Source organism: Ruegeria sp. AU67, from assembly GCF_900312795.1.
GTDB classification, from domain to species: domain Bacteria; phylum Pseudomonadota; class Alphaproteobacteria; order Rhodobacterales; family Rhodobacteraceae; genus Ruegeria; species Ruegeria atlantica.
This window is the reverse complement of record NZ_OMPH01000026.1, coordinates 172,547-215,177: the sequence shown is the minus strand read 5'-3', so window position 1 is coordinate 215,177 and position 42,631 is coordinate 172,547. Positions and strand designations below refer to the sequence as shown.

Genomic DNA, 42,631 nt, shown 5'->3' with positions numbered 1-42,631 from the left:
GCCATAGGGCAGCAGATCAGCAGAATCGATGCCAATCTTAGCGCCAATTTCCTGAATAGGCTTCTTCTGCGCCTCGCGCGCAATTTCAATGTCCGATTTATAGCTCATTGGGCAAAACCCCCGGTTGAATTCCCTGCAAACCGGCGCAGCTGGGCCGGTGCTGGTCAATCCATACCGTTGTGTACAATCCCGATGGATAGAGATTCCGACATATTCATGCCATGAAACGGCGTAGCGTCATTTCACCGGTTTCAAATCGAAAACGCTTGACGCTTAGGGCGCCCAAGCCCGCTGATCTGGCACGAACAGGCTCATCTGGTCCCCCAACCGCAGCTGTCCGGGTCGTTCCACCCACGCGGTCACACCCCTTCGGCCCTGTGCTGCGGGCTTAAAGGACGCCCCGTACCCGGGTTGATCGGCTTCGATCTCACGCCCAGGAATGACGCAGGGACGGTTTTCCATATCCACGGTTATCGTGACACCGTCGCGGCCCTGCAAACGCGAGGATGGCGGAAGATGTGTAAAGTCCGGAATGCCGCGCAACAAGATGCTGACGCCCAGAAACGACGGGTCCAACCGATCCAGCCCCATCTCGTTGGCGGTGGAATCCATTTCCTCGGCGGACAGAACAGACAATTGGCGCACGTTGCGGATTTCAGTGCCTTGCGGATACAGATTCTTGACCCTGACACATGAGGCCCGGTTGAGACCCTCGTGCCGTTCGCCTTTGTCCCCTGAGAAATCCAGATCCAAAACATCGACCGCTTTGGCCCGGATTGAACCACCCGCGGGCACATGACCCAGCCAAACAACTTCACCCGTGAATTCTGTTTCTTGCAATACCGGCATTTGAAATCCCCTTCGGCTGCGGGCCGTCAAAATCGTACTAAAAGTCAGACCGGGCCAAATGAAAAGCTGAAAAGAAAAGACCCGGGACTTAGCCCGGGTCTGATTTCTTTATGCCGAAGGTTCCGGCTCCATCCCACCGTCGGGCGGGGTCTTTTTGACCTTTGTCTTGGGAATGGCCGTAACGCTGGGCGCGCTGCCCTCATCCGGCTTGTCACCCTCGTCATCACCATCGGTCGGCGATTCGCCATTCATGACACGCTTGATCTCATCCCCGGTCAGAGTTTCGTATTCCAGCAAGCCTTGCGCCAGACGTTCCCACTCCTCGATCTTGTCGGACAGGATCTTGTGCGCGCGCTCATAACCCTGCTGGATCAGGCGTTTCACCTCTTCCTCGATCAGCTCTTTGGTATGCGCTGAAACCGAGAAGCCAGCAGTGTTGCCCGAATAGCCATCATGCGCCTCGGCATAATCAATGTTACCGACTTTGTCAGACATACCCCAGCGCATCACCATGGCACGCGCCAACTGGCTGGCCTGCATGATGTCACCGGCGGGACCGTTTGAGACGTGGTCTTCACCGTATTTGATCACCTCGGCGGCTTTGCCTGCCATGGTCATGGCCAGCTTTTGCTCGCATTCGTCGCGGTGATAGTTCAGACGGTCCATTTCCGGCAACGACACCACCATACCCAATGCGCCACCGCGCGGAATAATAGTCGCCTTGTAGACCGGATCGCACAGCGGCAGCGACAAACCGACGACAGCGTGACCAGATTCGTGATAGGCGGTCTTTTCCTTCTGGTCTTGCGTCAGCACCATCGAGCGGCGCTCGGCCCCCATCATCACTTTGTCTTTGGCGTTCTCGAAGTCTTCCATGGTGACAAAGCGACGGCCAACGCGCGCCGCCATCAGTGCGGCCTCGTTCACGAGGTTCGCCAGATCAGCGCCCGAGAAACCCGGAGTACCACGCGCGATGATGCGCAGGTCGACATCGGGACCCAGAGGTGTCTTGCGCGCGTGCACGCCCAGGATCTTCTCACGGCCTTTGATGTCGGGATTGCCGACAGTCACGTTGCGGTCAAAACGACCGGGGCGCAGCAGCGCAGGGTCCAGAACGTCCTTACGGTTAGTGGCCGCCAGGATGATCACGCCTTCATTGGCTTCGAACCCGTCCATCTCAACCAGCAACTGGTTGAGCGTCTGTTCGCGTTCGTCGTTCCCGCCGCCATATCCGGCACCACGATGGCGACCCACGGCGTCGATTTCATCGATGAACACAATACAGGGCGCATTCTTTTTGGCCTGTTCGAACATGTCACGCACACGGGATGCACCAACACCCACGAACATCTCAACAAAGTCAGAGCCTGAGATGGTAAAGAACGGCACACCCGCCTCACCCGCAATCGCACGGGCCAGCAGCGTTTTACCGGTGCCCGGAGGGCCAACCAGCAGCGCGCCTTTCGGAATCTTGCCGCCAAGACGGCTGAACTTCTGCGGGTTGCGCAGGAATTCCACGATCTCTTCCAGCTCTTCCTTGGCCTCGTCGATGCCTGCGACATCGTCAAATGTCACGCGGCCATGCTTTTCGGTCAGCATCTTGGCCTTGGACTTGCCAAAGCCCATCGCGCCGCCTTTTCCACCGCCTTGCATCCGGTTCATGAAATAGACCCAGACACCAATAAGCAGCAGGAACGGCAGCAGCGTGATCAGGAACGACTGGAAACCGGATTGCTGCTGTTTCTCGGCGCGAACCGGAATGTTCTCGTCGATCAGCAGTTTGGTGACCTCGGCATCGCCGGGTTTGATGGTGACATAGTTGGCACCGCTTTGCGTGGTATAGCGAATCTGTTCGCCATCCAGGGTCACATTCTTGACTTCGTCGGCTTGAACGGCGGTTACGAAATCAGAATAAGTTCTTTCATTGCTCTGAAGTGTCCCGCCTGGTCCGCTGAACAAATTGAACAGTGCAAGGATCAGCAAAAACAGAACGACCCAGAAGGCGATGTTACGAGCGTTGCCCAAGGAAAGTCTCCCAAAAGATTTCGGCAGATGGGGGTCTGCCGGGTTGCTCTATAAAATAGAGATGATTCAAGGAGGTTCAATGCGATAAAAAAGAAGAATGAAACTCGGGCGTTCCGGGGGCCAATTCAGCCGTCCATCCATTCAACAATCTGGCGGTTGGAGCTGACACCAGTTCATCCCCCAGCCAAACAGAGGGTGAGGCCAACAAGACCTGACGTGGCTTACCCAAGTCCCGCCAAGCTGGAACCCTAGGCAGGCCTTGCTCGCCTAATGGTCGGATTTGTACACCAGCAGTCGAAGGTCCTGACAGAATCCAGCGTTTGTCCCACGGCTCGCCAGGGCGCGCGATTTCGCCCTGAACGGCGTTTAGCTCTCTGCAAATCCACGTTTTATTGACCTTTGGGACAAACAAACAGCCATTGATCGACGTAGCGATACCTTCTTCAACGGCCTTCACAGCCTGATCCACCGACGTTTGGCGTGGTGGATACCCCGCTCCGGCAATCCATGCGATGCAGCCGATCACAAGCCGGCGCTGGATTTCCTGCGGCAAAGACTGAAAGGCGGTGCGATCCAAGCAAACATCACCGGTTTCCACCACGGCGATTTTTCGGGCGGATTCCTGCGTAAAACGCTCCAACGCCTCACGCGCCTGCGCAAGGTTTTCTGCGACTCGGGTCAAAGAACTGGCCGTGATCCCCAAATCCTTGAGGTCAGACAAGGCCTGCCGTGCCTTGATCCGGTCAAACCGGAGGTCCTGATTCGAGGGATCTTCGATCCAGCCAACTCCCTCACCAGACAGATAGCCACGCAATGCTTGCCTTGTTATACCCAGCATCGGTCGCAACATCGTCACGCCATCCAATTCCCGTTCAACTGGCATGCCCGATAGGCCCGTAACACCAGCAGCGCGGCCCAGTCGCATCAGGAAGGTTTCGGCCTGATCATCCGCTGTGTGGCCTAACGCAATCGCGTGGATGTCATTATCGCCGGCCCATTCGGTCAACAGCCGATAGCGCGCCTGTCTGGCCTGATCCTGAAGGTTCCCCTGACCGGCCCACCCTGTCCATTTCAACGTTTGATGCGAGATACCCAAACGCGCGGTAAGCTCGCTCACCCCCTGCGCCTCGTCCGCGGATTCGGGGCGCAAACCGTGGTCAACGGTTGCCGCAAACAGCTTAACCTGCTCGTTTTGGGCAATATCATTCAATAGCAAAAGCAGGGCGACAGAATCGCCCCCGCCAGAGACAGCCACACCCATACGCGATGGAAGGGTTCGCGGCAAACGCGCCCGAATCTCGGCGCGCAGTTCTTCAGCGTTTTCGGTCAAGAACAGCCCAGGCTTGCCATTTCCTGTGTGGCATTGGTGGCCGAGGCCGAAGACGGGAACCGCACGCCCACCTCGCCCAGAGTGATGCAAGCCTGATCGGTCTGACCCAGACGCCCCAGCGCCGAGCCCAACTCAAACAGCGCCTCGGGTGCGAATGCACCTTCGGAATCGCCGGTAAAGCTGGCCAGAAAGGCCCGCGCGGCCTCACGCGTGTCACCGATCCCAACAAGCGCGCGCCCCCGCTTCAGGTTGGCTTCGGGGGCCAGCGGACTGCCGGGATACGAGGTTTCGAATGTGGCGAATTGCTCCGCTGCGGCCTGATAGTTGCCATCTGCTAGCGCTTGTGATGCGGCATCAAAGTCCGCGCGCTCACCCACTGCAAGTTCACTTTGCTCAGTCGGGGCCGGTGCCGTCGGGTTTGCTGGTGTTGCGGGGGCCGTAGCGGTGATTTCGGTTTCGCCACCCAGGGTCGACGTCTCGCCAAGCGTGCTGAGATCGCCGCCTTCCAGTTCCACCAACCGGAATTCCAGATCGCCGATCCGGTTGGTCCCGTCAGTGACGATGTTCTGCACACGCTGGTTCAACTGCTCGGTTTGCCGAGTCAGGCGCTGCAATTCAGCCTCAATGGCGTCAACACGTTCCAGAACGGAACTGCCAGCCAGATTGGGTGCCGGAGATCCGGTGGTTGAAAACTCGCGCTTGAGGCGCTGTATTTCGACGTGCAGCACCGTCAGCTCCTGTCGGATATCCGCCAGAGTTTGCTGATCCTGTGCACTTGCCACGCCTGCGGTCGCCATGACCGCAGCCAGAACCCATCCTGCAATTCGCATCATCTTACCCCAAAGTTGAACCGGTCAGAACCGTCACCGCTCGGCGGTTTTTGGAATAGCATTCCTCGGTGCTGCAAATCTCGATCGGGCGTTCCTTACCGTAGCTGACAGTAGTCAAACGGTTACCCGCAACGCCGCGGGAAATAAGGTATTCACGCGCCGCGTTTGCACGTCGCGCGCCCAGAGCGAGGTTATACTCTCGAGTGCCTTGTTCGTCCGCATGCCCTTCGATCGTGGCGACGAAATCAGTGTTGGCCAGCAGCCAGTCTGCCTGCCCCTGCAAAATCGTCTGTGCTTGCGCGGTCAGGGTCGATTGATCGACCTCAAACAACACGCGGTCCCCCACGGTTTGCTGGAAATAGGCTGGAGAGCGGGGATCGCTGGGCGAACCCGGCAGGATCGAACCATTACCCCCTGCGCCACCGCCCAATGCCGAAGGATCGTTGTTGGTGCAAGCGGCCATTATGCCCAACGCGCCCAATGCTATGACTTTGCCCAATACATTCATTTCAGGTGCCTCGTCGTTTTATTGCTTTATTGCTGTCTCTGTTATCACAGTGCAGGAAATATGTGAACTTTTCCAACCCCCTGCCCCGATCACTTCTGCAGTGGTCCCCAGGATGGATCGCTGCCACCATCCGGTGTACGCACCGGGCGCAGGTTCCGACCCGAGATATCCACCGAATACAGTGTCGCCCGACCGCTTGCGCCCTGCGATTCACGGGTGAACATGATGACGCGACCATTCGGCGACCATGTTGGCCCTTCATCCAGGAAGGACGAGGTCAGCAGGCGTTCCTCGCTGCCATCCGTCCGCATAACACCGATATGGAACCGACCCTTGTTCTGCTTGGTAAAGGCGATCAGGTCCCCACGCGGCGACCAGACAGGTGTGCCATAACGCCCCTGCTTAAAGCTGATGCGGGTCGCCTCTCCGCCATTTGAGGGCATGATGTACAATTGAGGTGTGCCAGAGCGGTCGCTTTCAAACACGATCTGCGACCCATCCGGAGAATAGCTGGGCGCAGTCTCAATGGCAGGTGTGTTCGTCAGCCGCACGCTTTGCCCCGAGGCCAGATCCATTTTCCAAAGGTCCGTGTTGCCGCCCTGAATCAACGAATACAGAATGGAACGGCCGTCGGGCGAAAAGCGTGGCGAAAAGCTCATGGTGCCGTCTTGTGTCTTCAATTCGGTCCGTTTGACGCGATCAACGTCCAAAACATAAATGCGCGGCTGACCGGTTTCATAGCTTGTGTACAACAGCCGATCGCCCGAGGGCGAAAAGCGTGGCGCCAGAACAATCGCGGCGCTGTCGGTGAGGTACTGAACGTTCGCGCCGTCGTAGTCCATGATTGCCAGCCGTTTCAGACGCTGGTTCTTGGGGCCGCTTTCGGACACAAACGCGACGCGGCTGTCAAAGTAACCGCTCTCGCCGGTCACTCGGGTGTAAACCTGATCGGCCACTTTGTGTGCCATGCGCCTCCAGCCATCTGTGGTGCCGGAAAACTGCAGACCATTGCCCAATTCCTGACCCGAGAATACGTCCCAAACGCGAAATCGCACCGTTAGCCGTTTGCCCGAGACATTGACTGCCCCCGTCACTAGGGCTTCAGCATTGATGGCCTTCCAATCGGCAAATTGCACAGGGGCTTCGAAACTGCTGACCCGACTGATGAACGCGTCTGAAGAAATTTCACGGAACAGTCCGGTTCCCGTCAGATCCGCCGCTACGACGCGCGATAAGTCGTTTGCGTATTGTGTGGCTGCTGGCCCGTCGGGCACGAAATTTGGCACCGCAAAAGGCAGGGGTTCGATAATCCCCTGATCCAGCTCAAGACGCAACGGTCCGCTTTGTGCATACACAGGCGCCGCCAAAATTGTCAGGCCAAGCAACAGGCTGGTCAGAAATCTCATCATTTGATCCGCATCCTCTCGGGATTGAATGTAATCTCAATATCCCGCCATTGTTCGTATTTGTCAGCAGGCAGGGTGTATCCTTTGGCCCCGCAGCGCAAAATCGCTCGCCGGGCGGCCTCGTAGGCTTGTCTTGCAGACGCGTCAGTCCCGCCGGAACTGTCGATCATTTGCAGTGTACCGCCGAGCACCTTGCCATCTGGTGTCAGCGAGAACCCGACCACAACGACCGTTTGCAGTGCGTCCGTGGACAGGGAACCAACGTTCCAGCACTTCGACACAGCTAGTCGCATAGCATCCTTCTCACCCGCAGTCAGGGGTGGACCAGACGGCTCGCTGCTCTGCCCCAGCGCCTCGGCCAGTGCGTCGTTGATCGCGGTTTCATCACTTGGCGCGGGCTCTGGTTCGGTCGGTTCTTCGGTCTCGGCCACTTCGGGTTGCGCCGGCGGCGTCGGCCGGTTCGGTCGCACCAGCGGGCGCGGAGAGCTGTGCGGCGCATATTCCTTGGCTTCTTCCGCCTCGGTCACGATTTCATCCGTGGCCTCTTCGGGTGCCGTTTGATCCTGCTGTTCTTGCTGAGTTTCAGCTCCCTCGTCCAGCGATACAGCCGGGGATTCAATATCATCTGGCGTGGCCTCGGGCGGCGGCGGCGCGACAGGTTCAGGCGCTACTTTATCCGCAGGCCGCGGCTGTGCCTCGGGCCCTGGCGGGGTGGGCAAAACGACGGCCTCGGGTTCTGGGGGGACCAATTCGGGGGGCTGTTCGATCACGACCGGTTCAGGTGGGGGGGGCAGCGGTTCTGGCTCCAGCTCAGGCTCTGGTTCACTTGGTTCTGAAACTTCTGAAGTCGGAGGTTCCTCTTCTACCGGCTCAGGGGTGGGGATTTCCTCCTCAGGTGTGTCGGGCTGTTGCAGGGCGGTTGGCGTCGGCAACTCGGGTGCCTCACTCTGTGCCGTAAGTGCTGCGAACTGTTCGGCAGAAATCACCGAGATATCCTGAACAGGCATAGGCAATGGTTCGGACCGGAAGGTGCCGCCAAACAGAGCCCACGAAATCAAACTGACATGGGCAATTGCCGAGATCTTGGTGCCGGTATCCACCGCGCGGCCTCACTCTCCACCATCGTCCAGCGCAGGACCGCCGGTGTCAGTCACCAGCCCCACATTGGAAAACCCACCTGCATTCAGCGCACCCATAACCTGCATCACCTGCGCGTAAGGGATCGCACCATCCGCGCGCAGGAACACCCGGTCACTGCTGCGTTCTGCCGCAATGGCGCGCAGCTTGCCAATCAACTCTTCGCGGGCAACATCGGTGGTTTGAATCTGAACGCGCCCTTCTGCAGTCATCGTAACCGTCAGCGGTTCTTCGTTATCGCCCGGCAACGCGCTTGCCGCCGTCTTGGGCAGGTCCACCGGCACGCCAACAGTTAGCAGCGGCGCCGCCACCATAAAGATAATCAGCAACACCAGCATGACGTCTACAAACGGTGTCACGTTGATTTCAGCCATCGGCTGGGCGCGCCCGCGACGACGGCCGCGTCTGCGCCCGTTCCCGCCTCCATTCTGCTGAACCGCCGCACCCATCTTAGCTGTCCAACTGACGAGACAGGATGGTGGCGAACTCGTCGGCAAAAGCCTCGTAGCCACCCACGATCCGATCACTGTCTGAACTGAGCTTGTTGTAGAAAATTACCGCCGGGATCGCAGCCAACAGACCCAGGCCCGTGGCCAAAAGCGCCTCGGCAATGCCGGGTGCCACAACGGCTAGGTTGGTGTTTTGCTGCTCGGCAATCTCGATAAAAGCGTTCATGATGCCCCAAACGGTCCCGAAAAGGCCGATGAATGGCGCGGTCGAGCCGACCGTCGCCAAAATGGGCAAACCTTTTTGCAGTGTCTCGGACTCTTTGGCGATCGCGACATCCATGGAACGATCAATCCGCGCAGTGGCCCCCGCGATCAGCCCGCCATCCGTTCGGTGCGACCTGCGCCATTCGATCATGCCAGCGGCGAAAATCTTCTCGGAACTGCCGTCGGGCTGCGATCCGATATGTTCGAACAGCTCATCCAGCGGGTTGCCGGACCAGAAGGCCTCGTCAAACACCTGCGCCTCGCGGCGGGCCGCGCGATAGTTGATCAATTTCTGAATGATAATCGCCCAAGACCAGATGGATGCAGCGATCAGCATCAACATCACCAGTTTGACGACAAAGGTCGCGCGGGCATACAGCCCCCACATGGAGAAATCGATCTCCTGCGCCAGCGCCAGCGTTTCAGCTTCCATGAACCTGCTCTTTGTTTTTGCCTGACGGCCGTTCGTTTGGCCTTGTTTTTCCAAACGCTATCGCAGTTGGTTACGAAAAGCCAACATAACCACCCCAGACCGACAAATTGTTACATCGATGCGCGAATCTCTGCCGGAAGGCGGACCGGCTTGCCCTGCGCATTCATGCAAACAGCAGTCACCGAGGCGCGGAAGATCTCGGTCTCCCCCCTCTTGACCAACTGGCCCATGGTCAGCCGCACACCAGAGATTGACGACAGCCAAGTTTCAACGATCAGCTCATCATCGAACTTCGCGGGCGCGACGTAATCGGCTTCGATCCGGCGCACGACCCAGACGATCCCGCCATCGCGCATCGCGTTCTGGTCATTGCCCAGACGGCGCACATAGTCAGATCGCGCGCGTTCGATAAACTTGAGGTAATTCGCGTGGTATACGACCCCGCCCATATCGGTGTCTTCATAGTAAACCCGGATCGGAAAGATATGCTTGTGGGGCGCATCAGCTTCATTGGCCATGATATCAGGTCCGGTCTCTCAAATATGTAACGCGCGGGGCAAATCCTGCTTTGAAACAGATGCATGGTTGCCGCGGTTCCTGCAATCCCTAGTGGGGACAAAGTTACCACCTTCCCAAGTCCGCTATCGAAATTCGAAGATTTGCCCTCTAGGCTTTCACACATACCAAGTGAATCCGACAGGAGTTTCAATGGCTAAAGGACCAAAAGAAGAGAGGATGTTCTTTCTTCCAGTCCTTCAGGGCATCTTGCCGTTCAACCGCGCGACCTTGCCTTCGGAAATTTTGGCGGGCCTGACCTTTGCCTGCCTCGCGATCCCCGAGGTCATGGGCTATACCAAAATCGCAGGCACGCCGGTTGTGACTGGGTTGTACACCATCCTTCTCCCAATGGCGCTGTTCGCGCTGTTCGGTTCGTCCCGCCATCTTGTGGTGGGTGCGGATTCTGCCACGGCGGCGATTACGGCCTCGGCCCTGGCTGGCATGCAGTGTCGGGTTCGTCCGAGTATCTGGCGTTGGCGTCCCTGTTGGCGCTGATGGCAGCTGTTCTGCTGATTGCCGCACGCCTCATCAGCTTGGGGTTTTTGGCTGATTTCCTATCCCGGACAGTTCTTGTCGGGTTCCTGACAGGCGTGGGCATTCAGGTCGCAACCGGTGAAATCCCGGGGCTTTTGGGGATCGAAAGCGACGGTCACGGGACCATTGCCAAGCTACAGGCAGTCTTTCAGAGCATTGGTCAGACAAGCTGGCCCACATTGGCGGTTTCAGCAGCAGTTCTGCTGATCGTTGTCGGATGCCGTCGTCTATCCCCAAAACTGCCCGGCCCGCTGTTTGCCATACTCGGGGTGATACTATGCAGCTGGGCCTTTCAATTTTCGGCGTCCGGCATCGCAGTACTGGGCTCGGTTCCCAGCGGCCTGCCAGCGCTGTCGATCCCAAACGTGGATTGGAGCTGGACGCTGTTCAAACAACTGCTGCCAACCGCGCTGTCCATTTTCGTTGTGATACTGGCCCAAAGCGCCGCGACCTCGCGGGCCTACGCGGCACGTTACGAAGAAAATTTCAGCGAGAACACCGACCTTGTTGGGCTGGGTCTGGCCAATCTTGGGGCAGCCTTCACGGGCACATTCGTTGTAAATGGCAGCCCGACAAAAACCGAGATGGTGGCTAGCGCCGGTGGCCGCAGTCAGGTGGCACAACTGACGACCGTCTTGATCGTCTTGGTGGTCATCCTCTTCTTGACAGGCCCACTTGCCTACTTGCCCAATGCGGCGCTGTCTGCCGTCGTGTTTCTGATCGGTGTGAAATTTATCGACCTGAAAGGCCTGATTGCAATCTACAGGCAAGCCCGGTCCGAATTCTGGATTGCTGTCGCCACGGCTGCAGTTGTCGTTATCGTTGGGGTCGAACAAGGCATCATCTTTGCAATGGTGCTGTCATTGATCGACCATACCCGCCGTGGGTACCGCCCCAAAAATTCAGTGATCGTCAAAACCAAAGACGGTGGTTGGCATTCGAAACCCATTACTGCACCGAACCAATTCGAACCCGGGCTTGTAATCTATCGCTTCTCTCACAGCCTGTATTACGCGAATGCACAGCGGCTTTCGGATGAGATTGCGACAATCACCCGTGATTCAGATAACAAAGTACGTTGGTTCTGTATCGAGGCTTCGGCCATTGATGACGTGGATTTCACGGCAGGCTATACGCTGCGCAATGTTCTAAAGATCCTGCAGGCAAAGAACATCAAGATGGTTTTCCTACTGGTCGACCCCCACGTGCGGTCAGAGCTGGACAGATACGGGGTTACGGATTTGGTGGGTAGTGATGCCTTTTACGACGCGGGAGGCGACCTGTTGACTGCCTTTCAACACCGAAACGAATCCAAATCGTAGATAGCCTCTATCGGTCCTAAGACTGCGGCTGCAACCGTGCGAACAGTCGCAAAGCATGCGCCGGATCCTGTGAGGCTCCCGGCAAAACCGGATCGTATGCTGCGCGGATCAACCCGGCGATCTCCGGGCGCAAGATCGTCGCCTCGCCCGCGACCGCCAGCGACGACTGCGTTCGAAACGCGGTGTCGGACCACAACAGGATGGTCTGCACTACCTGACTAAGTGCCAGTGTCTCGGCCGGAACCTTGGACAGCTCTTCGTCCATTCGCAGGAAAACAAACGCGGCCCGGATCGCACCGTCTTCCTCAAAGCGGAACACCCGGTATTGATTTGCATCCGCCGCGATCAGTCGGTCGACTAACGGCGCAAGATCGGGAACCAGTCGATCCAGATCGGGAACTTCCAGCAGTTCCTTCCAGTCGCGGAAAAAGAAAACCATGCAGTTCGCACCAAGTTCCGGATCCGTTTCAGCCATCTTATGATCGGCCAAGCTGACCACGGCCTCGAATGCGCCCTTGACGGTGTTCAGGGTTTCATCCTCGACCCCAAAGACGATGGGCACGATGGGCCGACCCCAACGCGCGAACAGAAACTCTCCGCTTTCACGGGTGAACAACGACTGAATGTCTTCGGGGGTCACGCCCAATCCTTCATCTTTTCGAAAGTACTCTCGCCGAAGGCATAAAATCTAAAAGCCTCAGCTTCAACCAAACAGATCGCTCTGGCCCTTTGGTGCCGCCATTCCCAGATGCGTCCAAGCCTTCTGCGCCAACATCCGACCGCGTGGCGTACGCTGGATCAGACCTTGCTGCAACAAATAGGGCTCGATCACGTCCTCCAGCGAATCGCGACTTTCCGACAACGCAGCCGACAGGGTCTCAATCCCGACCGGACCACCGGCATAGTTCTCAGCGATCAGCTTGAGGTATCGCCGGTCGGCACCATCCAAGCCCAGATTATCCACACCCAACCGCGTCAGCGCGCCATCCGCCAGATCCAGGGTGATACGTCCATCGCCCTCGACGATGGCGAAATCCACCACCCGTCGCAGCAATCGCCCCGCGATCCGCGGGGTCCCGCGCGATCGGCGCGCAATCTCTCTGGCGCCTGCATCATCGGCAGGCGCGCCCAGTTTGCGGGCGTTGCGCGTAACGATCTCGTGCAACTCGTCCACTGTGTAGAACTGCAACCGCGTCGGAATGCCAAATCGGTCGCGCAATGGGGTGGTCAACAAGCCCATCCGCGTCGTTGCTCCGACCAAAGTAAACGGCTGCAGCTCAATCCGCACGGTCCGCGCTGCCGGGCCTTCGCCGATCACCAGATCCAGCTCGAAATCCTCCATCGCCGGATACAGAACCTCTTCGACGGCCGGGTTCAGACGGTGGATTTCGTCGATGAACAGCACATCTCGGGATTCCAGATTGGTCAGGATCGCCGCCAGATCACCCGCCTTGGCCAGAACCGGCCCCGAGGTCATGCGGAAATTCACCCCCAACTCGCGCGCCATGATTTGCGCCAGCGTCGTTTTACCCAGACCCGGAGGGCCATGAAACAGCGTGTGATCCATCGCCTCGCTCCGCATACGCGCGGATTGGATAAAGATGCGCAGATTGGCCCGCGCCTCGGCCTGACCGATGAATTCGTCCAGCCCCTGCGGGCGCAGGGCGCGGTCGTTATCCTCGGGCAAGGGATCGGGGCGCAATGTGGGATCGGCGTCTACCATTCAGTTACCCTTTCGGAGCCAGTAACTTAAGCGCCGCCCGGATCAATTCAGCCTCGCCTGCATCCGGCAGGCTGGCGGCCGCTTCGGCCACGGCCGAGGCCGCCTCAGACGGTCCGTACCCCAAATTGCCAAGAGCTGACAGTGCCCCCGCCGAAGCTGCGGCAGACCCCGAGGCGGGTTTTGCCACCTGTTTGGGCACTGGTGCTGATTCAGACAACTCAACGACTTCCAATCCGGGGCCGACCATCGCTTCGGTCACGGTCCCACCCATCGCCATCACACCCGGCGCTTTGTCTTTTAGATCCAGCACGATCCGCTGTGCCGTCTTTGGGCCCACGCCTTTCGCCGCTTTGACGGCACCCCAATCCCCAAGCGCAATGGCCCGGCTGACCCCATCCGGACCCAACGCGGACAGAATGGCGAGCGAGACCTTGGCCCCAACGCCCTGAACCGAACACAGCAGGCGATGCCATTCCTTTTCGACAAGGGACAAAAACCCAAAAAGCTGCATCAGGTCCTCGCGCACCACCATATCGGTGTAAATCGAGACAGCCTCGCCAACACCAGGCAGCGCGGCCATAGTCCGGTCTGAGCAGTAAACGAGGTATCCGACCCCACGCACGTCGATCAACACGTGATCCGCTGCGCGATAGTCCAATCGTCCGGTCAGTTTCCCGATCATGCCCGCACCTCTTTCACGCGCGCCTGCGGCGCTGCGCCGTAATATGAATGACAGATGGCAATCGCCAGCGCATCCGCCGCATCCGCCCCTTTGGGCTTACAGCCTGGCAGTTGCAATTTGACCATATGAAGAACCTGCTCTTTCTCGGCATGCCCAACGCCCACAACCGTTTTCTTAACCCGGTTGGGCGCGTATTCACCCACGGGCAGCCCTGCTTGCGCCAGCGTTAGCAACGCCACACCACGCGCCTGACCCAGCTTCAGCGTACCAGCCCCATCCTTGTTGACGAAGGTCTGTTCGATGGCCGCCTGATCGGGCTGATGTTCTGCAATGACTTCGACGATTTGGTTGTACAACGACAGCAAACGCTCGCCCAAATCGTCCCCGTCAGACTTGCACAGTCCGTTGGCGACGTGGCTCAGGCGGCTGCCATGCGATTCGATGACGCCCCACCCCAGGGTCCTAAGCCCCGGATCAATGCCCAAAATCCGCATATTTCGCCTCGGCCTGCTCGAGTTTTTGTGATCTTTTTTACGGATTAGCACGAAGCGTGAACATTTTCCAAGCGAATTGACAGAGAGCGCAAAAACGACAGACCTGTTTCACAGGCGACAAAACGGCCAGTTTGCGACAGTCAAAAGTCTGAAATCGACACGTTTCATGAGGCAAAAATGGCCAATAAATTAAGGGGTTCTAATGAATCTAGAGCTTTGCAAAAAACGCATAGGACAGTTGCAATTTCCGCACTTGCACAGCCGATTTGGCGGCACTAGATGCCGCTCAGATCGAACGATCAAAACGTAAACTTAAACCAGAAGGAAACAGGATATGGCTGCACTGGACACCACCCGCACCACCACCGGCTCATTCGGCCTCGTCGGCCGTATCGGCGCATATTTCGCATCGGTCGTGAACGCCGTTGTCGAATGGAATGACGCCCGCGTTACTCGTAACACGCTGAGCGGTCTGACAGATCGCGAGCTGGAAGATATCGGACTGTGCCGTGGCGATATTGACGTCGTGGCCGATGGTCGTCGTTAAGATTTAACACACCCACTCATATGCCCCTTCCCTCCCTCGGGGGCAAAGCAGAACGCCGCGCATGCAGAATGCGCGGCGTTTCTGATTCTTTGGCCGGATGTCAGGGCAGCAGCCGTGCCAGCTGTTCCGAAAGCATCAGCGATACCGGGTCGATTTGCATCACCCAGGCACCGGCTTGTTCAACCGAGGTGCCCTCGTTCAATGCGTCAACCCTGTATTGATAGCCCGAAGGCCCAAGGCTGGTGAGCAAGAACGTCTTGAATGCAAACAACCCAAGCAGACACATCAGTAGAACCTTAAGGGGTAAAGCTGACTTCACCCTCTGCGGTTTCATCACAACCAACCCGTCCTTGCGCATCGTCGCGCGATAGCCACGGCTTAGTTTTGCGTGCTTCTTACTCAGGCGATTCACGCGCTGATCAAATTCCAGTTGTTTTCCCGTCATGGCAGCCTCCAAACCGCCCCCCGATTCCAGGTTAAGACGGTAGAAACAGAATGCGACAAAATCGAGGCAAAACTCCAGAAAGCTCCAGCAAATGGCCCAGATTTAGCCCTGTTTGCTTAATATTAGCGTCGTCCACTCGCCAATTTGGTCATTTTCCTCTAAATTGAACCCGTTTTGTAGATAAACGGAGACCACGTCATCGGCTTGTTCGTTAAGGATTCCGGACAGAATTGCGTACCCACCGACGCGCAGATTCGCTGCGATTTCGGGGGCCAGAGCAACCAGTGGCCCCTTAAGGATATTTGCGAAAATCAGATCGTAGGGTGCGAATGCGCCCAAATCGGGATGGTCAAAGCCCGCCGCTTCCACGCAACGGACCTTGCCTGCCATGCCATTGGCCTTCAGGTTGGCTTCGGCGACATCAACAGCCACTTCGTCGATATCACTGGCGATGATCTCACCTTCCCAGACCCGCGCGGCCGCCATGGCCAGCACGGCAGTGCCGCAGCCGATATCGGCCACTTTGGTCGCCGTGAACCCTTGGCTCAGAAGATGGTCCAGCGCCTTTAGGCATCCCAACGTGGTGCCGTGGTGGCCGGTGCCAAAGGCCATTGCAGCCTCGATCAGTAGTGGGATACGTCCCTCGGGCAGTTTGTCAGCGTCGTGGCTGCCATAGACAAAGAACCGTCCGGCCTCGACCGGAGCCAGTTCCCGGCGCACATGGGCCACCCAATCCGTATCGGGCAGTTCTGACACAACAAAAGGCTTGGCCTCAAACGCGGCGGCTAGAACGGCCAGAGCGGTTTCGTCCGGAGTTTCGGTGAAATACCCACCAACTTCCCAAAGGCCCGAACCATCCTCGACCTCGAATACACCAACGCCGGTTGGTTCCGGATCCAGACGCTCCATCGCTTCGCCCAGCCCTTCGGCAGCTTTTTTACCGGTCAGTGTAGTCAGCGCAGTGAATGTGGGCATGGGGGCCTCCTGTATCAATTGACACAGCGCCTATGGCGATGGCCCGCCAAGGTCAAGCATTGGCGCTTATTCGGCAGGTGCCGGCGCGTATTTCGACAAGATCGTTTCATTGCCCGGTTCCGGGTGGCGCGGGATCAGTAAGGACAATCCCAACGAGATCATCGCCATCGCAGCGGCCAGTGCAAAGACTGCACCGGGAGAGATGACCCACAGCAGGCCCAGAAGCGCAGGAAGGAACACAGCGGCGATATGATTGATCGTGAACGCCACAGCCGCCGTCGGTGCAATGTCCGCAGGATCGGCTATTTTCTGAAAGTAGGTCTTCAGAGCAAGCGCCAAAGCGAACAGAACATGGTCGATCACATATAGGGTTGCAGCCAGTACCACGCCCCAACCAAACCAGTAGATCCCGCCATAGGCCGCAAAAACGATCGCCAAGCCGGCATATTCGAAGATCAGCGTGCGGCGCTCACCGAACATCGACACAGCCTTACCCAGCATCGGAGCCGCCGCCATGTTGATCACCAGATTGATCAGATAGAGGCTGGTCAGCTCGTGCACTTCAAACCCAAACTTCTCGACCATCATGAAGCCGGCGAAGACAACAAAGATCTGCCGCCGCGCGCCGGCCATGAACTGTAGTGCGTAATACAGCCAGTAGCGACGACGCAGGATCAGTTTTTTGGTCTGTGGAGTTGGCGATTCAAACTGCGGAAAGGCGAACAGACAGAACAGCGCCAGCAGGGCGGTCACACCACCAGCGGCCATGAATACAATGTTGTAGGACAGATCAAACCGGTCCCAGGTCAGAACGATCAGGCCATAGACTACTGCCGTCGCGGCTGACCCCATGGCAACAAGCCAGCCCAATACCTGTGGCGCGCGGTCCTTGGGCAGCCATTGCAACTGCAGCGACTGATTTACTGTCTCGTAATAGTGAAACCCGATCGAACTGAAGAGGGTGACAAACAGCAACCCACCAAGGCTGGGAAACCATGCTGTCAACGCAGTTGCCACGCCCAGCATCATCAGCGAGATCATCGCCAATACCTGCTCGCGCACGAAAATGATCACCGCGATCACGCCAACAGCAAGAAATCCAGGGATCTCCCGCACAGTGTGCAGTAACCCAATGTCGGCTCCGTCAAAATTCGCCACCTCGATGACGAAATTGTTCAACAGCGCGCTCCACGCGTTGAAGGCAATCGGCATCGTCAGCGCCATCACGAACAAGAGCGTCACAGGGCGGCGCCAGAACGGAAGGCTCTGCGCCTCGGACAGGGGCATCGGTTTCAACATGGGACTCCTCTACGCCCATTTTCAGATTTTGGCGAGGGCGAAGCAGCGGGCGCACAATCGGTCTGCGCTGATGCAGAGGTCAGTAGAAACTCTGCGGGTCGATATCCACGGTCAAACGCAGGTCGCCCTTAAGGCGCAAGGGCGCGATCCAGCGGGCAATCGCGTCCTGAATCGGTGCGCCCTTGGGTGCCTTGACCAGCAATCGCACGCGGTGTCTGCCGCGAATCCGCGCAATAGGCGCCGGAGCCGGGCCAAAAACTTGTGCCCCGATATCGCGCAGCGGCGCATCGTTGCGGGCCATTGCATTCCCGATATCAAAAACTGGTCCAACCTCAGGTCCGGACAGGACGATCCCTGCCATACGGCCGTATGGCGGCACACCCGCCGCCTGCCGTCCGGCGGCCTCGGCCTTCCAAAATCCTTCTTCGTCACCTGAAAGAATAGCACGGATTACGGGATGCTCGGGCTGGAACGTCTGCAACAGGGCCTGCCCTGGCTTGTCCGCCCGGCCTGCCCGACCCGCGACTTGCCGCATCAACTGGAATGTCCGCTCAGCGGCGCGCAGGTCTGCCCCGTGCAGACTGAGGTCGGCATCGATTACCCCGACCAAAGTCAGATTGGGAAAGTTGTGCCCCTTGGCAACCAACTGCGTACCGATGACGATATCGGCATCGCCCTCGGCAATCTCTTCGATCTTAGTCTTCAGGGCGCGGGCCGAGCCGAACAAATCGGAACTCAGCATCGCGATTTTGGCATCGGGAAACGTCGCCTCAGCCTCTTCGGCCAGCCGTTCGATCCCCGGGCCGACCGGGGCCAACTTGCCCTCGACGCCGCATGAGGGACATTCCTCGGGCATCGGCTTGGTCTCACCGCATTGGTGACACATCAGCCGTTTCAGAAACCGGTGCTCGACCATCCGCGCGTCGCAATGATCGCAGGCAATCTGTTCCCCGCAAGCGCGGCACAGGGTCACCGGCGCATACCCACGGCGGTTGATAAACAGCAGCGATTGCTCACCCTTCTCAATCCGCTGCATCACCGCCTGCCGTAAAGACGGAGAGATCCACGTCCCCGGTTGCATTTGTTCGGCCCGCATGTCGATGGGCTTCATATCGGGCAACACCGCCGCCCCGAACCGCGAGGTCAGATCAACCCGGTCGTATTTTCCCGCCTCGGCGTTGGCCCAGCTTTCCAGCGAAGGCGTTGCGCTGGCCAGAATCACACGCCCGCCACAAATGGCAGACCGCAGCACCGCCATGTCCCGCGCGCTGTAATGCACGCCGTCCTCTTGTTTGTACGAGGTGTCGTGTTCCTCATCGACCACCACCAAGCCAAGGTTGCGAAACGGCAGGAACAAAGCTGACCGCGCACCAATCACCATTTGCGCATCCCCCTGCCCGACCATCCGCCAGACCCGGCGGCGTTCCGTCATGGTCGCGCCGGAATGCCATTCGGCTGGGCGCGCACCGAATCGCGCCTCAACTCGTGTCAGGAATTCCGCTGTCAGAGCGATCTCGGGCAGCAGAACCAAGGCTTGTCGGCCCATCCGCAGCGCCTCGGCAACAGCCTCCAAATACACTTCGGTTTTGCCCGAACCCGTCACGCCCTTAAGCAGCGTGGTTCCATATTCCCCGGACCGCTGGCCCTTCTGCAACTTCTCAACCGCCGCCGCCTGATCGTCGGTCAAAGCTTTGCCCGGCAAATCCGGATCCAGATGCGGATAGGGCAAATCGCGCGGGCTATCTTCTTCCCGTACAGCGCCCTGCTTGACCAACCCTTTGACGACCGAAGACGTCACTCCGGCCTGTTCGGCGAGTTCTTTCAGGGTGAACGCCAGCCCGCCATAGTTGCGGAGTACCTCCAGCACACGGGTGCGTGCGTCGGTCATCCGGTCCGGCTCGCCATTACCCAGCCGATAAACCTTACGCATCGACGGCGGATCACCCAAACCCGGCGCCCGGGTTGCCAGCCGCAACATCGCGGACATCGGCGTCAGGGTGTAATCGGCAACCTTCCCCAGAAACAGCCGCATTTCTTCGCGCATTGGCGCGACCTCAAGCACGCGGATCACGGATCGCGCCTTGTTCAGGTCGAACCCGCCCTGTCCCGGCCCCCAGACGACACCCAGTACTTTGCGCGGCCCCAGCGGGACCTCTACGAACGCCCCCAGAAAACAGCCCCCCTCGGGCGCCTTGTAATCCAGCGTCCGGTCCAGCGGTTGTGCGGTCAGAACCGCAACCAGCTCTCCGTGGTCGAAATACTCCTGAGTGCTCAACGCATATCCTTGGGCTCGGGGGTTCCAGCATGGGTCTCTTTGAGGTAAAGCCATCCGCGACCAAGGCCAACCCATCAAAGGACTGCCCGCATGAAATTCTTCGTAGACACAGCCGAGATCGACGCCATTGCCGAACTGAACGATCTGGGCATGGTGGACGGCGTGACCACCAACCCCTCGCTGATCCTGAAATCAGGTCGTGACATTCTGGAAGTGACCAAGGAAATCTGTGATCTGGTCGACGGACCGGTTTCAGCCGAAGTTGTCGCAACCGAAGCTGACGACATGATCGCCGAGGGCCGCAAGCTGGCCAAGATCGCTCCGAATATCGCCGTGAAAGTTCCGCTGACATGGGCCGGTCTGAAAACCTGCAAAACGCTCAGCGACGAAGGCCAGATGGTCAACGTCACACTCTGCTTCTCGACCAACCAGGCGCTTTTGGCCGCAAAGGCGGGCGCAACCTTCATCTCGCCCTTCATCGGTCGCCTGGATGACATCAACCTTGATGGCATGGATCTGATCGCCGACATCCGTCAGGTCTATGACAATTACGGTTTTGAAACCGAAATTCTGGCCGCTTCAATCCGCACCGTGAACCACGTGACCGACAGCGCCCGTATCGGTGCTGACGTGATCACCGCACCGCCTGCCGTGATCAAGAAACTGGCCGATCACCCATTGACGGACAAAGGTCTGGAAACCTTCCTGGCCGACTGGGCCAAGACAGGTCAGAAAATCCTCTGACCCTTTGCGCGACCGCGCGGCGCCGTCAGGTGCCGCGCCCGGCCCAACTGCCAAGCCTTGATCTTTGATCAAGGTTTCGCAGGCGGGAGCCGTAGGTCACAGTGGGAATGAAATGCACCGCCAATGCATTTTTTCCAAGGAAACCGCCATAACTCATGTTATAAGCCCCTCAACAAAAAAAAGACCGAGCGGGACATGAGCAGCAACACCAAACTCCAGGACAACTTGCGCGCCGCGATTCTGGCCAAACCAGACGCCGTGCTGGACGACAAGGACCTGATGCAGGCACTTGTAACGGCCAACGAACAGGCGCGCGGGGACAACGTCATCGACCTGCGCGGCATTGCCATGCAGCGGCTCGAAGAACGGCTGGACAGGCTGGAAGACACGCACCGGTCCGTCATCGCCGCAGCATATGAAAACCTTGCGGGCACAAATCAGGTGCATCGTGCCGTTATCCGCATGCTTGAACCGGCCGAGTTCGAAGATTTCCTGCGCACGCTCGGCTCGGATGTGGTCGAAATCCTGCGCGTTGATCGCATCAAGCTGATTCTGGAATCCACAGCCACGCAGGAAGACCCCGCCATCGACACTCTGGGCGGAGTTCTATCCGTGGTCGAACCCGGCTTCGTGGACAATTACCTGACCTTCGACCGCGGCGGCCCCGCCCGCGACGTGGTTCTCCGCGAGATCCTCCACCCAACGCACAGGATTTTTGGACCCAACGCAGATCACCTGCGGTCCGAGGCTTGCCTGCGGTTAGATCTGGGTGAGGGCCGGTTGCCGGGCATGATCGTGATGAGCGCAAGGGACCGCAATCATTTCTCGCCGCAGTTGGGCACTGATCTTTTGTCGTTTTTCGCTGGCGTTTTCGAACGCTCGATGCGCCACTGGTTGTCGTGAGCCTAATCTCACCCGCCTGCCGCGACGCGTTACAGTACTGGCTGGACAGCATAAGCGCGCTGGCGGGGCGATCGGAAAACACCCAGGCCGCCTATCGTAGGGATGTTACCGACTTCCTGTCTTTCATGACTCTACACCACAGTGAACAGCAGGGATTGGCAGCGCTGGCCCGGATCAACGTGTCCGACATGCGCGCCTGGATGGCCGATCAGCGCAGCGCAGGTGTTGGCGCGCGATCCCTGGCGCGCAAGCTGTCGGCGGTCAAAAGCTTTTATCGATGGTTGGCTGAACGCGAAGGGTTCGAACCCACTGCCGTCCTGTCCACACGCGCGCCAAAGTTTACCCAAAAACTTCCCCGCCCGCTGGCCGAAGACGCGGCCCGCGCGATGATCGACACGGTCGAACTTCAGTCGTCAAACGACTGGATCTCGGCGCGCGATGTTGCTGTCGTCACATTGCTCTATGGCTGCGGTTTGCGCATATCTGAGGCGCTGTCCCTGACAGGAAGCGACGCGCCTTTGCCCGGCAGCTTGCGTATTGTCGGAAAGGGCGGAAAGGAACGCATCGTTCCGGTGATCCCGGCCGCCCGCACCGCCGTTGACCGTTACCTGCAGCTTTGTCCGCATCCACAATCCCAGGAAAAGGCTTTGTTCCGCGGGGTGCGTGGTAGTGCGCTCAATCCGCGCGCAATTCAGGGCGTGATGGCCAAGGCGCGCATGCAGCTTGGCCTGCCCGCAACCGCCACGCCGCACGCTTTAAGGCACAGTTTTGCCACCCATCTGTTGTCCGCTGGGGGTGATCTGCGCGCCATTCAGGAATTGTTGGGGCATGCCTCGCTTTCCACCACGCAGGCCTATACGGCCGTAGATACGGCCCGACTAATGGAAGTCTACAACCGCGCGCACCCCAAGGCCTGATCCCGGGGCCTTACGACGACGTTTGGGTTATTACTTGTGCCCGGCTTTTAGTTTGCATCTGCAGCGCACATCGTCCAAGAGACACAAATGACAATAAAACTCAAAGCCCTTTCCGTACATCTGTTCACCGCGACCGGTGCCGTCTTTGCAATGTTGGCCATGCTGGCCGCGGTCGAAGAAAAGTGGAGCCTTATGTATCTGTGGCTAGTGATCTCGTTCATCGTGGACGGAATCGACGGCCCGCTTGCGCGCCACTACCATGTCAAAAAGAACGCACCGGAATTTGACGGTGTTCTTCTGGACCTGATCATCGACTATCTGACCTACGTGTTCATCCCGGCCTTTGCGCTGTTCAAATCAGGGCTGATGGACGGTTGGACAGGCTGGTTTGCGATCATCGTGATCACCTTTGCCAGCGCCATGTATTTCGCGGACACGCGAATGAAGACCAAGGACAATTCGTTCTCTGGGTTTCCGGGTTGCTGGAACATGTTTGTCATCGTGATCTTCGCGCTGGAGCCCAATTTCTGGGTGATCGTGCTGCTGGTTTCGCTGTTGTCGCTGGCTATGTTCCTACCGTTGAAGTTCATTCACCCGGTGCGGACCGAACGCTGGCGCAACGTATCACTGCCGATCGCGTTCGCCTGGACATTTTTCGCCGGTTGGGCAGCTTGGGTCGACTTCCACCCCGAAAGCTGGGCGCATTGGGGGTTGGTAATTACGAGCCTCTACCTGGTTTCAGCTGGCATTGCGCAGCAACTTGTCCCGCTGCGCAACAACTAGAACGTTACAGGATTTCCTCAACCTCGAACTCGGTGCCGTTATGGGTGAACACATCACCCTCTTGCAGACCGGTCATCGTCAGGTAGATCGGGCTTTGGGTTGAGATGCCCATATAGGTCTTACCGTCGACCTCAAAGCGGGTCGTTGAGACACAGACCACGAAACGGCGGTTGTTGAACTTGACAACAGCGCCCGGCTGAACCCGGTCCGTCAGGCTGAAATCCGTGTTCTCGATCACATCAATCTTGGCGTGATGCGCATGAACGGGTGCATCGAACGCCGCCGCCAGATCCGCATTTTCGCGTGAGGCGGCGATGTCATCCTTGTCATGCCCTTCGCGGTCATCCAGTTGCGAGTCCTTGAGGAATGCGTCGTAATGCGCCTGCGCAGTTGCCAGTTCCTGCTCTTCCAGCGACATCAGGCGGTCTATGATGGCCTTTTTGCGAGCGGCCGGGTCTGTATGGGCGGTCATGCAATACGGTCCTTCAAATTCAGTAACTGATATAGGTTGGGCCGCGAACTCTGGGATTGCAACTGATTTTCGCGCCTCAGATCAGCAGCCCAGCCGCGCGTTCATGACGCAGCAAGGCCACTTTGGTTTCGACCCCACCATCGCCCGAGAACCCGCCCAGACCGTTGGCAGACAGCACCCGATGGCAAGGTATGATCACTGGTATGGGGTTCGCACCGCAGGCCTGCCCCACCGGTTGGGGTGGCTGCCCAAGCTCCTTCGCGATGTCCCCGTACGTTCGGGTCTCGCCCAGCGGAATGGCATACATCAGGTCGCAGACATTGCGCTGAAAGTCTGACCCGGCAACACGATACGGCAGATCGAACCGCTCGAGACGCCCCTCGTTATATGCGTTTAACTGTGCGGCGGCTTCCTGCAACAGGGGTGTGTCCGGCCCGTCGTCCTGCCCATCCCACACAAGGCGTGTGATGGCGCCATCTGTTTCTTCAATGCCCAGGCGGCCAAACTGCGTATCAACAGAAATCATCGGCATGAATACAGCGTTTCAGATCGCCGGGGCCAGCGCAAGCGATGAAAGAAAAACCCCCGACGGGTGACGCCGGGGGTTCAATTGTTCAGCCCAGCGCTTCGTCGCAGCGCCCACACACACCCGCGTGGGAATGCCGACCGACGTCCGGCAGGATTTTCCAGCATCGTTGGCATTTCTCGCCATCTGCTTTTTCAAAGACGACACCTACCCCTTCGATTTCGGGCACGCGGAATGCCTCGGCAGGGGCTGGGTCGCCCGAAACGGTCAGGCCAGACGTGATGCACATGTCGTTCACGTCAAAGGTTGCCAGCAGGTCGCGGGTGTCACTGTCTTCGACATGCACGATCGGCGCGGCCTCAAGGCTGGAACCGATGACCTTGTCCTGACGCTGGATTTCCAACGCAGCGGTCACGGCACGACGCACGCGACGGATTTTGGACATACCGGCCTCTAGTTCAGCGTTGCGCCAATCGGCGGGTGTATCCGGGAAATCCACCAGATGGACCGAGCTGTCATCGCCTGGGAAACGCTCCAGCCAGACCTCTTCCATGGTGAAGACCAGAACCGGGGCCAGCCAGGTGGTCAGGCGGTGGAACAGGATATCCAGCACGGTACGGGCCGAGCGGCGGCGCAGGTTGTCGCCATCGCAGTACAGTGCATCCTTGCGGACGTCGAAGTAGAAGGACGACAGATCGACCGTGGCAAAGGTGAACACGGCGCTGAACACGCCCTGGAAGTCGAAGGAGGCATAGCCCTTGCGGACCTGCTCATCCAGATCGGCCAGACGGCTGAGAACCCAGCGTTCCAGACGCGGCATATCTTCAGGCGCGACGCGGTCCGCTTCGGTGAAGTCGGCCAGCGAGCCCAGCATGAACCGCATGGTGTTACGCAGGCGGCGATAGCTGTCGGCGGTGCCTTTCAGAATCTCTGGCCCGATCCGCTGGTCGGCGGTGTAATCGGTCTGAGCCACCCACAGGCGCAGGATATCGGCACCGTATTGCTTGATGACTTCTTCCGGCACGATGGTATTGCCCAGAGATTTGGACATCTTGTTGCCCTTGGCATCCAGCGTGAAGCCATGGGTTACAACGTTGCGATACGGCGCACGCCCCTTGGTGCCGCAAGCCTGCAGCATGGACGAATGGAACCATCCGCGGTGCTGGTCGGTGCCTTCCATATAGACATCGGCGATGCCGTCCTCGGTCCCGTCTTCCCGGTCGCGCAGAACGAAAGCATGGGTCGAGCCCGAGTCGAACCACACATCCAACACGTCGAATACCTGCTCGTAATCGTCCGGGTTGGCGATACCGTCAAGGATCTTCTCTTTAAAGCCGTCCGTGTACCACACATCCGCGCCGTCTTTCTCGAACGCCGCCTTGATGCGGGAGTTGAGCTCTTCGTTGCGCAGTAAGTAATCTGTGTCCGTGGGCAAGGCCCCTTTCTTGGTGAAACAGGTCAGCGGCACGCCCCAGGCGCGCTGGCGGGACAGAACCCAATCCGGGCGCGCTTCGATCATGGAATAAAGACGGTTACGACCGGTCTGCGGCGTCCACTTCACCAGCTCGTCGATTGAGCGCAGCGCGCGTTCGCGGATGGTATCGCCCATCTCACCCATGCCATCGTCCAGCTTGCGGTCAACGGATGCAAACCATTGCGGCGTGTTGCGATAGATGATCGGAGCCTTTGAGCGCCACGAGTGCGGATAGCTGTGCTTGATCTTGCCACGGGCCAGCAGCCCGCCGACCTCGACCAGTTTGTCGATGACGGCTTTGTTCGCGTCACCCTCGCCACCCTTGCGGGACAGGATGTACTTGCCACCGAAGAACGGCAGATCAGCGCGGAACGAGCCATCGTCCATCACGTTATAGGTGATGACCTGCTCGAGCATACCCAGATCACGGTAGAGCTCGAATTCCTCCATACCATGCGAGGGTGCACAGTGGACGAAGCCGGTTCCTTCGGTATCGGTCACGAACTCAGCCGCGCGGAAGTCGCGGATGTCGTCCCATTCGCCATTGCCACCTTCGGCTCCAGCCAGCGGGTGGGCCAACTGGACGCCTGCCAATTCATCGGTGGTTACGTCACGCACGCGAGTCCACTGATCGTCGTTCAGGCGCGCGCGGCCTAGCACATCGGCGGCCAGATTGTCCGCCAGCAGGAACTTGTCCCCGACACTGGCCCAGCATTCGTCGGGTGCGCCGGTGACTTCGTACAGGCCGTAGGAGATATCCTTGCCAAACACGACCGCCTTGTTCGACGGCATGGTCCATGGCGTCGTGGTCCAGATCACGACAAAAGCGTCATCAAGATCGCCCGCATTTACGACTTTGAATTTCACCCAGATGGTGAAGCTTTCCTTGTCGTGGTACTCGACCTCGGCCTCGGCCAGAGCGGTTTTTTCGATGGGCGACCACATCACGGGTTTTGAGCCCTGATACAGCGTGCCGTTCATCAGGAACTTCATGAACTCGTCGGCAATCACAGCCTCGGCGTGATAGTCCATCGTGATGTAGGGATCGGGCCAGTTGCCGGTGATACCAAGGCGCTTGAATTCTTCGCGCTGGACGTCGATCCAGCCTTCGGCGAACTTGCGACATTCCTGACGGAAATCGACGATGTTCACTTCGTCCTTGTTCTTGCCCTTCTTGCGATATTGTTCTTCGATCTTCCATTCGATCGGCAGGCCGTGGCAGTCCCATCCCGGCACATAACGCGCGTCATGACCCATCATCTGATGGCTGCGTACAATCATGTCCTTGATGGTCTTGTTCAGCGCGTGGCCGATATGCAGGTGACCGTTGGCGTAGGGGGGGCCGTCATGCAGGGTAAAGGGCGTGCGGCCTTCTTTTTCGCGCAGGCGGTCATAGACGCCGATCTCTTCCCAGCGATCCAGCCATGCGGGTTCGCGCTTGGGCAGGCCAGCGCGCATGGGGAAGTCGGTTTTGGGCAGGTTCAGCGTGTCTTTGTAATCAGGTGTTTGGGTCGTGTCGGCGCACATTGGGGGCGTCCTCAGGATGATCTTGACGTGTGTGGATCGAAGCGGTCAGTGCGAATTCTCAAGCACCTTTGCCCGGCGTCTCGCGATATCAGAGCGCCGGGGATATAATTCGAATAATGATGGCCATCCGGTCATGCATGCCGGGCTTATAGGACGCCCACGCCTAATGGTCCAGAGGTTCTGCCCCATGCGGCGAATGGCGCAGCATGGCCCACCGGTTCAGCCACGCCAAACCGGCCAGCGCGAGGCCCAGCGCCAGCAGTGAGAACACCCGGATAAGGCCACCCAAACCAGCGATATCGACCAGGAACACCTTGGCCACGGCAAGCCCAATGACGACCAACCCGGCTTTGCGCATCATGTCCGACCGACGGGCGAGTGACTGATAAAACAGCCCCGCACCGATCAGCAGTAGGGCCATGGTGTAAGAATAAAGTTCAGGTTGGGTCACGCCGTTGCCTTCATACATACCGCTGGCCCCCTGCCAGACATGGCGAATGGCCAGGCCCAGCCAGATCGCACCTAATGCCGCCGCCAGACCGAAGCACCCCTGCTTCCATCGCGGATGCAGTGCTGGAAGCCAAGCAGCCGACAGGGCCAAAACAATGGCGGGCAACAGGTAAGCCACGGCGAGAGTATTCAATATTGGCACCCCAAGAACCGGATCAGCTTGGGCATTCAGCAATGGGTTCGCCTCAGTCAGCGTCTGCGCCAAGCGAACAACACCATGTGCCGCAAAGAACAACGCCAGCCCGTAGCGCGCATAATTCAGTTTTCCGCCCAGTTCGAACCGCCGCACCTGCGCGCAGGCCAGCAGCAGCCAGATCAAGGACAAAAGCCCCAGCCCCCAGTGGCTGTCATGGGCACCGCCGTTGCCAAACCCTTCGAGCCAGCGCAGCAACAGCAAGGACAGCAAGATACCAGCGGTCGCCCAGGCGGCGCTTTCCAGAAGCAGCGCGATGACCGGACGGTTCAATGGGCGCAGGATGGCCCAGGCCGCCAGAAATCCAACAGCAGCTGTGACATAGACAAGCGCCATTTCTGCGACCGGTGCCGAGTTTGCCCAATCCAGACCGGGATTCAGTACAAGCCGGAGCGTGACAGTGAAGACGCCAGCCCAGATGAACCAACCCATAGGTGGAAGATCAAAGCGCCGATCCAGCACCGCCGCGGCCACGATCACGGCCACAAAAGCAATTGTCAGGGCAGCCGAACTTAGGACAATCACGCAGGCAAAGGTCAGGCAAGACAAAGCCGACAAGGTCACCAAAGCCGCCCGCAGCCGGTTTTCGCCGTCGACGCGCGCGAAACGCCCGGCCAGAACAACCATCATCACCGCCAATGCAACCGCATGCAGCGCCCACGGATAGGCTCCGATAACTTCATCGGGATGCCATCCAAGCTCCAGCGCGATTGCCAACAACGGTGCAAATACTGCGGCACCGCCCGCCCATACAGCCCGGTACTCGGTTGCGCGAAACGATCGCCAAGCTGAAAGGCCTGAGATCAATGCACCCAGTGCCACCAACAGGGTAACCGCCCACGGGAAATCCGCCTCGGCGGTTTCGGCATAGGTTTCAGCGAAGCGGCGCGCGACAGAGCCGTTGTCCCACCCTTGGATCAGTACGAACCAAGTTAGACCAGCGGCTGGCAGTATGGTCAGGTCTTGCAGGGCCCGCGCCTGGCTTGCCCAGGTCAGCAAACCCAGCGTCAGGCCTGCCAACAGCATGATTCCCAGCCAAAATTCGGCCGCTGAGTCTGGCCAGTGTATCGCCAGGATTACTGCGCTGACGCTCACCGCGCCAAAGGCAAGGCGTGTCGGAAACTCTGGCCACTGGAGGCCTTTTTGGATCGTAACGATTTCGCTGATCATGCGCCCCTCGTGTTCCGGCCAGATCCGCCGCACGGGGATCGCGATCGCGATGATCGCCAATGCAGTTACGCCGACAAGATACCCCGGCTCGGTCGCGGGTGCCGAAAGCACCAGCAGCAGGCACGCGGAATAAGCCCCGACTAGCGTCAGAACGGATATCCACGCCCAGCGCCGCACGGTGTCGATACCCAACCCAAGGACGGCGATCACAAAGAAATAGCCGTACAACCAGCCGGGATCGGTCGAGGTCCCGCCCACCACGAAGGGTGACGCAAACGCACCAATCAAACCGACGGCCGCCAGCAAGGGGCCGTGGAACCAGCCCAAAACAAGCCCCACAAGCGCAACAGCAATCATGGCAATCAAGGCCGCTTCGGGACCAAGCAGATCGTACAACTGCCTTGCAGCCAGCAAGCCACCGAACAGCGTCACCAGCCCGGCCCCAGAAAAGACCGATGGCAGGTAAGCTGTGGCTGAAGACTCGTCATCGCCATACTTCCGGCGGATCACCTCACCCGCGCCGATCAGCGTCGCGCCGAACATCAGGGCCGCAATGACGCGCATCGTTGGCGACAACAACCCGCTTTCGACCCCGTATTGGACCAGAAAAACACCAGCCAGCGCCAAAGACAGGGCGGATACCGCATAGAACCAGTTCTCGCGCAGCCAAGCGCTCAGTGCGGCGATTCGATCGTCCTTCATCGTTTCGGGAAGGGGTATCTTTTGTGGCTCAGGTGCTGAGGTGCCTTCTTTCGTTTCGACCTCGGGTGGTTCTGTTTTGATTGCCGGCCACGGAGAGCTCTTTTTGTCCCTCGCTTGCATCGATTCAGGTACTATTTCTGGCGCTGGCAGGTCGCCACCAAGTGTGCGGATCTGCTGTTCAAGCTGCTCCACCCGACGGCGCAGTCGAACCTGGGATACCAACAGAACAAGGATGGCCACCGGGACGGCCAGAACGATCAATCCAACGAGTACGAGCAGCGATTCCAACAAAGCCCTCCGGGCAAATGTGCCGTCAACCTAGCCGGGTGTCGATTTGCGCAACAGTCCGAAAAACCGTGTTTTTGCGGGCTACGCAGTTCAGAACGCCTTATCCCCAGCCAAGGGACAGTCTGGCCATCATCAACCAGATAATGGCCAACACAGCGGCAATCGAACCAGATGCGAAACAGGCGTCGACAAGTTTTACCGTCGCCGGATCAGATCAGGGTCCATCATCGGCTTTACAAAATTAACCATCTACACCGCGCGCCCAGCGACACTTCTGGTCACTAGGGATGGAACAACGAGCCAACAAAATACGCCATCAGTGCGGCCGCGCCGCCGATCGCAAAAGTCTCTAGACCCGACCGCCACCACGGAGCCAGTGACCACCTGCTTTTCAAAGCTCCTATGATAAAGAAGACCGCCATGGTCATGATAACCGAGAGCTGAAAGGCCCGATCAAACGACAGCAGAAACGGCAGCAGCGGGACCATGCCGGCCACAAGAAACGCTAAAAACGTTGCCATCGCGGCTTTGAACGGGTTCGGATCAACGCTGCCCAATCCGTATTCACCCTCGATCATCAGATTGATCCAATTCTCGCGGTTGGCTGTGATGGCGTCCGTGGCCTCATCCAGCACGCGCCCCGACAGGCCCTTTTGCGACAAGATCGCATGCACTTCATCCCGCTCGCCTTCCGGGTATAGTCTGATGTGACGTTCTTCGATGGACCGGATGCGGCGGATATTGTCCAGCTCGGCCTTGGTGCCCGAGTAATTACCCGCCGCCATGGAAAACCCGTCCGCCAGTACATTGGCCAGTCCCAACGCAACGATAATAAAGGGTGACAGGCCCGCCCCAACTACACCCGCCACAATGGCAAACGTAGTTACGGACCCATCGATCCCACCATAGACCACATCCCGCAAAACACCGCGACCGGGTGGCGCGTTGATGCGTTCTGCAATCTCTTGCTGGCTGTGTCCGTGATCGGTCATGGCTGGCTCTGACACTGTTAATGCACGATAGCCAACCATTGTACCTTGCGTCAGGTCAAGTTTTGGAGAACAAGCCAGCCAGAGCACGTTTGATGATGCTGCGGGTTGATGGCTTGTGCCGATCCGAGAAGGGCAGCGGACGGCAGACCTCCATCGCGGCGACCCCGACCCGCGCACTTAGCGCGCCGTTGACAAGCCCCTCGCCAAACCGTCGCGACAGCTTGCTAAGGATAGATCCCCCAAGCACAGGTTCCAGCAGGTCATCCCCGACAGCCACGGCCCCGGTGGCCACAAGGTGCACGAACACGGCCCGCGTCAGTCGCCAACTGCCCAAAAACCCTGCGCGCCCGCCATAGATTTCAGCGATGCGCCGGATCATCCGCAACGAAGCAGCCAGCGCGGTTGCAACATCCGCAAGCGCCAAGGGCACCAACGCCGTCACCGTTGCAACCTGCCGCGCGGCAGCCTCGACTTCGCGACTGGCAGCGACATCCAGCGGGGCCAGCAGCTCGTCCTCGGCCAGGGTCAGCAAACCAGACGCGTCAAATTGTTCTTCGATCCGTTCGGATAGCCGATCGCGCCCCCAACGGGTTTCGTCTCGGCCTTTGTAAAACGAGATCAATCGGTTTGCGACTGCGCGCGCCTGCGTCAGATCATCTTCGGCCAAGGCGGTATCTGCCGCGCGCCGCATCCCGTCCACACGGGACAACCGCCCGATTGCGGCAAGCTCGCGCACAGCGATGATCAACGCGACCAGCACCAGCGCTGCAAACAAACCCGTAACCACCCATCCTACAATCGGCGCACGCAAAATCAGGGAATTCACAAAGTCCCAAGCCGCCACCGACACCACGGCCCCAAGCGCGGCAAGCGCCAAACCCCAGAACCACCGCGACAAAGCCGAAGGTTTGCGCGCCGCCAAACGCGCCGCACCTTGCATCGCCTGACCCTGAGGCTGTGCGATATCCGGGACCGGAGGTGCTTGCGACACATCAGCAGCGGGTTCATCGCCCTCCAGATCAATCAGAACCGGCCCCTTAGCCATTGGCTGCTCCTTCACTGTTCCAGACATACTTTATGTCGGGAAGGTTCTCGTCATTGTCAGCGCCGCTGCTGCGCGCAACCTCGGCAAAGCCGTTGCGCTCATAGAACCGGCGCGCTGGATGGTTGGCCTGAAACGCAAACAATGCCAATTCGGATCGGCACGATTTGGCATGTTCAAGCAATTGCTGACCGATCCCCCGCCCCCGCACCCCAGGTGCCAGGTACAGGGAGTGGATTTCGGCACCGTTGAGCGCCAAAAACCCGATCACACCGTCACCGGTTTCGGCCACGGTCACCCAATCCAATTCAATCATACGGCCACAAAACGCGATGGTTTCCGCCTGCGAGTGCAGTTCCGGCATCCAATCGTTTTCACGGGCGAAGCCATGCAAAATCTCTCCGGTGGCACCGGCATCCGTGCTGCGGGCGGGGCGAAGAATGACATTCACAGCCGGTCTCCGATCAGGAACTGGGCTGCGCGGTCCAGCCGTATGTGTGGCGGGCCATCCCCGGGCCGCAGTGTCAGGTGTGCCGGCGCGAATGCCATGAACTCATAATCCTCGCCCAGCCAGCCTTCGGACCCGTTGCGCGCCGGGCCAAGCAAATGCGTCGGATCTTCGGGCAGATCACCGGGATAGAAAGCGGCCTGCTTGCCGCTGTCCAGCAAGGTACCACGCACGCAGGGCAGCTCGGCCCCGTTATGGGTGCGGATTTCCTCGGTCGTTACCCTTAACGAGGCCAGCGACAGCGCCGCTGTTTCGGCACCGGCGAAGCTAGCACGGTCGCGCGCCTCGCGGGTCAGGGCCTCCATGATATTGGTCAGGCGGTGGTGTTGAAGATGGTGCAAATGGTCCGCCTTGGTGGCCGCAAACAGGATGCGCTCGACCCGTTTGCCGAGCAACAACTGGCTAAGCCACGCATTTCGTCCGGGCCGAAACGCCGACAGGATATCGGCCATCGCGCGACGCATATCCTCGACCGCCTGTGGCCCGTTATGGATCGCGCCCAGCGCGTCCACCAAAACCACCTGACGGTCGATCCGGGAAAAATGATCGCGGAAAAACGGTTTCACGACCTGAGATTTATAGGCCTCGTACCGCCGGGCCATCTCGCGGTGCAGACTGCGTCGCGGGCCGTGACCCTCGACCGGCAAGGGTGCAAATGTCAGCACCGGCGAGCCTGCCAGATCGCCCGGCAGCAAGAACCGCCCTGGCGTGCAATCATAAAACCCGGTATCGCGGGCTGCGTTCAGATAAGAGGCGAATTCTTTGGCCAGTGATTGGGCCTTTGGTTCGTCGTGGCTGTCAGAAGGGTCAACCGCCTTTGCCTGCGCCAGAAAGGTAGTCGCCTCATTGCGATTGGCGATGCGCTCCAGTGTTTCCTGCGACCAGACCTCATAGGTTTTGTCCAGCAACGCAAGATCCAGCAGCCATTCGCCGGGGTAATCCACGATATCCAGATGGATAGTGCGTGGTCCCTGCAACCCTGACAAAAGCCCCGCGGGACGGGCTTTGAACGATAAACGCAGTTCTGACACTGCGCGCGTACTTTCGGGCCAGTGCGGCTGAAGCCCGGTCAGCGCCGCCAGGTGATTTTCGTAGTCGAACCGGGGCACGGTGTCGTCTGGTTGCGGCTGCAGGTAAGCCGCGTTGATCCGCCCTTCTTGCTGCGCCACGAGGCCCGGCATCCGCCCCCGGTCCAGCAAGTTCGCGACCAGAGACGTGATGAATACTGTCTTTCCTGAACGCGCCAGCCCGGTGACACCCAGTCGGATCACCGGCTCAAACAATGCCTCAGACACGCGGTCACCCACGGATTCGACGCCGCGCGTCAGACTGTCTGCCAGAGATGAGATGACCAAACCGTCGCCCCGCTTTTTTCGCTTTTCCCAAGATAGGTAGCGGCTGTCGGACATACCAGCGCTTTCCCACTCTTGCCCGTTGCGGCACGGCGCGTTACCAGCAGGCCATGCCTAGATACGCGCTGAAAGTCGAATACCAGGGGGAGCCGTTTGCCGGATGGCAGCGGCAAAAGGAATTGCCGTCTGTTCAAGGGGCAATCGAACAGGCCTTGTCATGTATTCAACCCGGCGATCACACAATTGCCGCGGCCGGGCGTACAGACGCGGGTGTGCACGCACTGGGACAGGTTGCGCATTGTGATCTGATCAAGGACTGGGATCCGTTCCGCCTGTCTGAGGCGCTGAACTATCACCTTAAACCGCAGCCTGTTGCCATCGTTAAAGCAGCACGGGTAGACGATGACTGGCATGCGCGGTTTTCAGCGCTCGAACGGCAATACCTGTTCCGCATCCTGATGCGCCGCGCACCTGCTACGCATGACGCTGGGCAGGTCTGGCGGATCAACCATCAACTGGACGTAGACGCGATGCAGGCGGGCGCGGACATGCTGATCGGGCGGCATGATTTTACCACGTTCCGGTCTTCGATTTGTCAGGCTGCAAGCCCGGTCAAAACCTTGGATGAGCTGCGGGTCGAACAGGTTGAAGGCTTTTCCGGACCAGAGGTTCATTTTCACGTTCGCGCCCGGTCTTTCCTGCACAATCAAGTGCGCAGCTTTGTTGGAACGCTTGAACGTGTTGGTGCCGGAACATGGTCGCCCGAAGATGTACGGGATGCGTTGGAGGCCACCGACCGCGCCGCTTGCGGGCCGGTATGTCCGCCGCAAGGGCTGTATCTGGCGCGGGTCGGGTACCCGGAGCCCGTGTTCGATTAAATCGCGCGCAACAGCAGACCGCTTGCAATCACGGCGATCAGCAGCCCCGCCACTAGTTCAATCGTCGGAGCCAGAACCGAGGCAAATCGCGTCGCCGAGGCTGAGGCCAGCAGCCCTCCGCGCAAACCAAATGAGGTCCAACCGACAAGCGTTGTGACAGTCGCTGTCCCCAACGCCATGGCGAAAGCACCGGCAATGCCAACCATTGCGATGCCCATCTGCCAGGTCAGGATCAGCACAAACAGCGCTCCGGTACAGGGACGTGCGGCAATCCCAGCGATCAGTACCGCGGCTTCGCGCAGGCTGCCAACTTGGGCCACTTCGTCGGCGGTGGGACCGTGGCGATGCCCGCAATCTGCGCAGACGCCATGGTCATGGTCGTGATGTTTGTGGTCCTCGTCGTGCGGGTGGTGATGGTCGTGCTTGTGCTCATGATGATGGGCTTTTTCGCTGCGATGACGTCGAGCGAAACTGCGAATGGATCGAAAGATCAGCCACAATCCAATCGCCGCGATAGCACCATAGCTGATCGGAGCCATAACCCGTTCGGTGGTATCGACAAGGCTTGCCCGGGACATCTGGAACACCAGTACCCCGGCATAGACCAGAACAACCGCAGTGACTGCCTGCCCCAGGCTGGACAACAAGCTGATTGCAGACAAACGCAGGAACGCCACGTTGCGTCCCAACCCATAGCCACCAATCAAAACCTTACCGTGACCGGGGCCGATGGCGTGAAAAAAGCCGTAGGCAAAACAGACCGTCAGCAGCGTCGCTACAGCCTCGGGCTGTTCCGCGCGGGCTGCGCGTAGGGAACGTGCGATCTGATTTTGGAACTCGCGCTGCTCACCCGCAGCCCATGCGGCCAAGTGGTCAAAGCCGCCGCTGCCCCAGAACCACAGCAGCAAACCAATGGAGATGGCGACAGGAATAATCAGGTACTTGGACATGAAAGGCGGATCTCGGACGCAAAGTTTTCCCCGACCAGCGGGATATCGTTTTCTTCAAGGTCATAGTCGGCGTCCAAGGTCTGTAGGAACGCCTGCATCTGCGCCAGTTGCCCGTCAATATCCGCGTCAATCCGGCTTATCTGACATGCAGCGGGCCCGGACACCTTAACTGGGCGGGTCACTTCATAAGCCGTGTAATAGGATTCATCATATGCTTTGGCGACGACTGCGGTTGCGGGTACTCCGCCGCCTTCCACTGCGCGAAGGTGAGATGTCACGATACGACCATCCTCGGTGGTGGCTTTAGCCTCCATCGGTCCCGACAAGGTGACCGGCGCGCCATCAGCGAACACCACGAGATCGCCGTTATATCCTTCGACCCATTGGGCATCAAAGCCCGACAGAAACTGTTCTTCACTTTCGGTCAGAACTCCATCGGAATCCTGATCCAGCTTCATGTCTTCCAACTGAAACAATGAGAAAAGCTCATCATACGCCCAGGTCACTCTGACATGGGTCAACTGGCCGCTGTCGTCCACAATGAACTCCAACCCGGTATCGATAAAGACATGTGGGTGGGCCAATGCCGGAACCGGCAGGCAACAGGAGAAGAGGGTAATGAGCCATCGCATAGGCGAAAGATAGGGGCTTGGCCCGTGCCCGGCAACGTGTTTCGGCGGGCACGGGCAGGAACCGGCCAAACCGGTCACTTCGGCGGGAACAAAACCAACGTCTGCAGGGCTGTTCCGACCGGACCTTCGGTGTCGAACAGAACCGATTGTGACATTCCTATTCCCGACGATTGCCAATGGGATACGGACTGCGAGGCCAACCAGTCCGACGTGGGTTCGCGGTGAATCTGCACCGTCAAGTCCGTGTTCATGAACCCCATCTCAGATGTTGGTGCATTCCACGAGATCCCGTTCCCGCAATCCGCCAGAGGGCATAGCGCCTGAATCGGCGACTGCGCCTCGCCCTCCAACAGCGTCGGGGTGTGCATCCAAACCGTCTTTGGACCGGCGTTCTGGTTACCATCCTTTGGGTAGAGAATGTCCGAATGGTTTGCGAATCCCGGCAGGTCGTGAAGGGTTTCGCCAATCGGGAACGGGCCAGTCACTGCGTCGTCAAGTTTGGGCGGCGGCAACGTGATGTTTGGAACCGGCCCCAAATCACGTCGTACCATGTGCATTGTCGTAGCCGTGGCACACAGCGTGTCGTCCAGGTCGAGCACCGTGACACGCGTCGTCGCTAACGTTTTGGTATGGCGCGTCGTTTCTGCCGCCACACGCAAACCTGCCAACGGTAGCGGGCGCAACAGGTCCACGGTCAGCCGGGTCAGCATTTTTTCCGGCCCGACCTCTGTTTCAGCCGCACGGACGATCAGCCCCGCGACCGGACCGGCATGGCAATGATCAGCAGACCAAGGCCCACGTGCGGGATCATTGCCGATAAAAGCACCGTCAGCCCGAATATGGAAATAGGCGTGTTCCTTCAGGTCCGGTTTCAACACCATCTAAAACCTCAGACTTTTTCCTGCGTGTACTTCGTCAACTCGGCCCGTGCCACCTGACGACGGTGCACTGCATCAGGCCCGTCCGCCAAACGCAAAGTACGCACATGCGTCCATGCCGTAGCCAACGGGGTGTCCTGGCTGACCCCTTGTCCACCGAACATCTGAACAGCCTCATCAATGACCTTTAGCGCCACGCGTGGAGCGATGACCTTGATCTGACTGATCCAAGGGGCCGCAGCGCGGGCGTCGCCCTGATCCATGTACCACGCCGCCTTCAGGCACAGCAGACGGGCCATTTCGATCTCCATCCGGCATTCGGCAATGATATCGTAGTTGGCTCCAAGCTGCGCCAGTTTTTTACCAAACGCCTCGCGTTGCAGCGAGCGTTTGCACATCTGCTCCAGCGCTGATTCAGCCTGACCAATTGCGCGCATACAGTGGTGGATTCGGCCCGGTCCAAGGCGACCTTGCGCAATCTCGAACCCGCGGCCTTCGCCCAGCAGAATGCTCTCGGCCCACACCCGCACGTTAGAAAAGCGAATGTGCATGTGACCATGCGGGGCATCATCGTGGCCATAAACCTGCATCGGGCGCAGAATCTCGATCCCAGGCGCATCAGCAGGCACAACAATCATCGACTGCCGCTTGTGTTTGGGTTGCTCGTCACCTGCCGTCTTGACCATGACGATATAGACCTTGCACCGTGGATCACCCGCCCCCGATGACCACCATTTTTCACCGTTCAGTACATAATCGTCCCCGTCCCGCACGCAGGACATCGATACATTCGTAGCATCCGATGACGCCACGTCCGGCTCTGTCATCAAATACGCGGACCGGATATCGCCGTTCAGCAGGGGTTTCAGCCACTGCTCTTTCATCTCGTCCGTACCATAGCGCTCGAACACTTCCATGTTCCCGGTATCGGGGGCTGAGCAGTTGAATACCTCGGCTCCAAGGGGCGTCTTGCCCATTTCCTCGGCGAAATAGGCGTATTCGACTGTGGACAGGCCAAACCCCTTGTCGCTGTCAGTCAGCCAGAAGTTCCATAATCCGGCAGCTTTGGCTTTGGCTTTCAACCCTTCGAGGATTTCGGCCTGACGTTCGGTGTATTGCCAGCGGTCGCCCTTATCGATTTCGGCCTGGTATTCTTCTTCCAGCGGCATGATCTCATCCCGGATCATATCTGCCACACGTTGTAGCAGTGCGCGATTTTCTTCGCGCAGACCGAATGACATGTTCATGAGCTTTCCTCCTCAGGCCCAAAGAGCGGGCTTTACCTTTGAACAGAGAATGACTTAGCTGCCGATAGAATGTCTAGCTGTGTGACGGGACGTCAACTCAATCAAAATGAAATTGCGAGGGTGATTCATGGCGCTATTGATCGAAACCGGTCTGACCGACTGGATAAGCGATTATGACATCGCCAAAACGATCCGAAACATACACCCCGGCGCGGATGTGCGCACCCGGGAAACGATTGGAGATACGAGCGAAATCACCATGGTCGCTGTTGTCGGCCTGAACAACGACCACCCCAAACGGCTGCCAAACCTGCAACTGGTCCAGAAACTGGGCGCGGGCGTTGAAACGATTGTTGGCAACCCGAGCCTGCCCGATCACGTCCGTATCGCACGGCTCAAGCCCGATGCGCCCGCGCAAGGTATTGCCGAGTGGTTCGTCGCCTATGTCCTTCACCACCAACGGAACATGGCCTTTCACGAAGCTGCCCAGCGCAAGGCAGAATGGGTGCCCAAAGCGCCGGTATTCACGCCGGACACCGTAGTGGGCGTTCTGGGCCTGGGCCATATCGGCGCCCGCAGCGCCAAGATGCTTCGCGCTATCGGATTTCAAGTCATGGGATGGAGCCGATCCCCGAAAGAGATCGAGGGCGTGACCTGCCTGCATGGCGAGGATGCGCTGCCGACGTTGCTTGGCCAATGCGACCACGTTTGCGCCATTCTGCCGTCCACACCGCAAACTGTCGGCTTGTTCGATGCGCAGATGCTGGCCGCCATGAAGCCCGGCAGTCAGCTGTTGAACGCAGGGCGCGGTGATCTGATTGACGAAAATGCGCTGATCGAAGCCTTGGACCGTGGAACGCCCGGCCATACCGTTCTGGACGTAACCAGTACAGAACCCTTACCGTCAGACAGTCCGCTCTGGGCACACCCCGGCGTCACAATCACTCCGCATGTTTCTGGCTGGCACTTAGGTGAAGCATTGGCGGACGTTGCCGAGAACTTCCAACGGTTGTCCGCAGGAAAGCCCTTATTGCACGAAGTCGACCGCACACGCGGCTACTGAGTCAAAATCAGGGCGTCAGAACCCAGTTCCCGCCGGCGTCCCGGCAGTTGCGGGTTCTGACTTCGCGTGATTGTTCGGCCCCGGAGGGCACGATGAAATGCTGGAGATGCACGCAATTGTCCCGGACCTCGCGCACTCGGACAGTGCCTTTTGATCCGGTGTCGTCGTTCGACCAGTTGCGTTCGGTTCCGACCTGAGGTGTTCCATCTGCCAACATCGCATTGGTCGTGGCGTTGACGACACTGTAGTCCTCGGGGCTCAACCCCATTTCAGCGATGATTCTCGAAAGTGGCTTGGCCTGTGCCAGTGAAATCGCGCCGATCACAACGGCTGCTGCAAAAAAGGGTGTAATCCAGGCTTTCATGATCTTCTCGCCTTGCTGAAATAAGTTTGGTCACAAGACTATACCGCCGGGGAACGGGGGCCAAGCCCCGCTGGCCGACCTTCAAATAATACCGAACAAACCTATCGCGACTCGGGTGCTAGGACCGCCGCGCCAATCGCCTCATAGTGCCTCAAACACGAACCAGAGGCATGAAATGGCAAAGCCCACCTATTACGCGCCCACAGGCGGACACCCCGGACAAGACCAACTGTTGACCGACCGCGCCATGTTTACCGACGCCTATGCGGTTATCCCCAAAGGCACCATGCGCGACATCGTCACCAGCAACCTGCCGTTCTGGGAAGGCACCCGGCTTTGGGTCCTGTCCCGCCCCCTCAGCGGATTTGCCGAGACGTTTTCGCAATACATTATGGAGGTCCAGCCCGGTGGCGGCAGCGACCACCCAGAAACAGACGCCAAGGCGCAGGGAGTTCTCTTTGTGGTCGAAGGCGAGGTGGCCCTGACATTAGGTGGTTCTGTTCATGTTCTCGAAACCGGCGGATACGCCTATATCCCGCCCGGATCAGATTGGGCTCTGCACAACCGCGCCGAAAAAACCGCCCGATTCCACTGGGTTCGCAAAGCCTATGAAGCCGTTCCCGGCCTGCTTGCACCAGATCCGATCATCACCAACGAACGTGATGTATCCCCCGTCGAGATGCCCGGCACCGAGGGGCGCTGGTCCACAACCCGCTTCACAGATCCGCAGGATCTGCGTCATGACATGCATGTCAACATCGTCAATTTCGAACCCGGCGGTGTGATTCCCTTTGCCGAAACCCATGTCATGGAACACGGTTTGTATGTGCTGGAAGGCAAGGCGGTCTATCGGCTCAACCAGGATTGGGTCGAGGTAGAGGCCGGAGATTACATGTGGTTGCGCGCCTTCTGCCCGCAGGCCTGCTATGCGGGTGGGCCTGGGCGCTTTCGCTATCTGCTTTACAAGGATGTGAACCGGCACATGCCGTTGACACTGTCCAAACGCTAGGCTTTTAAACGCTTTATTACGGTCAGGGGTTCACAGAAGCCTGTGAATCTGGTGAAATAACAGCAGTTTTTAGCACTGGAGATTGTTCAATGGTACTGCGTGTAACGATGCTGGCACTGGCTGCTGCGATTGGTTTGACGGCATTTGATGCAACGCCTGTCGCCGCAAAGGAAGAAACAAAACAGGTTTCTGTCATGAGCCGTACCTGGGCGGTGACACAGGTTTCGGACACTCCGGTCGTGTACCGTGCGACGCGCGACAACAACAACCTGAACCCCTTTGGCCCTCCGCCGCGCTTGCGCACCATTCAGGCCATAGCCGCCTTTCAGCAAGCAACTGGGTGCAGACCGATCGTGGCCAGCATGTACCAGAACATTTCGGGTCAGTTCTTTTCGCAGGTCAGCTGCAACTGACCATAGGTCACAACGGGCATTGAGCTATTGGCAGCGCGCTGCCATAGCTTGCGCATGAAACTTGCAATCAACGGATTCGGCCGTATTGGCCGCACAATCCTGCGGCAGCTGCTGGCTTTGCCGCAGGATACAGATATTGAGGTGGTTCTGATCAACGACATCGCCCCGCTTGAGACCTGCGCCTACCTGTTCAAATATGACAGCACCTTTGGCCCCTACCCCGGAGCAGTAGAACAGGGCGACGCGGCGATCGTCGTCGATGGGCGCACAATCCCGATGACACACAGCCCTAATCTGGCACATGTCGATCTGTCTGGTGTCGACGTTCTGATGGATTGCACTGGCGTTGCTCGTACCTCGGATGTGGCCAGTCAGGGCCTGACTGCCGGGGCTCGCAAGGTGCTGATCTCTGGCCCCTCGCCCGCGACCGAAATCACTATTGTTCTGGGTGCCAACGAAGATCAGTTGGGCAATGCTCGCATCGTGTCCAACGCTTCGTGCACAACCAACGGGCTTGCGCCCTTGGTCAAAGTGCTGGACCAGATTGGCGGGATTGCGTCAGCGCATATGACAACAATTCACTGCTATACGAACAGCCAGCCTATGGTGGACGCGCCACGCGGCGATTTGGCCCGTTCGCGCGCGGGCGCGCTGTCTATGGTGCCGACCACGTCAAGCGCCACTCATCTGATAGACGAAGTCATGCCGCATTTGGCCGGCCGCATCTCGGGCGCTGCTGTTCGGGTCCCGACGGCCAGTGTATCCGCCATTGATCTGGTGGTGACGCTGGATCGCGGTATGTCGCCTGGGTTGTTCGAAGCCGAACTGCGCGCGGCCGTCCAGACATCGCCTGTGCTGGGCTGGACCGATTCCCCTCTGGTCTCGTCAGACCTGCGTACACGCCCAGAGTCACTGGTTATCGCGGGACCCGAGACACGCATGGTCGGTGAACATCAGGTCCGTGTTTTCGGCTGGTATGACAACGAATGGGGATTTTCGGCACGCATGT

44 protein-coding genes (1 of these 44 only partly in view) are annotated in these 42,631 nt (G+C 58.7%); 12 read left to right on the top strand and 32 right to left on the bottom strand.

Going from position 1 to position 42,631, the window contains the following annotated elements; all coding sequences use genetic code 11:
• The 11 genes from DK510_RS22830 to ybgC all read right to left on the bottom strand — a co-directional run.
• Positions 1 to 108: formate--tetrahydrofolate ligase (locus DK510_RS22830; protein WP_160116508.1), on the bottom strand; the 108-nt coding region annotated here is incomplete at its 3' end.
• A gap of 165 nt (positions 109 to 273) precedes the next feature.
• Positions 274 to 849 (bottom strand): sulfurase, encoded by a 576-nt coding sequence (locus DK510_RS14020; RefSeq protein ID WP_109312613.1) that lies wholly within the window; start codon positions 847 to 849, stop codon positions 274 to 276.
• Between the two features lie 108 nt (positions 850 to 957).
• Positions 958 to 2,874 carry an ATP-dependent zinc metalloprotease FtsH gene (ftsH, locus tag DK510_RS14015; protein WP_109312612.1) on the bottom strand — a complete coding sequence of 639 codons (1,917 nt, stop codon included), beginning with the start codon at positions 2,872 to 2,874 and terminating at the stop codon, positions 958 to 960.
• A gap of 76 nt (positions 2,875 to 2,950) precedes the next feature.
• Positions 2,951 to 4,204, bottom strand: coding sequence for a tRNA lysidine(34) synthetase TilS (gene tilS, locus DK510_RS14010; protein ID WP_109312611.1), 1,254 nt, complete (start codon positions 4,202 to 4,204; stop codon positions 2,951 to 2,953).
• Positions 4,201 to 5,034, bottom strand: a complete 834-nt coding sequence (gene ybgF, locus DK510_RS14005) for a tol-pal system protein YbgF (protein ID WP_109312631.1) — start codon at positions 5,032 to 5,034, stop codon at positions 4,201 to 4,203. The genes tilS and ybgF overlap by 4 nt, the downstream gene beginning before the upstream one ends.
• Before the next feature lie 4 nt (positions 5,035 to 5,038).
• On the bottom strand, positions 5,039 to 5,542 hold the full coding sequence (gene pal / locus DK510_RS14000) for a peptidoglycan-associated lipoprotein Pal (RefSeq protein WP_109312610.1): 504 nt from the start codon (positions 5,540 to 5,542) through the stop codon (positions 5,039 to 5,041).
• Between the two features lie 89 nt (positions 5,543 to 5,631).
• The gene (tolB, locus tag DK510_RS13995) at positions 5,632 to 6,951 is read right to left on the bottom strand and encodes a Tol-Pal system beta propeller repeat protein TolB (RefSeq protein WP_109312609.1); all 1,320 of its coding nucleotides are present in this window, start codon (positions 6,949 to 6,951) and stop codon (positions 5,632 to 5,634) included.
• Positions 6,948 to 8,048, bottom strand: a complete 1,101-nt coding sequence (locus DK510_RS13990; protein ID WP_109312608.1) for an energy transducer TonB — start codon at positions 8,046 to 8,048, stop codon at positions 6,948 to 6,950. The genes tolB and DK510_RS13990 overlap by 4 nt, the downstream gene beginning before the upstream one ends.
• Positions 8,049 to 8,057: 9 nt before the next feature.
• Positions 8,058 to 8,534, bottom strand: a complete 477-nt coding sequence (tolR, locus tag DK510_RS13985) for a protein TolR (protein ID WP_109312607.1) — start codon at positions 8,532 to 8,534, stop codon at positions 8,058 to 8,060.
• 1 nt (position 8,535) lies between these two features.
• Positions 8,536 to 9,231: a protein TolQ gene (gene tolQ, locus DK510_RS13980; protein ID WP_058273221.1), complete on the bottom strand. Its 696-nt coding sequence runs from the start codon at positions 9,229 to 9,231 to the stop codon at positions 8,536 to 8,538.
• Between the two features lie 110 nt (positions 9,232 to 9,341).
• Entirely contained in the window at positions 9,342 to 9,749 is a 408-nt protein-coding gene (gene ybgC / locus DK510_RS13975) for a tol-pal system-associated acyl-CoA thioesterase (RefSeq protein WP_109312606.1), read from the bottom strand.
• 190 nt (positions 9,750 to 9,939) lie between these two features.
• On the opposite strand from ybgC, the gene DK510_RS23525 reads away from it, so the two are divergent.
• Positions 9,940 to 10,284 carry a SulP family inorganic anion transporter gene (locus DK510_RS23525; protein ID WP_200833243.1) on the top strand — a complete coding sequence of 115 codons (345 nt, stop codon included), beginning with the start codon at positions 9,940 to 9,942 and terminating at the stop codon, positions 10,282 to 10,284.
• Positions 10,236 to 11,645, top strand: a complete 1,410-nt coding sequence (locus DK510_RS23520; protein ID WP_200833242.1) for a SulP family inorganic anion transporter — start codon at positions 10,236 to 10,238, stop codon at positions 11,643 to 11,645. Before DK510_RS23525 ends, DK510_RS23520 begins: the two co-directional genes overlap by 49 nt.
• Before the next feature lie 16 nt (positions 11,646 to 11,661).
• Here the strand turns inward: DK510_RS23520 and DK510_RS13965 are convergent, their stop codons facing one another.
• From DK510_RS13965 to ruvC, 4 genes are all read right to left on the bottom strand, one after another.
• Complete coding sequence (locus DK510_RS13965; RefSeq protein WP_109312605.1) at positions 11,662 to 12,285, bottom strand: hypothetical protein; 624 nt, start codon at positions 12,283 to 12,285, stop codon at positions 11,662 to 11,664.
• 63 nt (positions 12,286 to 12,348) lie between these two features.
• Positions 12,349 to 13,368, bottom strand: a complete 1,020-nt coding sequence (gene ruvB, locus DK510_RS13960) for a Holliday junction branch migration DNA helicase RuvB (protein ID WP_109312604.1) — start codon at positions 13,366 to 13,368, stop codon at positions 12,349 to 12,351.
• Between the two features lie 4 nt (positions 13,369 to 13,372).
• Entirely contained in the window at positions 13,373 to 14,050 is a 678-nt protein-coding gene (gene ruvA, locus DK510_RS13955) for a Holliday junction branch migration protein RuvA (RefSeq protein ID WP_109312603.1), read from the bottom strand.
• Positions 14,047 to 14,544 (bottom strand): crossover junction endodeoxyribonuclease RuvC, encoded by a 498-nt coding sequence (ruvC, locus tag DK510_RS13950; RefSeq protein ID WP_058273216.1) that lies wholly within the window; start codon positions 14,542 to 14,544, stop codon positions 14,047 to 14,049. Before ruvC ends, ruvA begins: the two co-directional genes overlap by 4 nt.
• Positions 14,545 to 14,878: 334 nt before the next feature.
• Between ruvC and DK510_RS13945 the strand changes: the two genes are divergently transcribed.
• Positions 14,879 to 15,091: a DUF1127 domain-containing protein gene (locus tag DK510_RS13945; protein ID WP_109312602.1), complete on the top strand. Its 213-nt coding sequence runs from the start codon at positions 14,879 to 14,881 to the stop codon at positions 15,089 to 15,091.
• Between the two features lie 100 nt (positions 15,092 to 15,191).
• Here the strand turns inward: DK510_RS13945 and DK510_RS13940 are convergent, their stop codons facing one another.
• The 4 genes from DK510_RS13940 to DK510_RS13925 form a co-directional block, all read right to left on the bottom strand.
• Entirely contained in the window at positions 15,192 to 15,536 is a 345-nt protein-coding gene (locus DK510_RS13940) for a hypothetical protein (RefSeq protein WP_109312601.1), read from the bottom strand.
• 102 nt (positions 15,537 to 15,638) lie between these two features.
• Positions 15,639 to 16,511: a 50S ribosomal protein L11 methyltransferase gene (locus DK510_RS13935; RefSeq protein WP_109312600.1), complete on the bottom strand. Its 873-nt coding sequence runs from the start codon at positions 16,509 to 16,511 to the stop codon at positions 15,639 to 15,641.
• 66 nt (positions 16,512 to 16,577) lie between these two features.
• Positions 16,578 to 17,810 carry an MFS transporter gene (locus DK510_RS13930; protein WP_109312599.1) on the bottom strand — a complete coding sequence of 411 codons (1,233 nt, stop codon included), beginning with the start codon at positions 17,808 to 17,810 and terminating at the stop codon, positions 16,578 to 16,580.
• A 79-nt stretch (positions 17,811 to 17,889) separates the two neighbouring features.
• Positions 17,890 to 20,085 carry a primosomal protein N' gene (locus DK510_RS13925; RefSeq protein ID WP_109312598.1) on the bottom strand — a complete coding sequence of 732 codons (2,196 nt, stop codon included), beginning with the start codon at positions 20,083 to 20,085 and terminating at the stop codon, positions 17,890 to 17,892.
• A 90-nt stretch (positions 20,086 to 20,175) separates the two neighbouring features.
• Between DK510_RS13925 and fsa the strand changes: the two genes are divergently transcribed.
• From fsa to DK510_RS13905, 4 genes are all read left to right on the top strand, one after another.
• The gene (fsa, locus tag DK510_RS13920; RefSeq protein ID WP_050603155.1) at positions 20,176 to 20,829 is read left to right on the top strand and encodes a fructose-6-phosphate aldolase; all 654 of its coding nucleotides are present in this window, start codon (positions 20,176 to 20,178) and stop codon (positions 20,827 to 20,829) included.
• Positions 20,830 to 21,024: 195 nt separating this feature from the next.
• Positions 21,025 to 21,732, top strand: coding sequence for a DUF484 family protein (locus DK510_RS13915; protein WP_058273210.1), 708 nt, complete (start codon positions 21,025 to 21,027; stop codon positions 21,730 to 21,732).
• Positions 21,729 to 22,649, top strand: a complete 921-nt coding sequence (locus DK510_RS13910) for a tyrosine recombinase XerC (RefSeq protein WP_109312597.1) — start codon at positions 21,729 to 21,731, stop codon at positions 22,647 to 22,649. Before DK510_RS13915 ends, DK510_RS13910 begins: the two co-directional genes overlap by 4 nt.
• Before the next feature lie 87 nt (positions 22,650 to 22,736).
• Positions 22,737 to 23,432, top strand: a complete 696-nt coding sequence (locus tag DK510_RS13905) for a phosphatidylcholine/phosphatidylserine synthase (protein ID WP_109312596.1) — start codon at positions 22,737 to 22,739, stop codon at positions 23,430 to 23,432.
• A 4-nt stretch (positions 23,433 to 23,436) separates the two neighbouring features.
• On the opposite strand, the gene DK510_RS13900 is transcribed toward DK510_RS13905, so the two are convergent.
• The 8 genes from DK510_RS13900 to DK510_RS13865 all read right to left on the bottom strand — a co-directional run bounded on the left by DK510_RS13900 (position 23,437) and on the right by DK510_RS13865 (position 34,191).
• On the bottom strand, positions 23,437 to 23,904 hold the full coding sequence (locus DK510_RS13900; protein ID WP_058273207.1) for a hypothetical protein: 468 nt from the start codon (positions 23,902 to 23,904) through the stop codon (positions 23,437 to 23,439).
• Positions 23,905 to 23,980: 76 nt separating this feature from the next.
• Entirely contained in the window at positions 23,981 to 24,436 is a 456-nt protein-coding gene (locus DK510_RS13895; RefSeq protein ID WP_109312595.1) for a methylated-DNA--[protein]-cysteine S-methyltransferase, read from the bottom strand.
• 82 nt (positions 24,437 to 24,518) lie between these two features.
• Positions 24,519 to 27,431, bottom strand: a complete 2,913-nt coding sequence (ileS, locus tag DK510_RS13890) for an isoleucine--tRNA ligase (protein ID WP_109312594.1) — start codon at positions 27,429 to 27,431, stop codon at positions 24,519 to 24,521.
• A gap of 163 nt (positions 27,432 to 27,594) precedes the next feature.
• Positions 27,595 to 30,294, bottom strand: coding sequence for a DUF2339 domain-containing protein (locus DK510_RS13885; protein ID WP_109312593.1), 2,700 nt, complete (start codon positions 30,292 to 30,294; stop codon positions 27,595 to 27,597).
• 281 nt (positions 30,295 to 30,575) lie between these two features.
• On the bottom strand, positions 30,576 to 31,286 hold the full coding sequence (locus tag DK510_RS13880) for a VIT1/CCC1 transporter family protein (RefSeq protein ID WP_109312592.1): 711 nt from the start codon (positions 31,284 to 31,286) through the stop codon (positions 30,576 to 30,578).
• Between the two features lie 55 nt (positions 31,287 to 31,341).
• The gene (locus DK510_RS13875; protein ID WP_109312591.1) at positions 31,342 to 32,331 is read right to left on the bottom strand and encodes a YcjF family protein; all 990 of its coding nucleotides are present in this window, start codon (positions 32,329 to 32,331) and stop codon (positions 31,342 to 31,344) included.
• Positions 32,324 to 32,779, bottom strand: a complete 456-nt coding sequence (locus tag DK510_RS13870; protein WP_109312590.1) for a GNAT family N-acetyltransferase — start codon at positions 32,777 to 32,779, stop codon at positions 32,324 to 32,326. Before DK510_RS13870 ends, DK510_RS13875 begins: the two co-directional genes overlap by 8 nt.
• Positions 32,776 to 34,191 (bottom strand): YcjX family protein, encoded by a 1,416-nt coding sequence (locus DK510_RS13865; protein ID WP_109312630.1) that lies wholly within the window; start codon positions 34,189 to 34,191, stop codon positions 32,776 to 32,778. Before DK510_RS13865 ends, DK510_RS13870 begins: the two co-directional genes overlap by 4 nt.
• Before the next feature lie 107 nt (positions 34,192 to 34,298).
• Between DK510_RS13865 and truA the strand changes: the two genes are divergently transcribed.
• On the top strand, positions 34,299 to 35,066 hold the full coding sequence (truA, locus tag DK510_RS13860) for a tRNA pseudouridine(38-40) synthase TruA (RefSeq protein WP_108860994.1): 768 nt from the start codon (positions 34,299 to 34,301) through the stop codon (positions 35,064 to 35,066).
• Here truA and DK510_RS13855 read toward each other — a convergent pair.
• The 4 genes from DK510_RS13855 to DK510_RS13840 form a co-directional block, all read right to left on the bottom strand.
• Complete coding sequence (locus tag DK510_RS13855) at positions 35,063 to 36,016, bottom strand: nickel/cobalt transporter (protein ID WP_108860993.1); 954 nt, start codon at positions 36,014 to 36,016, stop codon at positions 35,063 to 35,065. The genes truA and DK510_RS13855 overlap by 4 nt on opposite strands.
• Entirely contained in the window at positions 36,001 to 36,600 is a 600-nt protein-coding gene (locus tag DK510_RS13850) for a DUF1007 family protein (RefSeq protein WP_234999084.1), read from the bottom strand. Before DK510_RS13850 ends, DK510_RS13855 begins: the two co-directional genes overlap by 16 nt.
• 122 nt (positions 36,601 to 36,722) lie before the next feature.
• Entirely contained in the window at positions 36,723 to 37,529 is an 807-nt protein-coding gene (locus tag DK510_RS13845; RefSeq protein ID WP_109312588.1) for a thioesterase family protein, read from the bottom strand.
• An 8-nt stretch (positions 37,530 to 37,537) separates the two neighbouring features.
• Positions 37,538 to 38,773 carry an acyl-CoA dehydrogenase family protein gene (locus DK510_RS13840; protein ID WP_109312587.1) on the bottom strand — a complete coding sequence of 412 codons (1,236 nt, stop codon included), beginning with the start codon at positions 38,771 to 38,773 and terminating at the stop codon, positions 37,538 to 37,540.
• 127 nt (positions 38,774 to 38,900) lie between these two features.
• Here DK510_RS13840 and DK510_RS13835 point away from each other — a divergent pair, with 127 nt between their 5' ends.
• Positions 38,901 to 39,836, top strand: coding sequence for a glyoxylate/hydroxypyruvate reductase A (locus tag DK510_RS13835; RefSeq protein ID WP_109312586.1), 936 nt, complete (start codon positions 38,901 to 38,903; stop codon positions 39,834 to 39,836).
• Between the two features lie 7 nt (positions 39,837 to 39,843).
• Here the strand turns inward: DK510_RS13835 and DK510_RS13830 are convergent, their stop codons facing one another.
• The gene (locus tag DK510_RS13830; RefSeq protein WP_109312585.1) at positions 39,844 to 40,200 is read right to left on the bottom strand and encodes a hypothetical protein; all 357 of its coding nucleotides are present in this window, start codon (positions 40,198 to 40,200) and stop codon (positions 39,844 to 39,846) included.
• A 175-nt stretch (positions 40,201 to 40,375) separates the two neighbouring features.
• Here DK510_RS13830 and DK510_RS13825 point away from each other — a divergent pair, with 175 nt between their 5' ends.
• The 3 genes from DK510_RS13825 to DK510_RS13815 form a co-directional block, all read left to right on the top strand.
• Positions 40,376 to 41,209: a bifunctional allantoicase/(S)-ureidoglycine aminohydrolase gene (locus DK510_RS13825; protein WP_109312584.1), complete on the top strand. Its 834-nt coding sequence runs from the start codon at positions 40,376 to 40,378 to the stop codon at positions 41,207 to 41,209.
• Positions 41,210 to 41,298: 89 nt separating this feature from the next.
• Positions 41,299 to 41,622 (top strand): hypothetical protein, encoded by a 324-nt coding sequence (locus DK510_RS13820; protein ID WP_109312583.1) that lies wholly within the window; start codon positions 41,299 to 41,301, stop codon positions 41,620 to 41,622.
• A 54-nt stretch (positions 41,623 to 41,676) separates the two neighbouring features.
• Positions 41,677 to 42,631 carry the 5' portion of a type I glyceraldehyde-3-phosphate dehydrogenase gene (locus DK510_RS13815; RefSeq protein ID WP_109312582.1) on the top strand. The gene runs 32 nt beyond the window's last position, so only the first 955 of its 987 coding nucleotides appear in the window; its start codon is at positions 41,677 to 41,679; its stop codon lies beyond the right edge, outside the window.

Coding starts and splice junctions, on each gene's coding strand:
- DK510_RS14020 (WP_109312613.1), bottom strand. CDS start 849: ATGCCGGTATTGCAAGAAACAGAATTCACGGGTGAAGTTGTTTGGCTG.
- ybgF (WP_109312631.1), bottom strand. CDS start 5,034: ATGCGAATTGCAGGATGGGTTCTGGCTGCGGTCATGGCGACCGCAGGC.
- pal (WP_109312610.1), bottom strand. CDS start 5,542: ATGAATGTATTGGGCAAAGTCATAGCATTGGGCGCGTTGGGCATAATG.
- tolB (WP_109312609.1), bottom strand. CDS start 6,951: ATGATGAGATTTCTGACCAGCCTGTTGCTTGGCCTGACAATTTTGGCG.
- tolR (WP_109312607.1), bottom strand. CDS start 8,534: ATGGGTGCGGCGGTTCAGCAGAATGGAGGCGGGAACGGGCGCAGACGC.
- tolQ (WP_058273221.1), bottom strand. CDS start 9,231: ATGGAAGCTGAAACGCTGGCGCTGGCGCAGGAGATCGATTTCTCCATG.
- ybgC (WP_109312606.1), bottom strand. CDS start 9,749: ATGGCCAATGAAGCTGATGCGCCCCACAAGCATATCTTTCCGATCCGG.
- DK510_RS23525 (WP_200833243.1), top strand. CDS start 9,940: ATGGCTAAAGGACCAAAAGAAGAGAGGATGTTCTTTCTTCCAGTCCTT.
- ruvB (WP_109312604.1), bottom strand. CDS start 13,368: ATGGTAGACGCCGATCCCACATTGCGCCCCGATCCCTTGCCCGAGGAT.
- ruvA (WP_109312603.1), bottom strand. CDS start 14,050: ATGATCGGGAAACTGACCGGACGATTGGACTATCGCGCAGCGGATCAC.
- ruvC (WP_058273216.1), bottom strand. CDS start 14,544: ATGCGGATTTTGGGCATTGATCCGGGGCTTAGGACCCTGGGGTGGGGC.
- DK510_RS13945 (WP_109312602.1), top strand. CDS start 14,879: ATGGCTGCACTGGACACCACCCGCACCACCACCGGCTCATTCGGCCTC.
- DK510_RS13940 (WP_109312601.1), bottom strand. CDS start 15,536: ATGACGGGAAAACAACTGGAATTTGATCAGCGCGTGAATCGCCTGAGT.
- DK510_RS13935 (WP_109312600.1), bottom strand. CDS start 16,511: ATGCCCACATTCACTGCGCTGACTACACTGACCGGTAAAAAAGCTGCC.
- DK510_RS13930 (WP_109312599.1), bottom strand. CDS start 17,810: ATGTTGAAACCGATGCCCCTGTCCGAGGCGCAGAGCCTTCCGTTCTGG.
- fsa (WP_050603155.1), top strand. CDS start 20,176: ATGAAATTCTTCGTAGACACAGCCGAGATCGACGCCATTGCCGAACTG.
- DK510_RS13915 (WP_058273210.1), top strand. CDS start 21,025: ATGAGCAGCAACACCAAACTCCAGGACAACTTGCGCGCCGCGATTCTG.
- DK510_RS13905 (WP_109312596.1), top strand. CDS start 22,737: ATGACAATAAAACTCAAAGCCCTTTCCGTACATCTGTTCACCGCGACC.
- DK510_RS13900 (WP_058273207.1), bottom strand. CDS start 23,904: ATGACCGCCCATACAGACCCGGCCGCTCGCAAAAAGGCCATCATAGAC.
- DK510_RS13895 (WP_109312595.1), bottom strand. CDS start 24,436: ATGCCGATGATTTCTGTTGATACGCAGTTTGGCCGCCTGGGCATTGAA.
- ileS (WP_109312594.1), bottom strand. CDS start 27,431: ATGTGCGCCGACACGACCCAAACACCTGATTACAAAGACACGCTGAAC.
- DK510_RS13880 (WP_109312592.1), bottom strand. CDS start 31,286: ATGACCGATCACGGACACAGCCAGCAAGAGATTGCAGAACGCATCAAC.
- DK510_RS13875 (WP_109312591.1), bottom strand. CDS start 32,331: ATGGCTAAGGGGCCGGTTCTGATTGATCTGGAGGGCGATGAACCCGCT.
- truA (WP_108860994.1), top strand. CDS start 34,299: ATGCCTAGATACGCGCTGAAAGTCGAATACCAGGGGGAGCCGTTTGCC.
- DK510_RS13855 (WP_108860993.1), bottom strand. CDS start 36,016: ATGTCCAAGTACCTGATTATTCCTGTCGCCATCTCCATTGGTTTGCTG.
- DK510_RS13845 (WP_109312588.1), bottom strand. CDS start 37,529: ATGGTGTTGAAACCGGACCTGAAGGAACACGCCTATTTCCATATTCGG.
- DK510_RS13840 (WP_109312587.1), bottom strand. CDS start 38,773: ATGAACATGTCATTCGGTCTGCGCGAAGAAAATCGCGCACTGCTACAA.
- DK510_RS13835 (WP_109312586.1), top strand. CDS start 38,901: ATGGCGCTATTGATCGAAACCGGTCTGACCGACTGGATAAGCGATTAT.
- DK510_RS13830 (WP_109312585.1), bottom strand. CDS start 40,200: ATGAAAGCCTGGATTACACCCTTTTTTGCAGCAGCCGTTGTGATCGGC.
- DK510_RS13825 (WP_109312584.1), top strand. CDS start 40,376: ATGGCAAAGCCCACCTATTACGCGCCCACAGGCGGACACCCCGGACAA.
- DK510_RS13820 (WP_109312583.1), top strand. CDS start 41,299: ATGGTACTGCGTGTAACGATGCTGGCACTGGCTGCTGCGATTGGTTTG.